The sequence below is a fragment of the Limimonas halophila genome, assembly GCF_900100655.1.
GTDB classification, from domain to species: domain Bacteria; phylum Pseudomonadota; class Alphaproteobacteria; order Kiloniellales; family Rhodovibrionaceae; genus Limimonas; species Limimonas halophila.
Genome location: NZ_FNCE01000011.1, coordinates 1 through 55837, shown reverse-complemented (window position 1 = coordinate 55837; position 55837 = coordinate 1). Strand labels below are relative to the sequence as shown.

The following is a 55837-nucleotide window of genomic DNA, read 5'->3' as shown; positions in this document are numbered from 1 at the left end:
GCCCTTGGCCTTCTTCGGCAGGGTGACGGTCAGCACGCCGTTCTTGAACGCGGCATCGATGTTGTCCTCATCGACTTCGCGGCCGATGGGAATCTGACGCTCGAACCGGCCGTAGGCGCGCTCGCTGACGTAGAACTGGCGGTTCTCGTCCTGGTCTTCCTTTTCCTGCGTCTTTTCGCCGGCGATGCGCAGCACGCCGTCGGCGAAGGTGACGTCCACGTCCTCTTCGCTCAGGCCGGGCAACTCGGCCTTCACGTTGACGTTCGTGTCGTCCTCGCTGACGTCCACGCTCGGCGTGCCGATCGTCTCCGCGAGCTGCGTGCCCGGCACGCCCATGTCCCGCCAGACATCGTCGAACGCGCGGTTCAACTCCCGCTGCAGCGCCGTGAAGGGATCGCGCGTGGCAACGTCGCTGGGCGCAACGCGCTGACCCGCAACCGGAAACAGACTCCGCCGCATGGCTTCACCTCCTTTCATCCCCGTCGACTTGACACACCGTGGCCGTTGCACAGTCGTGCCTTCAAACGGGATTTCCGTACTCACCCCTTTGGGTAATCGGTTTTCCGTTGTCACTTGTGCAGATAGGAAAGGTGGCATCCGATTCAAGAGGATGCGCGCCCCGCGACTGCGCGTCCCACCGGGCGAGCCATCTGCGGGCGCACACGAAAAAGCGGGCGCCCGGCCGGGCGCCCGCTCACAGCGCGGATCGCAAGCGTGTTCGGCGTGGTTCAGACCACGATGTTCACCAGGGCGCCGGGTTCGGGCGTCCCGCTCGGGACGCCGAGGCTGCCCTGAGTAAGCTGGTCGATGCGCTCGCGTTCGCGCTCGATGTCCTCGGTGCGGATCTCGCGCTGCTGCTCGGCGGGGTCCGTCCGCTCGCTCCGGTCGGTGCGGACCTCGCGGCGCTGGTCCGCCCGGTCGGCGCGCTCCGCCGGATCGGCCGGACGGTCGGTGCGGCGCACCTCGTTGGTGCGCGTCGGATCCGTCTGCTCGCGGTCGACGCTGCGCGCCGACGCAGCGTCCTGCGCGCGCTGACCGGGATTGTCCGGCCGCTGCGTGAAATCCTGGAACGGGCGCTGAAAGCTGGCGCCGGGATCGTTGATCGGTCCTGGTGGAATCATGGCTCCACCTCCATAGACTGCCACTCGAAATTTAACTCACGGGCCGTGACGGCGCAAGCCCGACGTGCACGCCCCGCGTGGCACGGCACGCGCTCCCGCCCCGCCTTGCTGCGGTGCCGGCATTGCGGCACGCTCCGCGCCGGCAGAACAGACCCGCTCGCGGCGGGCGAACGCAGGTCAGGGGGGCAACATGGCCGAGGCGTCGTACGATGTGGTTGTCGTCGGGGGCGGTCCCGGCGGGTATGTGTGCGCCATCCGCGCGGCGCAGCTGGGGCTGTCGACGGCGTGCGTGGAGAGCCGCGGCGCACTCGGCGGCACCTGCCTGAACGTCGGCTGCATCCCCTCGAAGGCGCTGCTGCATTCCAGCGAGAAGTACGACGAGGTCACGCACGAGCTGGCGGACCACGGCATCGAGATCGAGAACGCCAGCGTGAACCTGAAACAGATGCTCAAGCGCAAGGGCAAGGTCGTCACCGACCTGACCAAGGGCATCGAGCAGCTCTTCAAGAAGTACGGCGTCGACTACATCACGGGCACGGGCACGATCACCGGCCAGGGCCAGCTCTCGGTCGACGGTGAGAAGAGCCTGTCCGCCAAGCACATCGTCGTCGCAACCGGCTCCACCCACGCCGAGTTGCCCGGCGTGCCCATCGACGAGGACCGCATCGTCTCCTCCACCGGCGCGCTCGACCTGCCCGAGGTGCCCGAGCACCTCGTCGTCGTCGGCGGCGGCTACATCGGGCTGGAGATGGGCGCCGTCTGGCAGCGCCTGGGCGCGAAGGTCACTGTGGTCGAATACCTGGACCGCCTGCTGCCCGGCATGGACGGCGAACTGGGCGAGGCCTACCGCAAGCTGCTGAAGAAGCGGAAGGTGGGCATGAAGCTGTCCACCAAGGTCACGGGCGCCGAGGTGGGCGACAAGGGCGTCACGCTGAACCTGGAAGCCGCCGAGGGCGGCAAGGCGGAGACCCTGGAGGCCGACCGCGTGCTGGTCGCCATCGGCCGCACGCCCACGACCAATGGCCTGGGGCTGGAAAACGTCGGCATCGAGCCGGACAAGCGCGGCTTTGTGCACGTGGACGAGAGCTTCAACACCGGCGTGCCGGGCATCCACGCCATCGGCGACGTGATCGGCGGCGCCATGCTGGCCCACAAGGCGGAGGAGGAAGGCCACGCCCTGGCCGAGATCCTGGCCGGCCACTCGGCGCGCGTGAACTACGCCACCTGCCCCGGCATCGTCTACACGTGGCCGGAGATCGCCTACGTCGGCAAGTCGGAGGACGACCTCAAGGCCGAGGGGCGCGCCTACAAGGTGGGCAAGTTCCAGATGATGGCGAACTCCCGCGCACGCTGCACCGGCCAGACCGAGGGCTTCGTCAAGATCCTCGCGGACAAGGAAACCGACCGCGTGCTGGGCGCCGTGGTCATGGGCGCCGAGGCCGGCAACACCATCCACGAGCTGGTCATGGCGATGGAGTTCGCCGCCTCCGCCGAGGACGTGGCGCGCGCCTTCCACGGCCACCCCACACTCAACGAGGCCGTGAAGGAGGCCGCCATGGCCGCCCACGACAAGCCCATTCACATGTGACCGCCGCCGCGCCCGCGGTGTTCCGCCCCACACCCTGCGACATCATGTCGCAGGGTGTTTTTGTTTGGGACGCCAAGACGCTCGAATTTAACAACAATTTCGCGATGCACGGCACGCGAACCTGGGCGCGGCCCGCAACCGACACCGCCTTGCCGCACCCGAACGACGCGCAGTTTTCCGGGCATCCGAAGCCGATCCGCCGGGCGTGCGGCCGCCCGCGCCCGCCGCATATCACCAAACGCTCACGTTAATGTGATCTTAACGTGGAAAAAGGCGACTCTCATGTCAGGGTTTAATCCAGGCATGGGGGACACCAATGGCGCCGCGCACCTTCACCTCGCTGAGCGACTTCGAGCGGTTCGTCGATCCGACCCGCGTGATCGACTTCGACGATGTGGACACGGCCGCGGAACCCCGCGCGCAGGTGGCGCCGGACCGCTACGACGGGCTGAACATCGACGGCCAGAACGGCTTCTACGCCGACGAGGACTTCGATTTCGCCGACGACTATGTCCCCGTTAGCGGCGAGAACACGGCCGCCCCGGCGGGCAGCACGACCACCGTCACCTTCACCAACGAGGCCGGCGCCGTCAGTGCCTTCGGCGCCCACTTCATCGACGTGGACTTTTCCAACCTCGGCGAAAGTTCGCTGACCGCCTATGACGCCAATGGGGACGAGATCGCCAGTCAGACCGTGCCGGAAACGGAAAGCGGCGAATCCACCTTCGTGGGCATTCAGACCTTCGAGTCCGCCACCGAAGAGCCCATCCGCAACATCGCCAAGGTCGAGCTGACGAGCGGCAGCGGCGACCCGACGGTGTTCGAAAACGAAGGCGTGGTGCTGGACGACTTCACGCTGCCCGCCCAGGACTTCCAGGAGGATGGCGGCGACAACGGCGCGCCGGTGGCCGAGGACGACACCGCCACGGTGACGCCCGGCGGCAGCACGACGATCGACGTGCTCGCCAACGACAGCGACCCGGACGGCGATCCGCTGACCGTCAAGATCGACGCGCAGCCCCAGGTCGGCGCGGCGTCCGTCGTCGACAATCAGATCAAGTGGGAATTCGACGGCGCGCAGCCCGAGGCCGGCACCACGGTCACACTCGACTACACCGTCTCCGACGGCAACGGCGGCTCGGACAGCGCCGTGGTCTCGGTCACGCCTGAGGCGAGCGAAGAGGATGGCGAGTCCGAGCCCGTCGGCCTGAACGTCGTTGCCCTGAACGGCAGCGAGCAGACGCTGCGCATCCCCTTCGACGCCGACGTGCGCGGCACCGGCGCCGCGGAAACCATCCAGGCCCCGGCGGGTGCCGACATCCAGTTCGGGGGCGGTGACGGCGACCGGATCGAATTCGCCGGCAACCTGGCCGATTACACCGTCACCACCAGCGGCAATGAGCTCGTGGTCGGCGACAGCACGACCAACGCCGCCATTTCGATGAACGGCGACGTGGAGTTCGCCTTCGCCGACGGCAGCGCCGCGGCCAGCATCGGGCTCGGTTCCGACGGCGTGGAGATCACTCTCGGCGGGGAGGCCGTCGGCTCGGGCTTCGATCCCTCGGCCGTGCAGATGGACGCGGGCGATCCCTCCGCGCTCGCCGGCAGTTCCGGCAACACCGGCGGCTCGGGCGCCGGCTCCAGCAGCCAGGGCTTGCCCGCGCTTCCGGCTGATGGTGGCCCCTCGGCAGTCAGCAGCGGCACCAGCGCCAGCGAGAACATCGACGGCAACCAATCGGGCACGATCGCGGGCAACGGCGGCGAGGACCGCTTCATTTTCGCGCAGTCCACCACGAACGTGACGATCTCCGACTTCGAAACCGGCGATCAGCTCTTCTTCCAGAACGGCATCGGGGTCGGCGACATCGGCATCGCCAACACCGACTTCACCGACGGCAGCCTCGAGCTCAACGCGGGCGAGGTCAGCGTGACGCTGACCAACCTCGGCAGCGCCGACAGCAACATCTTCGACGCTTCGAGCTTCACCAGCCAACTGGGCGCCGACGCCCTCGGCTTCGCCTGACGCGACCCCTCGTCCCCGGCCCGACGGCCGGGGACGGGGATCCGGCATCACGTCCGTCGGCTTGTGCACCGCCAACCATCGCCGGATCGGCCGGCAACGCCCTGCTCGCCGAGCTGTTCGAGCGCGCGTGAGCCGCGGTCAGGCCATCTCGCCGAGCTTTTCGCCGTCCGTCAGACGCTTGAACCACTGGTAGGTGGTGCGCGGGGCGCGGCCGTCCACGTTGGGTGCGCCGCGGCCCGCGTCCACGTCCGCGCCCGAGATCGTGCGGATCTCGAAGCTGAAGCGGGTGCGGTCGGTGGTGTTGGGCACGCTGGCGTGGAGCTGCGCGCCCGAGAAGGCCATCACGTCGCCGGGCTCGATCGTGACGGGCACGGCATCCTCCCAGGAGGGCGGCTCGGTCGCCAGCGGCAGCAGCGGATAATCGTCCGTGTTCTCGCCCGCCTTGATGCGGCGCAACAGTTCGGCGAAGTCCCAGTCCGCGCTGGTGTTGGGCACCTCGCGGCGGAAGTGCGTGGGGAAGAGCGCCAGGGTGCGCTCGGGGGCAATGGGCCACACGGGCGCCCACCAGTTCACCTGCGCCATGATGTTGGAACCCCAGGTGTCGCGGTGCGCACCCAGCGGGGCGAGGTAACGGCCCTCGGCGTCCTGCTTGGGCGGCTGGACGCGCTGCTTGAGCCCATCGCCGTAGGTGGTGGCCAGATCGACGCCGACGGCCTCGAACATCTCGTTCACGCGCGCCTTCACGGCCGGGTCCTTGGCCACGGCCTTGCGCAGCGCTTCCGCTTCGTCGTGCACGGCGTCGACGGACCAGCGTGTGTGCACGCGCGTCGGGTCCTCGCCGTAGTGCGCGGTGACGTGCTCGGCGAGCGTGGCGATCAGCGTCTTCACCGCGGGAACCTGGCGGAAGACGATGATCTCGCCAGCGTAGAGGCGCGCGGTGCGCTCGCTGTCAGCGATGGCGTCGGAAACCAGCGTGAAGGCGGTCATGGGTGGGCGTGTCCTGGCAATCGCGGAATCTGGGATGGGCCACTTTGCAGCGTGGCGCGGGCCGTCGGAGCGTGCAAGCCGTGCCCCGCCCCGAGCGCGGGCGGTCAGTCGCCGACCGGCGCGCCGTACAGCGCGCGCCGGGGCACCCAGCCCGTGAGCTCGGCGAAGCTCGCCCGGCACCAGCCGCTGCGGCAGCGGTCCAGATCGCCGATGACCTCGGGCGCCAGACGGGCCACGGGGGCGGCGTCCGCGCGCGGGCTTTCCCGCAGTACGCGATCGCGGTCACCGAGCACCTGCACGGTGTGCCGGCCGCTCAACAACGCCGAATGCATCCAGCCCTGCGTGCCCGACCAGTCGCGCACGCGCCGCCACGCGCCGAACTCGCCCACGATCTTCAGCGGCAGGCGCGCGCGCTTGTACACCCATTCCACCGGATAGCGCTTGCCCGGCCCGGCGCGCAGGTTGGCCGTGTCGGCCGACAGCGACACGAAACGCGGGACCGGCCGCCCCGTGCTGCGCCCCGTGTCGGCCCACGCGGGCCACGCCGTGACCGCCGCCAAGACGACGGCGGCTGTTGTTCGAACCGGTCCGGCCATGCGGGAAGACACTGCCCTGCCGTGGTCGCGAGGTTCGCCTATCCCGGCACGCGCGGCCGGTCAAGGCGCACCGATCGCCGGGAACCGCTCGCGCCCCGAGCCGAGGCCCCTGCATCGACATGCTCGCTCGCCGCGGCGCCCCCGAAGACGGTTGGGCTGCCGACAGCTCGGGTGGACACGGACGTGGGCGGGTGCTATCCGCGCAGTAGACAGCGCGCCCCGGTGCCGATCCCAACCGTCCAAGCGAAGGACCACCACCATGGCCCGGAGCAAAAAGCCGGTCGTTATCGTCACGCGCCGCCTGCCCGACATCATCGAAACCCGCATGATGGAGCTGTTCGACGCGCGGCTGAACGTGGACGACCATCCCATGTCGCGCGCCGACCTGATCGAGGCCGTGCAGCAGGCCGACGTCCTCGTGCCCACGGTCACCGACCGCATCGACGCCGAGCTGATCGCGCAGGCCGGCCCCAACCTCGGCCTGATCGCCAACTTCGGCACGGGCGTCGACAACATCGACCTCAAGGCCGCGCACGAGCGCGGCATCACGGTGACGAACACCCCCGGCGTCCTCACCGAGGACACGGCCGACATGACCATGGCCCTCGTCCTCGCCGTCGCGCGCCGCATCACGGAAGGCGAGCGCCTCGCCCGCTCCGGCGACTGGGGCGGCTGGAGCCCCACGAACATGCTGGGCCAACGCCTGTGGGGGAAGCGGCTCGGCATCATCGGCATGGGCCGCATCGGTCAGGCCCTCGCCCAGCGCGCCCGTGGCTTCGGGCTGGCGATCCACTACCACAACCGCACCCGCGTGCCCGAGGAGATCGAGGACGAGCTGGAGGCCGTTTACTGGGAGAGCCTGGACCAGATGCTGTCCCGCATGGACATCATCTCGGTCAACTGCCCCCACACGCCGGCGACCTACCACCTCCTCAACGCGCGCCGGCTGGCGCTCCTCCAGCCCCACGCCGTGCTCGTGAACACCTCGCGCGGTGAGGTCGTGGACGAAACCGCCCTGGCCGACCACCTTGAAAACGGTGAAATCGCCGGTGCCGGGCTGGACGTCTACGAGCACGAGCCGGAGATCAACCCGCGCCTGCGCGCGCTCGACAACGCCGTCCTGCTGCCGCACATCGGCTCGGCCACGATCGAGGGCCGCGTCGCCATGGGCGAAAAGGTCATCATCAACGCCAAAACCTTCGTCGACGGCCACGCCCCGCCCGACCGTGTCCTCGAAACCATGTTCTAAAAAACACGAGCGTGTTTTATCGCATCTGTACGCGGTTCTGAGCGGTATCTTCACCCTCTGCGGGATGACGGTCGGCGGTCTCAGCGGGAGCTTAGGGCGTTGTCAGGGCGTGTTTTATCGCGTCCGTACGCGGTTCCGAGCGGCTATCTTCACCCTCTGCGGGATGACGGTCGGCGGTCTCAGCGGGAGCTTCGCGCGTTGTCAGGGCGCGTTTTATCGCGTCCGTACGCGGTTCCGAGCGGCTATCTTCACCCTCTGCGGGATGACGGTCGGCGATCTCAGCGGGAGCTTAGCGCGTTGTCAGGGCGCGTTTGATCGCGGCCCCGCGCGAGCGGACAGTTCGGACAATCTTAAAGCAAATTTTATGATGTATTTGGTCTTCTGGGATGATCGCGTTGCGATCGGATCGGTCGGGTGACCCGGTCCCAATGTTCACGACCGTGAGGCTGACATGGGCACGGGCCGCCGCCTTGCCGCACGCGTCATCGCGCTGCTGGCGCTGCTTGCGCCGGCCGGGGCGGCATGCGCGGGGGAAGCGCCCCACGGCACGGTTACGGTCGCCACGCTGAGCGACTATCCGCCCTACTCCGGGGAAAACCTGCCGCATCGGGGCGCGTCCACACACATCGTCCGGGCGGCGTTCCAACGCGCGGGCTACGATCCCGAGATCACGGTGATGCCGTGGTCCCGCGCGCTGGCGATGACCAAGCGCGGGCACTACGACGCCCTGGCCAACGTCTGGCACCGTGAGCACCGGACCGAATTCTTTGCCTACGCCGGCGTACTGGCCACCAACCGCCTCGTCTTCGTCAAGCCGGCGGGCTCCGGGTTCACCTACCAGCGCCTGGCCGATCTGCGCGGCAAGCTCGTGGGCACGGTCCGCGACTACAGCTATCCGAAACCCTTCCTTCAGGCGGAGTCCTTCCACCGCCACCCCGTGGAAACCCTGCGCCGGGCACTGGTGCTCACCGCGCGCGGGCGCTTCGATCTGGCGATCGGCGACGCGCTGGTGGTCCAGCACACCATCAACACCGAGCTGCCGACATTCGGCCGCACCCTGAGCCTGACCGAGCGCGCGCTCGCCAAAGACCCCATGCATCTGGTCGTCAGCCGCAAGATTCCCGACCATGCGGAAATCGTCCGGCGCTTCAATGCCGCCCTGACCCGGATGCGGGCGGACGGCACCCGCACGGAGATCCTGCGCGCGCACGGCCTGAGACCCGGCTGAACGTCCAGCCAACCGAGGCAAATTTCGCCATTCGGGGGATTGCGGCCGAGCGCGCGCATGACGGACTCTTCGAGTGGATGGCGAAGCTGGCGCGCTGTGCGCCGGCGCGGAAGCGCGGGGACGGGCGATGCTCACGATCAACGACGTGTTCGAGCTGTCCGAGTTGAGCGAGGACGAAATCGCCGCCATCGCCGAACACGAGCACATCCCGCAGATCTGCGCCGCCGAATACGGCTACTATCTGTGCCACACCGAGGGCGGCACCCCGGCGTTGCACCGCATCATCCTGGACGATATCGAAGCCGCGCGCGCGGCCGGTCACCACGAGAAGGCCGAGCGCCTGCGCGCGGTGCTGCGCAAGTTCGTGCAGGAACACCGCGAGCTGCTGAACACCTCCCAGGCGGAGTAGATGCAGCACACCGACGCTCACGCGGCTTGGCAGGTTGTGCCAAAGCCTCGCCACGTTGGCGTCGCACGTCATCACATTTGTGGGATGTTCCCGCCGCACGAGCGGACACATACTGCGCCGAATACACAAGGCGTGTCGTGTGCGCGTCCGTTCGCAACCGGGAGGTTCCCATGAAGACGACAATGTATTTGGCCCTGGCGGTCGCCGCCGTGGCCGTCAGTGGCTGCGTGACGGGCCAGAACGTGGACCGGGCGCGGGGCGTTTCGCCCGACCGCGCCAGCTTCAGCGGGGCGCTTGCCGAGGAGTACCGCAAGCTCACCGTCTACGAAGCCGACGAAATGGCCGACTGGCGTGACGCCGACAGCTACGCACGGAAAAGCCTGACCGCCGCCAAGGGTGAGGCCGTCGCTCCGACGCAGGTTGCCGAACGCGACCTGCCGGCGGATCGCACGGACGAGCTCAACCAAGCGCGCAGCAACCTCATGGCCGTCTTCAACGACGGCGCGCGCGGCATGGCGCCCCGCCCGGCGGCCCGCGCCCAGGCCGGCTACGACTGCTGGCTGGAGCAGCTTGAGGAAGGCCATCAGCCCGAGCACATCGCCCGCTGCCGCGAGCAGTTCCGCACGGCGATGAAAGAGACGCGCGCGGCCCTGGAGCCGGAGCCGGAACCCGAGCCGGAGCCGGAGCCCGAGCAGCAGGTCGAAGCCGAGCCCGCCCCCGAGCCCGAGCAGCAGGAGCCCGAAATGGAGCCGCAGCGCTTCACCGTGCTCTTCGGCTTCGACCGGGCCGAGGTGCCGCAGGCCGCCATGGGTACGGTCAGCGAGGCCGCCACGCTTGCCAAGGATGAACAGGAGCTGGAGCTTGCCGTCACCGGCCACGCGGACCGCGCCGGCCGCGCGGATTACAACCGCGAGCTCTCGCTTGAACGCGCGCAGAACGTGACAGCCGTGCTGACCGAGATGGGCGTCGCCGAGAACCGCATCTCCGTCGCCGCGCGCGGCGAAAGCGATCCGGCCGTGGCCACCGGCGACGGCGTGCGCAAGCGCGAAAACCGCCGCGTGGTGATCGTGGTGCGCTGACCGCCTCACCGCCACCAGCCGGCCGAGAGGGCGCGTGCTTGTCCGCCCATTGACACGCCCGGCGCGGGCGTTGGACAAGCGCGCGCCCTCGTTTATATAACGGGTCCGCACCGCCGGGGGCGGTGCGCGCACGACCTGTGGTGAAGCCGATGTACTCGCATACGACGCAGGACATCCGCATCACGGTGCAGCCGTACTACCTGGACGATCAGTCCTCGCCCAGCGAGGAGCACTATGTCTGGGCGTACCACGTGAAGATCGAGAACGTGGGCGAACGCACGGTCCAGCTCCTGAAGCGGCACTGGCAGATCACCGATGCCCGCGGCTGCATTCAGGAGGTGCGCGGCTCCGGCGTCGTCGGGGAGCAGCCCGTGCTGGAGCCCGGCGAGAGCTTCGAATACACCAGCGGGACCCCGCTCGCCGCACCCTCCGGCGTCATGGTCGGCACCTACGAGATGGAGGCCGACTCCGGCGAGCGCTTCGACGTGGACATTCCGCCCTTTTCCCTGGACAGCCCCCACCAGCCGGTCCAACTCAACTGATCGCCGGCGCCCGGCGCGGTGCCCGCCGGCCCATTCACGAGCCGAGGACGCACAACGTGAACGACAGCCAGGCCACGCATCCGGCCGCGACCGGCGGCGATCAGCTCACCGAAGCCGCGGACACGGCCCGCCCCACGCGCGATGAAGCCGAGCAGGCGGTGCGCACGCTGCTGAAGTGGGCCGGGGACGACCCGGACCGCGAGGGGCTGCTGGACACCCCCAAGCGCGTCGCGCGCGCCTACGAGGACTGGTTCTCCGGCTACTTCGAGAACCCGGTGGAGATCCTCCAGCGCACCTTCGAGGAGGTCGAGGGCTACGACGAGATGGTCGTGCTGCGCGACGTGCGCGTGGAATCCCACTGCGAGCACCACCTCGCGCCCATCATCGGCCGGGCGCACGTCGCCTACATGCCGAGCAAGCGCGTCGTCGGCATCTCCAAGCTCGCCCGGGTGGTGGAGATCTACGCCAAGCGCATGCAGATTCAGGAAAAGCTGACCGCCCAGATCGCCAACTGCATCAACGAGGTGCTGGAGCCGCGCGGCGTCGCCGTGGTCGTCGAGGCCGAGCACCAGTGCATGACCACGCGCGGCATCCAAAAGCCGGGCGTGACCATGGTGACCAGCCGCATGCTGGGCTCCTTCCGCAAGAACGAGGCCACGCGGCGCGAGGTGCTCGCCTTCATCAGCAATTCCGGCGGCGCCGCGCACCACGTGGGCTGAGCCGGGGCGGCCGGGGCGGCGGACCGCGCGATGATCGACCTGCGCCCCGTCCTCTTCGTCATCGGCATCCTGTTGTCGGTGCTGGCCGCCGCCATGCTGGTGCCGGCGGCCGTGGACCTGGGCTACGGCAACCCGGACTGGCAGGTCTTTCTCGCCAGCGCGGCCGTGACCGTCTTCGTCGGCGTGTCGCTGATCCTCACCACGCGCACGGGCTGGGAAGGTTTCAACATCCGCCAGGCCTTCCTGATGACGGCGCTGGCGTGGGTCGCGATCGCGTTCTTCGGCGCGCTGCCGCTGGTGTTCTCGCGCCTCGGGCTTGGCTTCACGGACGCTGTGTTCGAGGCGATGTCGGGCGTGACCACCACGGGCTCCACCGTCATGTCGGGGCTGAACGACGCGCCCCCGGGCATCCTGATCTGGCGCGCCGGCCTGCAATGGCTGGGCGGCGTCGGCATCATCGTCGTGGCGCTGGCGGTGCTGCCCGTGCTGCGCGTCGGCGGCATGCAGATGTTCCGCGTGGAAGCCTTCGACGCCGACAAGGTGCTGCCGCGCGCGGCGCAGCTCGCGGCCGGCATCGCCGGCATCTACATCGGGCTGACGCTGCTGATCGCGCTCGGCTACGGCGCCTTCGGGATGAGCGGCTTCGACGCCATCGCCCACGCCATGACCTCGATCGCCACCGGCGGCTACGGCAATTACGACAGTTCGTTCGGGCAGTGGACCGCGCCGGGTATCCACTACGTCGGCGCTCTGGCGATGATCGCGGGGTCGCTGCCGTTCGTGCAGTACCTGCGCGCGGTGCGCGGGGACGTCCTGGCCCTGGCGCGTGACCGCCAGATCCAGTGGTTCCTCGGCATCCTGCTGGCCGCCGCCGCGGTGGCGTGCCTCTCCATCTGGGACAACGGCCACCTGCCGTGGCCCGACGCGATCCGCCACGGGCTGTTCAACGTCGTTTCCCTCATGACGGGGACGGGCTACGCCTCCGCCGATTTCGGCGCGTGGGGCAGCTTCATCATGGTGCAGGCGCTGATCCTGATGTTCATCGGCGGCTGCGCCGGCTCGACCACCTGCGGCATCAAGATCTTTCGATTCCAGATCGTCTACGCCGAAGCGCAGGTGCAGGTGCGCCGGCTGATGCACCCGAACGGCGTCTTCATCCCCTACTACAACCGCCGGCCCATTCCCGACCGCGTCGCCCAGGCGGTGATGGGCTTCTTCTTCGTCTACATGATGAGCTTCGCCGTGCTGGCGATGCTGCTGGGCCTCTTGGGGCTGGACGTCATCACCGCCATCTCCGGCGCAGCGACGGCGATTTCCAACGTCGGCCCCGGTCTGGGCCCGGTGATCGGCCCCGACGGCAACTTCGCGCCCCTGCCCGACCCGGCCAAGTGGCTGCTGTGCTTCGGCATGCTGCTGGGCCGGCTGGAACTGTTCACCGTGCTGGTGCTGTTCGCGCCGAGCTTCTGGCGGGGGTGACGGCCAACCGCGGCGCAGCGCCGGCCGGATCCATCACCAGGTGATTTCCCAGTTCAGCTTCAGCTCGTGGGCCTCGCCGAACTCCCCGCGAACTTCGAGATTGCCGTCCATCCACGGCACGGCGTAGGCGAGCGACGCCGAGGGATCGCGCGCCGTGCCGGCACCGAATTGCAGCGTGAGGTCGTCGCGGTCGGTGAGGATGCGCCGCGATCGGAGCTTCAGGTCCAGGCGCGTGCGCGGATCGGCCGACGCAAGGCGTGTGCGCACGCCCGCCTGAAGGCGCGTGTGGCTGCCAAGCCGAAGCCGGGCGCCGCCCTCCAGCGCGATCCGGCCGTCATGGGTCAGCGCACGGGCGGCGAACCGCTCGGTGCCGAGTTCGAGGCCGCCGGCCACGTTGCCATCGCGCATCCCCACCGCCGCCGAGACGTTCTGTCCGTTCAACGCAAAGCCGCTGGCCTTCCCCAGAAAGCTGCTAGCTGCGTGGGCGCCCGGCGCGCGGGCGGAAAACACCTCGTCGAGCCCATCCTTGTAGCCCATGCGAAAGCCGAAGCCCTCGAAGTGGCCGCCGGCCGTCACGCGCGGGTTCGCGATGTCGCCCGCCGAAAACTGAACCCGTCCCGTCAGCGGGCCGTGCGCCACCGCTCCGGATGTCTCGGAAAGCTCGGTAACTTCAAATGCGTTCACCGCCGAAACTGACAATATTGAATAAACTAAAATCCCGAAGATGCGGACGACCGCCCACATCCATCCTTCCTCCATGGCAATTCGCCGGATACCACCCGAAGGAAGCTGATACAGGATGGGATCGATTGGATTAAGACATTCAAATTAACTTAACAATTTTCGTGTTTTGTTTAAACGGGACGACGGGCGATCACGCCAGCGGCCCGGCCCGTGCACGCTCCACAGCCTCGCGACTCCCCGTTACGCCGTCACCGGCGCCGAGGTTGCGATGCACGCCGTTCCGTCCGGTTGTGGGCCACCGTTCTGCTCGCGGCGCCGACGCCCTCGCCAAGCCCGGGGTCGCGGCCGGGAAATTGCCCAGTGGCTTGTGTTGATCCGAAAGGGGTGGGCGTATCAGGCTTGTCGCATGCAGCTTGCCCGCAAAATCCGAGTCGCGCGCGGCGTGCCGCTGGCCGCGCTGCTTGCCGTGAGCGCACTGCTCGCCTGGCCCGTGCGGCCGGCGGCGAACCCGCTGGACGAGGTCACCTTCTACACCGAGCAGTTCCCGCCGCTGAATTTCCGCCAAGACGGCCGACTCAGAGGCATCGCGGTGGACATCGCCGAGGCGGTGCTGAAGAAGGCGGGCAGCAACCAGCGGCGCGGGGATTTCCGGCTCGTGCAGTGGTCAAAGGGCTACGGCCGCGCCATGGCCCGGCCCGACACCGTGCTTTTCTCCACCGCGCGCGTGCCCGAGCGCGAGGACGATTTTATCTTCGTGGCGCCCTTCGCGCCGGCGCGCCTGGTGCTGTTCGTGCGCGAGCGCATCTCGCCCAAGCCCTCCAACGTGCGCGAGCTGATCCGAAGCGGGATCGAGGTCGCCGTGTTGCGCGACGACGTGGGCCAACAGGTGCTCCAGCGGCGCGGGGTGCCGCGCGCCCAGTTGGTGACGACGGGGAGCAAGGCCAGCGCGATCGAACTGCTTCGGCGCGAGCGCGCCGACGCATGGGCCTATTCCGCCAACGCCGGGGCCTACGCGCTCCAGCAGCACGGCCTGCGCGACGCCTACGCGATCACGCTGACGCTCAAGTCCGGCGCCAACTACTTCGCCTTCAATCCCGAGACCGACCCGGCCGCCATCCGCGCCTTCCGCAACGCCTTCTACGCCCTCAAGCGCGAAGGCCGGATCGCCGAAATCCGCAACCAGTACGTGCGGTAGAGCGAAGCCGCGTTTCCGGCCACCTGCGCGAAGCACTGCAAGTGGGCCGAGATGCAGTCCGTCTGCACGCGCCGAGTGTCGCATGATACAGGCTTCCAACAATCGCTTTCCATTATGAGAGACCCATTCGTCTCAGCATTACGCCAGTGTCGAATGACAGACGCTTCCAAAGATCATTTTTGGTCAGTGAGTAACCCGTTCGTCGCCGTGCGACGTGGGTGTCGAGTGACAGGCGCGATAAAACACGCTCGTGTTTTGGTCTTGAGAGACCCATTCATTTCGGTGCGACGCCGATGTCGAATGACAGATGTTTTCAAAGATCATCTTTGGTCGTGAGAGACCCATTCATCTCGACGATACGCCGGTGTCAAATGACAGATGGGGTAAAACTGCCAATCAGTTTTTTAGAAGCCCTGGACGCCGGTGTTGGTGGAGTATTCCCAGTGCAGGGCCTGGTCGGGGTGGACGCGGCCGTGGATGTCGTGGGCGGCGAGCGCGGCTTCGGAGAAGCCGCAGAGGATGAGCTTGAGCTTGCCGGGATAGGTGGCGACGTCGCCGATGGCGTAGATGCCGCCGACGCTGGTGGCGCAATTGGACGGGTCCACGAGCACGCGGTTGCGCTCCAGGTCCAGGCCCCACTCGGCGATGGGGCCGAGCTTGCTGGACAGCCCGAAGAAGGGGAGCAGCGCGTCGACGTCGAGGCGGCGTTCCGCGCCGTCGAGGGTGGTGACGCTCACGCCCGTCAGCCGGCCCTGATCGCCGTGCAGGGCGTGGAGCTGATAGGGCACCACGAGTTCGACGCGGTCGTCCTCGGCCTCGGCGAGGGCGCGCATGCGGGCGACGCTGTCGGGGTGGGCGCGGAACTTGTCGCGCCGGTGGACGACGTAGATCTTCTCCGCAATGTCGGCGAGCGCCAGCGTCCAGTCCAACGCGGAATCGCCGCCGCCCGCGATGGCGAGGCGCTGGCCGCGGAAGTCCTCGCGCCGGCCGACCATGTAGTGCACGCCTTCGCCCGGCCCCTGCTGCTCGTAGACGGGCAGGTCGTCCAGCGGCGGGCGCTTGGGGCCGAACGCGCCCGCGCCGGCGGCGATGACAACGGCCGTGCAGCGGATGCGCGTGCCCGCGTCCGTGCCGACGAGCCAGCCGCCGACGGCGGGTTCCAGCGTCTCCACGCGCTGACCCAGGTGGTAGCGCGGCTTGAAGGGCGCGGCCTGGGTGGCGAGGCGTTCCACCAGCCCGCTGGCGCTGATCTCGGGATAGCCGGGGATGTCGTAGATGGGCTTTTCCGGGTAGAGCGCCTGGCACTGCCCGCCGATCTCCGGCAGGGCGTCGACGACGTGCGCGCGGATGCGCAGCATGCCGAGCTGAAACACCTGAAACAGCCCGACCGGCCCCGCGCCCACGATCACCACATCGGTTTCGTGAAGCGCGCCGTCGTGCGCGGTGCTGTCGTGTGCGTCGGCGTGACTCATGACATCATCCGATCGAATGCCGGCGACGTGAGGTAGGCGGCATGGCGGCGCTTCGCAAGCGTCTTGCCGCGGCGCGGGCACCGGCGCTACACCGTGCCGCGCCAAGGTGGGAGGACCCCGTCATCGCCAACGCGCGCGCCGTCGTTGACCTGCCCGACGAGGCCGCCACCGCCGCGCTCGGCGGGCGGCTGGCACGCGTCCTGCGGGCGGGCGACGTGGTGGCGCTGCGGGGCGAACTGGGCGCGGGGAAGACGGCCCTGGCGCGCGCGGTGATCCAGGCGCTGCCGCTGCCGGACGGGGCACCCGCCGAGGAGGACGTGCCCAGCCCCACCTTCACGCTGGTCCAGACCTACGCGCGCCGGCCGGCGCCCGTGTGGCACATCGACCTCTACCGCCTGAGCGAGCCCGACGAGGTGATCGAGCTGGGCTGGGACGAGGCCCTGGCGGACGGGATCGTGCTTGTGGAATGGCCCGAGCGGGCCGGCACCCTGCTGCCCGCCGCGCGCCTGGACATCGAGCTGGCGGACGCGCCGGCCGGCGGGCGCACGGCGACACTGATCGACATCGGCGGCTGGTCCGAGCGGCTAAAGGAGGTTGCCGGGGATGGCTGAGCGCGCGGACGCCCTGACCGCCTTCCTCGCGGATGCGGGCTGGCACGACGCGGCGCGCGAGCCCATGGGCGGCGACGCCTCGGCGCGGCGCTACGAGCGATTGTCGGGCCGCGCGCGCACGGGCGTGCTCATGGACGCGCCGCCGCCGGAGGATGTGCGCCCCTTCGTCCACGTCGCCGGGGTGCTGCGCGGGCTGGGCTTCAGCGCGCCCGCGATCGAGCACGCCGACCCCGAAAACGGCTTCCTGGTGCTGGAGGACTTTGGCACGCGCACGATGGCGGCGGCGCTGGCGGACGGCACGCCCGCAGAGCCGCTGTACCGCCTGGCCACCGACACCCTGATCGCGCTGCACCGCTGCGGCGTGCCCGGCGAGGCGGCGGTGCCGAGCTACAGCGTCGATCGCTATCTGGACGAGGCGCGGCTGCTCACCGACTGGTTCTGCCCGGCGGTGGGGGTGTCGCTCTCGCGCGCGGACGTGGCGGCCTACGAGGGCGCGTGGCGGGAGGCGCTGGCGAACGCCGACCTGAGCCCGCGAACGCTGGTGCTGCGCGACTACTTCCCCGACAACCTGATGCTGTTGGAGCGGCCGGGCGTGCGGGCGTGCGGCCTGCTGGACTTTCAGGACGCCGTGACCGGGCCGGGCGCCTACGACCTCGCCTCGCTGCTGCAGGACGCGCGCCGCGACGTCTCCCCCGCCATTGAGCAAGCGATGCTGGCGCGCTACCTGAACGCCTTCCCGGAGACCGACGCGGCGGCCTTCCGCACCGCCTACGCCGTCCTGGCGGCCCAGCGCCACGCCAAGGTGATCGGCATCTTCACCCGCCTGGCCTACCGGGACGGCAAGCCCGACTACCTTCGCCACATTCCGCGTGTGTGGCACCATCTGGAAAGCTGCCTCACCGCACCGGCGCTGGCGCCCGTGGCGCGCTGGCTGGATGCCCGCGTGCCGCCGGGCGCGCGCCGCCAACCGGAGGAGTCGCCCGCATGAAGCCGACCACGGCGATGGTGCTCGCGGCCGGGCACGGCACGCGCATGCGCCCGCTGACCGCCGACACGCCCAAGCCGCTGCTGCCCGTGCTGGGCACACCGCTGATCGACTGGACGCTCGACCGCCTCGCCGCGGCCGGGATCGAGCGCGTGGTGGTCAACGCCCACCACCTGGCGGACCTGCTGGAGCAACACGTCAGCGCCCGGACGCGCCCCGCGATCACCGTGGTGCGCGAGCCCGAGCTGCTGGACACCGGCGGCGCGCTGGTGAACGCGCGCGCCCAGTTCGGGGACGAGCCGTTTTACGTCGTCAACGGCGACGTGCTGTGGCTGGACGGCGTGACGCCGGCGCTGACGCGCCTCGCCAACGCGTGGAAGGACAGCCACACCGACGCCGTGCTGCTAACCGCGCCCACGGCGCGGGCCTACGGCTACCACGGCGCGGGCGACCTGCACCTGGACTTCGTCGGCCACGTGGCCTGGCGCCACGAAACCGAGGTCGCGCCCTTCGCCTACGCGGGCGTGCAGCTGCTGCACCCGCGCCTGCTGGACGGCCTCGCCGCCAAGCCCTTCCCCATCACCGACGTCCTGCGCGCCAGCGACCGCGTCTACGGCGTGCCGCACGACGGGCTGTGGTTCCACATCGGCACGCCGGACGACCTGAAGCGGGCGGAAGCCGAGCTGATCGACCTCGGCTTCCACGCGCCCGAGGCGGCCTGACGGCATGGCCGGGGGCGCGCCCGCGCTCTACACCATCCCGCCCGGCGCGCCCTTCGCCGACGCGCTCGCGGAAGGGCTGCTCGCCCAGGCGGGCGGCGATGCGCTCGACCTGGCGCGGGCGACGGTCATTCTGCCCACGCGCCAGGCCTGCCGCACGCTGCACGAGGCGTTTCTGCGGCAGGGCCACGGCACGGCGATGCTGCTGCCGCGCCTGATCGCGCTGGGGGACGTGGACGCCGAGGAACTGCTGATCGGCGCCGACGCCGCGCTCGCGGCCGGCGGGCTGAGCGCGCAGATTCCCGAGCAGATGGCGGAAGCGCGCCGGCGCCTGCTGCTGACCCGCCTGATCCGGCAGTGGGGCGAGGCCAGCCCCGACGCCGAAACCCCGACGATCGAGCGCGCCACGCGCCTCGCCGCCGAACTCGCCCGCCTGATGGACCAGGCGGAGAACGAGGGGTTGACCCTCAACCGGGACGTGCTCGCGCGCCTCGCCCCCGAGGAACACGCCGGGCACTGGCGCCTGACGCTCGACTTCCTCACGATCGTCACCGAATGGTGGCCCGAGATCGCGCGCGAGGAAGGCGGCCGCGGCCCGGCCGAGCGCCGCCGCCGCCTGCTGCACGCCCAGGCCGAGGCGTGGCGCGCCGAACCGCCGCAGGGGCCGGTCGTGGCCGCGGGCGCGACGGGCGCGATGCCGGCCGCGGCGGCGCTGCTGGACACCGTGGCGCGCCTGCCGCAGGGCTGCGTCGTCCTGCCGGGCCTGGACCGCACGGCCGACGCCGAAACCTGGACGGCCGTGCACGACGACCCCACGCATCCCCAGCACGAGATGGCGCGGCTGCTCGCCTTCATGGGCGTGGACCGCGAGGCGGTGGGCGCGTGGCGGGCCCGGGGCGGGGAGCCGACGCCCCCGGCGCGGGCGGAGCTGGTCAACCTCGCCCTCAAGCCCGCCAGCACCACCCCCGGCTGGCGCGCGCTCACCGACGCGGGCGAGGCCGAGCGCGAGCGCCTCAAGCTCGGGGTGAAGACCGTGTCGCGCGTGGACTGCCCCGGCCCGCGCGAGGAGGCCGCGACCATCGCGCTCATGCTGCGCGAGGCGCTGACCGTGCCCGGCAAGACGGCCGCGCTGGTGACGCCCGACCGCGGCCTTGCCCGCCGCGTGGCCAGCGAGCTGCAGCGCTGGGGCATCGAGGTGGCGGATTCCGGCGGCACGCCGCTGTCGGACACCGCGCCCGGCACCTTCCTGCGCCTGACCGCGCGCATGCTGGCGGAGGGGCTGGCGCCGCTGCCGCTGCTGGAAGCGCTCAAGCACCCGCTGGCGGCGGGGGCGATGGACCCGGGCGCGTTCAAGGCCCGCGTGCGCCTGCTGGAAACCGCGGTGCTGCGCGGCCCGCGCCCCGAGGCCGGCTTCGACGCCCTGATGACGGCGGTCGAGGGCAGCCGGCACGCCGCCCGCCTCAAGCCCTGGCTGGAGCACCTGCGCGCGCTCGCCGCCGACGCCCTGGACGCGCTTTCGGCCGAGTCCGTGGGGCTGGACCGCGCGCTCGACGCCCACATGCGGTTCGCCGAGGCCCTGGCGAGCACGGACCGCCAGCCGGGCGCGGCGCGGCTGTGGGCAGGCGACGCCGGGGAGGAGGCCGCGGCCTTCGCCGCCGAGGTCACGCGCGCGGGCGACGCCGCGCCGCCCATCGCGGGCGAGGGCTACCCCGGCGTGCTCGACGGGCTGATGCAGGGCCGCGTGGTGCGCCCGCGCCACAGCGGCCACCCGCGCCTGGCGATCTGGGGGCCGCTGGAAGCGCGCTTGCAGCGCATGGACCGCATGATCCTGGGCGGGCTGAACGAGGGCACCTGGCCGGCGGAAAGCGACCCCGGCCCGTGGCTCAGCCGGCCCATGCGCACGCAGCTCGGCCTGCCGCCCGTGGAGGCGCGCATCGGCCTGATGGCGCACGACTTCGCCCAGGTCTTTTCCGCGCCCGAGGTAGTGCTGAGCCGCGCCACGCGCGTCGAGGGCACGCCGACGGTGCCTTCGCGCTGGCTGCTGCGTCTGGACGCCGTCTTGGACGCGCTCGCCCCCGACGGCGACACCGCCGTCACCCGCCTGCGCGCCGGGGAGCGCGCGTGGCTGGACTGGGCCGAGCAGCTGGACCGGCCCGCCGAGCGCGTGCCCACGCCGCGCCCGCGCCCCTGCCCGCCGGTGGATGCGCGCCCGCGCAAGCTCTCGGTGACGCAGGTGGAAACCTGGCTGCGCGACCCCTACGCGCTCTACGCCGAACACGTCCTGGGCCTGCGGGCGCTCGACCCGCTGGACGAGGACCCGGGGGCGGCCGAGCGCGGCTCGATCATCCACTGCGCCCTGGCCGAGTTCGTTGCGGCCTACCCGGACGCCCTGCCCGCCGACCCCGCCGGGGAGCTGGAACGGCTCGGCGCCCTCGCCTTCGAGCGCGAGCAGGTGCGCCCGGGCGTGCGCGCCTTCTGGTGGCCGCGCTTCCGGCGCATCGCCCGCTGGGTGGCCGAGCAGGAGCGCGCGCGCCGCGCGGACGGCGTGCGCCTGTGGCCGGAACACCGCGGCAGCCTGGAGCTGGACGTGCCGGGCGGCTTCCGGCTGACCGCGCGCGCCGACCGCGTGGAGCACTGGCCGGACGGGCGCATCGCGCTGCTGGACTACAAGACGGGCACCGTGCCCTCGGCCAAGCAGGTGCACGCGGGCGCCTCGCCGCAGCTGCCGCTGGAAGCCGCGATCGCCCGCGCCGGCGGCTTCGGGGAGGTGCCGGCCGGCGCCATCGCCGAGCTGGTGTACTGGAAGCTCACGGGCGGCGATCCGCCGGGCGCGGTCCAGTCGGTGGGCGGCAAGGAGCCCGACGCGCTGGCGGACACCGCGCTCGCCGGGCTGCGCGCCCTAGTCCAGGCCTACGACGACCCGGCCCGCCCCTACATCGCCCGCCCGCGCCCCGCGCTGGCCCCGCGCCACACCGACTACGACCACCTCGCGCGCACCCAGGCCTGGGCGGGGGATGCGTGACGCGGTGCACAGCCTCATCCCTCCCAGCCACCCGCGGGGTGGCTGGGCCCCTCCCTTCTCCCGCCGGGAGAAGGGTTGGTCGGCGCTTTCCGCGAAGCGCGGGAGCCGAACGCAAACCCTCTCCTTCAGGAGCGGGTCGATGACCCGCCAGGGTCATCGGGGTGAGGCTGTGCCCTGGCGGCGGCAACATCCCGCGTCCGGATCGGCCATGAGGACCGGCCACGCCACATGACGGGACAGAACGACCCCCACCCCGACACCCTGCGCGGTGAACGCGAGGCGCGCGCCGCCGAGCACCAGCGCGCCGCCAGCGACCCCGATGCCTCGGCGTGGGTCACGGCCTCGGCGGGCACGGGCAAGACCAAGGTGCTCACGGACCGCGTACTCAACCTGCTGCTGGCGGGCACCGAGCCGGAGCGCGTGCTCTGCCTGACCTTCACCAAGGCGGCGGCGGCGGAGATGCGCAACCGCCTGGCCGAGCGCCTCGCGGCCTGGGCCGTCGCCTCCGACGCCGAGCTGACCGACTGGCTCACCGCGCTGACCGGCGAGACGCCCGACGCCAGCCGCCTGCGCCGGGCGCGCGAGCTGTTCGCGCGCGTGCTCGACACCGCGGGCGGGATGAAGATCCAGACCATCCACGCCTTCTGCCAGACCGTGCTGGCGCGCTTCCCGCTGGAAGCCGGGGTGCCGCCGCACTTCCAGGTCATGGACGAGCGCTCGGCCGCCGAAACCCTCCAGGCCGCGCGGGAATCCGTGCTGCTGCACGCGGGCCGCGGCGACCCGCGCCTCGCCGACGCGCTGGCGGCGGTGACCGCGCACGCGGGCGAAAGCGGCTTCGACGAGTTGCTGGGCTCGCTGCTCAACCACCGCAGCCGGCTGGTGCGCCTGCTGAGTCGCGAGGGCGGCGTCGACACCGTCATCGCCCGCATCTTCGACCACCTGGGCGTCCACCCCGAGGAAACGCCCGACAGCGTGCGCCGCGACGGCTGCGCGCCCGATGCGGGCGACGGGCCGGACGAGGCCGCGCTGCGCCTCGCGGTCGAGGCGATGAAGCAGGGCACCGCCAAGGAGGCCGGCAAGGCCGACGGCCTGCGCGCTTGGCTGGACGCCGATGCGGCCCGCCGCGCCGAGCGCTACGGCGAGCACCGCGCGCTCTTCCTGACGCAGGCCGGCGAGGTTCGCAGCACGCTGCTCACCAAGGCGGCACGCGAGGTGGGCGGCGCGCAAGCGGCGATGGAGGCAGAGGCCGAACGGCTGCTGCGGCTGGAAGCGCGCATGAACGCGGCCACGGTGGCCCACGCCACCACGGGGCTGCTGCGCCTGGGCGCGGCGGTGCTGGACGCCTACCACGCCCGCAAGCGCGCCCAAGCGCGCATGGACTACGACGACCTCGTGCTCACCGCGCGCGACCTGCTGTCCCAGCCCACGCGCGCGGCCTGGGTGCTGTTCAAGCTGGACAACGGGCTGGACCACGTGCTCATCGACGAGGCCCAGGACACCAGCCCGGAACAGTGGGACGTGGTGCAGGCGCTGACGGCCGAGTTCTTCGCCGGCGAGGGCGCGCGCGAGGCGGGGGCGCGCAGCGTCTTCGCCGTCGGCGACGCCAAGCAGTCCATCTATTCCTTTCAGCGCGCCGACCCGGCCGCCTTCGCGCGCATGCACGACCACTTCGCCGAGCGCGCGCGGGACGCCGAGCAAGCCTGGCGGCCCGTGAACCTCCAGGTGTCCTTTCGCGCCACGGACGCCGTGCTCTCGGCCGTGGACGCCGTGTTCGCCCGCCCGGACGCCGCCGAGGGCGTGGTCGAGGGCGACGAACGGCTGCGCCACGATCCCGTGCGCGTGGGCCACGCCGGGCGCGTGGAACTCTGGCCCACGGTCGCACCCGCCGGCGAAAACGAGCACGACCCCTGGCAGCCGCCCGACGAGCCGGAACCCGACGCGCCGCCGGCCACGCGCCTCGCCCGCCTGATCGCCGCCCGCATCGCGGGCTGGGTGGGCGGCGACCCCGACGGCTGGCTGGCCGCGCGCGGGCGGCAGATGCAGGCGGGCGACGTGCTCGTGCTGGTGCGCCGGCGCACCGCCTTCATGGGCGAGTTGGTGCGCGCGCTGAAGCAGCGCGAGGTGCCGGTCGCGGGCGTGGACCGCATGGTGCTCACCGAGCAGCTGGCGGTGCGCGATCTCGTGGCGCTGGGGCGCTTCCTGCTGCTGCCCGAGGACGACCTGACGCTCGCCTGCGTGCTCAAGGGGCCGCTGATCGCGCTGGACGAGGACGCGCTCTTCGCGCTGTGCCACGGACGCAAAGGCACGCTCTGGGACGCGCTGCGCGACCGCGCCGGGGAGCGTGCGGATTTCGAGCGCGCCTTCACGCGCCTGAACGAGCTGCTGGACCGCGCCGACTTCGTGCCGCCGCACGAGCTGTTCGCCCGCATCCTTGGGGCGGAAGGCGGGCGCGCGGCCATCCTGGCGCGCCTGGGCGCGGAGGCGAACGAGGCCATCGACGAGTTCATGCAGCTCGCCCTGGCCTACGAGCGCGAGCACGTCCCCTCGCTGGAAGGCTTCCTGCACTGGCTGGAAGCGGGCGCGCAGGAGGTCAAGCGCGAGGCCGAGCACGCCGGCAACGCCGTGCGCATCATGACGGTGCACGGCGCCAAGGGCCTCCAGGCGCCGGTCGTCATCCTGCCCGACACCACCCAGCCGCCCGAGCAGCGCGAGAAGCTGCTGTGGGACGAGGCGACCGGCCTCGCCCTGTGGCCGCCCAAGAAGGCCTACGAGGAAGCCCAGAGCACGGCGCTGCGCGAGGCGGCTGAAGCGAGCCAGGCGCGCGAGTACCGCCGCCTGCTCTACGTCGCCATGACGCGCGCCGAGGACCGCCTCTACGTCACCGGCTGGCGCACCAACAAGACGCCGAGCGGCACGGCCTGGTACGACATGGTCGCCGAGGGCCTGGCGGACGTCGCCGAGCCGGTGGATTTCGACTTCACCGCCACGATCCCCGACGGCTGGACCGGGGAGGGCCTGCGCCTGGACACGCCGCAGCGCGCCGCGCCCAAGGACCCCAAACCGCCCCGCGCCGAGGGCGAGAGCGCGGGCGAGCTGCCGGACTGGGCGCGCACGCCGCCGGCCGCCGAGCCGCGCCCGCCGCGACCGCTCGCCCCCTCGCAGCAGTCGGAACGCGAGCCGCCCGTGCGCTCGCCGCTGCAACCGGGCGAGGCCGACGCTTTCCAGCGCGGGCGACTGGTCCACCGCCTCTTGCAGACGCTGCCGGACCTGCCGCCGGATCAGCGCGGCGAGGCCGCCGACCGCTTCCTGGCCGATCCGGCGCATGGGCTGAGCTCGGGCGCGCAGCGCGAGCTGCGCGACGAGGTGCTGGGCGTCGTCAACGCGCCGCGGCACGCGCACCTCTTCGGCCCCGGCAGCCACGCCGAGGTGCCGGTGGTGGGCCTGCTGGACGGGCGCGAGCCGGTGTCCGGCCAGGTGGACCGGCTGGTCGTCACCGACACGGCCGTGGTGATCGTCGACTACAAGACCAACCGCCCCCCGCCCGCGCATCCCGAGGAGGTGTCCGAGGTCTACCGCCGCCAGCTCGGCACCTACGCGCGCCTGCTGGAACAGGTCTATCCGAGGCGGCGCGTGGAGACCTGGCTGCTGTGGACGGACGGGCCGACGCTGATGCCCATCGAGCCCATCAAGCCGGCCTGACCGGAATTCAAGCGCGCGTGACCCGACCACCCGTGGGGGTCAGCTTGACCCCTTTCCGGGGCCTGCCTAGGTTCCGATGCAGATCATTCGGCGGCCACGGAGGGGCCCTTTCACGATGGCGATGGTACACACCAGCGACACAAGCTTCGACCAGGACGTGCTCAAGTCCAGCAAACCCGTGCTCGTGGACTTCTGGGCCGAGTGGTGCGGCCCCTGCAAGACGATCGCGCCCGTGCTGGAGGAGCTGTCCGACGAGCTCGACGACCGCCTGACGGTCGCCAAGGTCAACATCGACGACAACCCGGGCACGCCGCAGACCTACGGCATCCGCGGCATCCCCACGCTGATGCTGTTCAAGGGCGGCGAGGTCGCCGGCACCAAGGTCGGCGCGGTGTCCAAGAAAGAACTCAAGGAGTGGGTCGAGCAGTTCACCTGACCCGGTCCGCAGCGGACCTGTGAACGCCGCTGCCCGGCTCTTACAGACGCCGCTGCCCGCCCTTGGGTGGCGGCGTCTTTTGTGTCAGCCCCGCGGCGCGGCGGCCAAACCCATCACGCCGCGGCCGGCGCGTCCGGGTTGGGGAGCGTGACGTGGACGGCCGTGCCCCCGTCCGGCCGCGCCTCGATGCGCAGGTCGCCGCCGTGGGCGGTCGCCAGCGCCTTGGCCAGCGAGAGGCCGATGCCGAGCCCGGCCTGATGGCGGGTGTACGCCGTGGTCGGCTGCACGAAGGCCTGCACGGCTTCCGACGCGACGTCCTCGGACATGCCCGGCCCGTCGTCCGCCACGGTGAAGGTCACCCCGCCGCCGGTCTGCGGCGCGGCCACGACGCGCACCGTGCCTGCGGGATCGCCGTGCTGCGCCGCGTTGGCGAGCAACTCGTCGGCGATGCGCTGCAGGCAGCGGCGATCCACCACGGCCGGCATGCGCCCGGATTGCAGCTCCACGTCGATGGCGGGCGCGCGTTCCCCCGCCCGCGAGGCCGCGCGTTCGGCGGCGTCGGTGAGGACTTGGGCCGCGTCGAGGTCCGTGGGCGTGATCTCGGCCTCACCCGCCACGGCGCGCGTCAACTCCAGCAGGCGCGCCACGAGCGTCTGCATCTGCCGCCCGGTGGCGGCGAGGGTGTCGATGTACTCGCGGTAGCGCGAATCGCCCAGCGGGCCGTGCACCTCCTGCTCCAGCAGGTCGGTGAAGCCCAGGATGGCGTTGAGCGGCGTGCGCAGCTCGTGGCCGACGGTGGCGAGGAAGCTGGTCTTGGCGCGGCTGGCGGCCTCCGCCTCTTCCGCCAGGGCGTCGCTGCGTTCCACCGCCGCCTGGAGCTCGGCGTTGCGGCGCTCCAGCTCCTGCCGCAGCCAGGCCTCGTTGGCTTCGGCGGCCTTGCGCTCGGTGATGTCCACGACCGAGGCGACGACGTGCGAGCCGCTGTGCAGCTCCAGCGGCACCAGGCCGATTTCCACCGGCACGCGTGAACCGTCGCGGCGCTCGGCTTCCAGGTCGCGCTGCCGGCCCATGCTCCGTGCCGACGGCGCCGCGGCGTAGCCCTCGCGCTGACGGGCATGCCCCTCGCGGCTTTCCTTCGGCACGAGCCGGTCGACCGACATGCCCATCAGCTCGTCGCGGCGGTAGCCGAAGATGCGCACGGCCTCTTCGTTGACGAGGCCGATGGTGCCGTCCGCGTCCACCATGAGCATGCCGGCGGGGGCATACTCCACGACCTGCCGGATCATTTCCTCGCTGTCGCTGTGTTCCGCAGCATCGCGCGCCACCCCGACGAAGCCGGTGAGCTGGCCCGACTCGTCGCGCATGGGCTCAAGGCTCACCTCCATCGTGAAGGGGGAGCCGTCCGGGCGCGTTTCGCGCAACCACACGGGCCCGACGGGCTCGCCGCGCTCCAAGCCGGAGCGCAGCTGGGAGCGCTGGTGCGCGTCCGCCGCCACCTCCAGCCGGCGCAGGCTGCGGCCCGCGACGGCGCTGGCGGCGTCGCCGGTCATGGCCTCGAAGCGGGCGTTGACCGCGGTGATCCGGGGCCCGCCATTTGTGAAGTCCGCGTTGGCGAAAAACAGCGCGTCCTGGCTACGCGCGGCGGGGAGCCGCCATGGCTCGGCGGCGGCGGGGTCTGGCTGCATGCGTAGGGGTCACCGTGGCCATCTGTCGTTCACATTCCTGAAATACCGTACGCCCAAAGTGGGAATACTTTCAACCTGAAAATTAGAACGGTTGGAAATTTCGCGTGGGATGCGCGCGTCTCGGGATGGCGTCCGCCGCGCCAATCGCGGACAGCCAGTCGGCCAAGGGCGCAAAGTCCCACCGCGACTGTCTGCGTCAAGTTGAACATAGATGAACAAAACAGGGTTCTTGGTCATCGCGGGCATATGACGCACACACCCGCGCGCCCACACCACCAGCGGACCCGGCCATGAACGACTTCGGCGCCGCCTTCGCCACCGCGTTCGAGTTGATTGCCGCGCTCGACCCAGACCTCGTGCAGATCGTGCTGCTGTCCCTGCGCGTGAGCACCCAGGCCGTGCTGGTGGCGGCGGTCATCGGGCTGCCCCTCGGGGCGTTGCTGGCGATCTACCGCTTTCCCGGGCGCACGCCGGCGCTGGTGCTGCTCAACGCCCTGATGGGGCTGCCGCCGGTCGTCGCCGGGCTGGTGATCTACCTGCTGCTCTCGCGCGCCGGACCGCTGGGCGAGCTGGGCCTGCTGTTCACGCCGCGCGCCATGATCGTCGCGCAGGCGGTGCTGGTCACACCCATCGTCGCCGCGCTGACGCGCCAGGCCGTCGCCGAAACCGACGCCGTCTACCGCGAGCAGCTCGCCTCCTTCGGGCTGCGCCGGCCCGCGATGATCCACACGCTGCTGTGGGAGTCGCGCCACGCCATCGTGGTGGCGCTGCTGGCGGGCTTCGGCCGCGCCATCGCCGAGGTGGGGGCAGTCTTCATCGTCGGCGGCAACATCGACGGCGTCACGCGCGTGATGACCACCGCGATCGCGCTGGAAACCGCGCGCGGCGACCTGGAACTCGCGCTCGGCCTGGGCGTGATCCTGGTGACGCTCGCCGTGCTGGTGAACGCCGCCGCCATGGGCCTGCGCGCGCTGAGCGCGCGCGGCCAGGGGTGAGGGCCGGACCATGCCGCGCGACACCGCCCCCGAAAGCGACAACCCGCTGCTGCCCCTGGACGTGCGGGGCGTGCGCCTGCGCCGGGGCGACACGCCCGTGCTGGACGGCCTGGACATGCACCTGGCGCAGGCCACGCGCAGCGTCCTCATTGGCCCCAACGGCGCGGGCAAGAGCGTCACGCTGCGGGTGCTGCACGGCCTGATCGAACCCGACGCGGGCGCGGTGCGCTGGGCCGGCCAGCCGCCCGCCCGCGCGGTGCGCATGCGTCAGGCCATGGTGTTCCAGCGCCCCGTGATGCTGCGCCGCTCCGCCGCCGCCAACGTCGCCTATGCGCTGCGCGTCCACGGCGTGCCGCGCCGCGAGCGCCGCCGCCGCGTGGCCGAAGAACTCGACCGCGCCGGGCTGGCCCACCTCGCCCGCCGACCCGCCCCCGCGCTGTCCGGGGGCGAGCAGCAGCGCCTCGCCATCGCGCGCGCCTGGGCGACACGCCCCGCCGTCATGCTGCTGGACGAGCCCACCGCCAACCTCGACCCGGCGGGCGCGCACGCCGTTGAGGCCCTGATCGCCGAGATCCACGCCAGCGGCGCCAAGATCGTCATGACCACGCACGACATGGCCCAGGCGCGCCGCCTGGGCGAGGACGTGCTGTTCATGCACCGCGGCCGGCTGGTGGAGCACACCCCGGCCGAGACCTTCTTCACCGCCCCGCGGACGGACGACGCCCGCGCCTTCGCCGAGGGGCGGCTGCTGTTGTGACCATCCACCCCAAAACCGAAAAAGGTGCACCCATGCGCCACCTGACACGTTTCGCCGCGGCGGCATTGGCCGTGCTGGCACTGGCGGTCCAGAGCCCGGCCCAAGCGGGCGAGGACCGCGGCCACATCATCGTGCAGTCCACCACCTCCACCGAGGCGTCGGGGCTGTTCGACCACATCCTGCCCAGGTTCGAGTCCATGACCGGCATCGACGTGCGCGTCGTCGCCGTCGGCACGGGCCAGGCCATCGAGAACGCCCGCAACGGCGACGGCGACGTGCTGCTCGTCCATCATACGCCGGGCGAGCTGAAATTCGTCGCCGACGGCTACGGCGTTCGCCGCTTCGGGCTGATGTACAACCAGTTCGTCATCGTCGGCCCGAAGGCCGATCCGGCCGGCGTCAACGGCATGTCCAACGCCGCCAAGGCGCTGTCGAAGATCGCGGAGTCCGGGGCCGCCTTCGCCTCGCGCGGCGACGACAGCGGCACCCACCGGGCCGAGCTGGCGCTGTGGGACGCCACGGACATCGACGTCGAGTCCGCCGGGAGCTGGTACCGCGAGACCGGCGCCGGCATGGGCGAGACGTTGAACACGGCCGTGCAGATGGGCGCCTACACGCTCACCGACAGCGGCACCTGGCTGAACTTCGAGAACAAAGGCGACTACACGATCCACGTGAAGGGCGACACGCGCCAGCAGAACCAGTACGGCGTGATGGTCGTGAACCCCGACAAGCACGACCACGTGAAGGTGCAGAAGGCCCAGGCCTTCGTGGACTGGCTCGTGTCCGCGCCGGGCCAGCGCGCCATCGCCAGCTACACGATCGACGGCCAGCAGGCGTTCACGCCCAACGCCCGCTGATTGCGGCCACGCAGCGAGGCCGGTGACGGCGTCATTCCGCTGCTGCCCGCTGGTCGCCGCGCTCGACTGGGCAGGCCGAGCCGTGGCAGCGCTCGCGGTCACAGAAGCGGCAGGCGATGTCGCCGTCCTGCGCCAGCCGCGCCAGCATCGCGTCCAGCAGGGTGTCGAGCTGCTGCTTTTCCGTCTTGTTCAACACGTTGACGGCATCGCGCAGCGTCGTCAGCCGGCGCTCCTGAAGGTCGGCGGCCGTGCGCTTGCCCGCCTTGGTGATCTTGAGCGGCACCGCGCGCCCCGTGCGTGAGCGCCGCGCCACCAGCCCCGCCGTCACCAGCTTGTCCACCAGCCGCTGACACGCCGGCTGCGACAGCCCGATGGCGGCCGCGAGCTGCGTGGTGGTGTGCGGGCCGCGCTGGGCCAGGGTGAGCAGCGCCGCCGCGCCGCTGTCCGACACCTCGCCCGAAGCCTGCCGGCCGCGGTCGTCCAGCAGGGTCGTCAACGCCCCGAGCTTGTTGGCGATCAGTTTCTTTTGCATGCGGCATGCATATCATGTGTCAGGCGTCGATTCCAGGGAACGCCAATGATGCGGCGGGCCACATTTCCCTGGCCGGGATGTCCGCTGTCGCGCCCGCCGGGATCGCCCCGAACCGGCCGAAAAGAGTTCGAACGACAGCATCGGACGCAAGTTCGCGCCCAGCTACATGGACCACCGGAACGACAGGAGTCGCGGGCCGAAAGCCCGCTCGTCCGGTGGTAACGGGCATCCGCGCCCGTTTTCGAAAAGACGGCCGATGCTGTACCCGGTCAACTCCGGCCAACGTGGGATGGAATCCTACAATCCCGGCGGACGTCCGGCATAGCCCCGTTGTACACTTATGCATACTGCATGCATGCGAATTCTAGCGTGCACAACCGCCTTACAGCCAGCCCCGCGCCTTGAAGAGGACGTAGGGCAGCACGGCGGAAATCAGCATCAACACAAGCGCCAGCGGATAGCCGAAGCTCCAGCTCAGCTCGGGCATCACCTCGAAGTTCATGCCGTAAATGCTGGCGATCAGCGTGGGCGGCAGGAAGATCACGGCCACCACCGAGAAGATCTTGATGATGGCGTTCTGCTGGATGCTGATCATGCCCAGCGTGGCGTCCAGCAGAAAGGTGACCTTGCTGTTGAGGAAGGCGGCGTGGTCGGTCAGCGAGGCGATGTCCTGGGCGACCGTCATCAGCCGGCTCGCCGCCGCGCGGTTGCCGTCGAAGAGGTCGAGCTGGCGCGCGAAGGCGGTCACGCGCGAGAGCGACAGCAGGCTTTCCCGCGCCTTGGAGACGAGATCGCCCAGCCGCCCGATGCGCCCCAACAGCGCCCGGTAATCGTGGTCGCTGGCCTTGGTGCGCTCGGCGAACACCTCCTGCGACAGGCGGTCCAGATCGCTGCGCAAGCGCTCCAGCACGTCGGCGATGCGCTCGATGATGCTGTCCAGCAGCGCCGCGAAGGCGCTCGGCGCGGCGGTGCACATCTGCGGCTGGCGGCGGATGTCGCGCTCGAACGCGGTGAAGGCCTGGAGGTCGGCGTGGCGCACGGTGATCAGGCGCGAGGCCGTGAGCACGAAGGTCACCGTGGCGCTTTCCGGCGGCGCGGCGGCGCTGCGCACGATCGTGCCCGTCAGGAAGGAGGTGCCGCTGTCCGTGTAGAGGCGGGAGGAGGACTCGATCTCCTCGCGCTCGGCCCGGGTCGGGATGTCGATCGCCAGCGCGCGCTCCACCAGCCGCTCCTCCGGCCCGGTGGGCTGGTAGAGGTCGATCCACACCGCCTCGGGCGGTAGCGCCTCGACCGCCGCGGCGTCGACCTCCTCCACGTGTAGCCGTCCCTCATGGACGCTGAAGGCGCGCAGCATGAAACATCCCCCTGCCCGTGTGCGGCGCGAGGGATACCAGATGCGGCGGCGCACCGCGATCCGGTGACGCCGCTCAACCCGCCGTTTTGGCGTCGTAGCGGCAGACGTCGCGCACGACGCACTGCCCGCACCTGGGCTTGCGCGCCGTGCAGGTGTAGCGGCCGTGCAGGATCAGGAGGTGGTGCGCGTCCTTCTTGAAGCGCGCCGGCACCACGGCCTGAAGCGCATCCTCCACCGCGCGCACCGTCTTGCCCGGCGCCAGGCCGGTGCGGTTGCACACGCGGTAGATGTGCGTGTCCACGGCGATCTCGGGCTCGCCGAAGGCGGTGTTGCGGATGACGTTGGCGGTCTTGCGCCCCACGCCCGGCAGCTTCTCCAGCGCGGCGCGCTCGCGCGGGACCTCGCCGCCGTGCTCGTCCACCAGCTTGCGGCACAGCGCCACGACGTTGCGGGCCTTGTTGTTGTAGAGGCCCAGGTTGCGGATGTGCGCCTTGATGCCCTCCTCGCCCAGCTCGAGCATGGCCTCGGGCGTCGCCGCCTCGCGGAAGAGCGTGGCCGTGGCCTTGTTCACGCCCACGTCCGTGGACTGCGCGGAGAGCACGACCGCGATCAGCAGCGTGAAGGGATCAAAGTACGTCAGCTCGCTGTCCGGCGCGGGGATGACCTCGGCCAAGCGCGCGAAGAAGCGCTCGATCTCGTCGGGGGTAAGCTCGCTGGCAGACATGGCCGCGGAGTGTAGGGTGGCGCCGCCGCTTCGCCAATCGGCGAGCCGCATTGCGTGGCGCGGCGGGCTATGCAACCGTTCGCGGCGATGAGCGTGCAAACGAAGTCCGAACGGCCCTGCTGGTGGCGGATGGCCGTGGCGCCGGGCACGGTGCGCGTGGCCACGGTAACGGCGCTGGTCGTCGGCCCCATCCTCACGGCCATCAACCAGTGGGGCGCGTTGACGGGCGGCGCCGATTTGAATTGGATCAAGGTGGCGCTGACCTTCGCCGTGCCCTACGCGGTGTCCACCGTGAGCGCGGCGCTGAACGCCTGCCGCGACGCGGCGGGTTCGTAACCGGCTTGCCGGGCGGCGGGGCGAGACCATGTCGCAGACCATGGCTACACCGGCCCACGAGGGCATCGAAACGCACGCCCATCACGGCGACGGCGTGGTGTTCGACGCCATCCTGACGCCGCACCGCTCGCTCTCGCGCCGGGGCTTCGCGCTGGTCATGGGCGTCTTCGCGGCGCTGAGCTTCGGCGTCGGCACGGCCTTCTTCCTGGCCGGCGCGTGGCCCGTGCTGGGGCTGTGCGGGCTGGAGGTCCTGCTCGTCTACGCCGCCTTCAAGGCCAACTTCCGCGCCGCGCGCATGTACGAGACGGTGACCGTCACGCGCGACGACCTGACGGTGGCGCGCGTGAGCCCGCGCGGCGACGCCCAGCACTGGCGGTTTCAGCCCGCGTGGCTGCAGGTGTGGATGGACGACCCGCCGCGCCACGACAGCCAGCTTACGCTGCGTTCGCACGGCCGCAGCCTGACCATCGGCACCTTCCTCACCGCCCACGAGCGCGCCGACTTCGCCCGCGCCCTGCGCGGCGCGCTGGACCGCGCGCGCCAGCCGGAGCCGATGGTCGGCTAGAGCATCGTGCGTGAAATCGTGTTTGCCAAGAAGGTCGGAAACCTCACGCTAGATTCCTGTTTTTCCTGTGCGAGCAGATTCACGCACGAGCAAGCGGAATCACGTGAGTGATTCCGCGTTACGGCGATCTGCTCTAACGGCGCGCCCGACGGTTTGCGTCCGGCGGCGCGGGGGCTTACATCTCGCGGAACACCCCGCGCCCTGACATGCGCCGCATTCGCCGCCCGCGAGCGCGAATGCGCATCAGCCCAGGAGGACCCATGACGCGCAACCGCCCCGTGACCCGCAGCGACGTGGAGCAGATCGTCGGCAAGCTGGACGACACCCAGATCGCCGAGATCATCGCCACCAAGGCGACGGTCGCGGAGCTGGTGGAAGCCAGCCAATGGGTTCTCACCAACGACACGCCCGGCATTCACCGCCACAAGAGCCCGCGCGTGAACCGCCTGTGCGAGATCATCGACTCCGCCCGCCCCGACGACGACGTGGAGTAACGCCAGCGCCGGGGCGGGCCGCCTACGACGCCGCGACCTGCTTGGTTTGCGCGTGCTCGCCGCTGTCGGGCTCGGCCGGCAGCTCGCAGGTGATGCGCGTGCCCGCGTCGGGCTGCGAGTCGATCGCCACCCGGCCACCGTGCAGTTCGATCAAGCTCTTCACCAGGGACAGCCCGAGACCCGGCCCGCCCTTGCGCGGGTGGCCGCGCTCGAACTTCTCCAGCACGCGCGCCTGATCGGCGTCGCGGATGCCCACCCCGGTGTCGCTGACGCTGAGCCGCACCGTGCCGTCCGTCCGCTCGGCGGCCAGCGTCACCTGCCCGCCGTCCGGGGTGAAGTTGAAGGCGTTGGAGAGCAGGTTGAACAGCGCCTGCTTGAGCCGGCGCGGATCGGCCTCGATCGTGCCGATGTCGGGCGGATAGGACACCATCAGCCGCAGGCCGCGGCTGCGCGCGCGCTCGTGCGCCAGGGTGTAGAGATCGTCGAAGAGCTGGGCGACGGAGACCGTCTCACGCTCCAGCTCCATGTAGCCCGCCTCGATCGTCGCCAGGTCCAGGATATCGTTGACCAGGCCGATGAGGCGCTGGGACGAGGTGACGATGGCGCGCGCATAGTCTTCCTGGCGCGTGTTCAGCTCGCCGAAGAACTGGTTCTGCAGGATCTCCGCGAATCCCACGATGGCGGTGAGCGGGGTGCGCAGCTCGTAGGAGACGTTGGCGATGAACTCGGATTTCAGCCGGTCCGCCGTCGCCAGGGCCTCGGCGCGTTCGCGCAGGGCGCGCTCGACCCGCGTGGTGTCGGTGACGTCCAGGTAGGTGAACAGGCTCTGCCCGTCCGGCAGCGGCACCTGCGACCAGTCCAGCACGCTGCCGTCGGGGCGTTCCATGCGCCCGCCGCGCGCGTCCGGCTCGCTCGCCCGCCCGGCCAGGCGCTCGCGCCGCGTTCGCCAGTCGTCCCGCCCCTCGGGCAGGAGATCGCGGCAGGCGTCCAGCAGCTCGCGCACGTGCGGGCGCCCCGCCACGGTGGCCGGGGACAGGTGCCAAATGCGCGTGTAGGCCTGGTTGCACAGCGTCAGGCGCCCGTCGGCGCCGAACACCGCCACGCCCTCGTAGAGGTGGTCGATCGTCTCCCGCTGCACCTCCATGAGGGTGTTCACGTCGCGCTCCAGCGAGAGGCGGTCCGTCACGTCGTCGTAGAGCACGAGCACGCCGCCGAGCGCGTGCGGGATCATGCGCACCTGAAGCGTGCGTCCGTCCGGGCAGTGCAACTGATCCGTCTGCGGCTCCAACAAATTCTGCATACGGGATATGCAGTCGCGCTTATAGGCGCGGAAATCCGCCTGTTCGGGCAGGCGGCGGCGCTCGCGCAGCGCCTCGATGACGTCGGTGACGTGGGGCTCGCCCGCGAAAACGGAGTCGGGCACGTCCCAAATCTGGCTCACCGCGCCGTTGGCGTAGCGCACCCGCAGGTCGGCGCCGTAGACCACGACGCCGGTGTCCAGGCTGTCCAGCACCTGCTGCTGCGCCTGCCGCAGCCGCCGCAGTTCGTGGCTCAACTCGTCGGCGCGGGTTCGGTCCGTCGCCATGCCGACGAAGGTTCCGTCCGACAGCGGCACCTCGCTCATGTGCAGGCAACGCCGCTCGCCGTGGAGCACCACGCGCTTCTCGGCCGTGGCGACGGCGCGCTCGCGGCGGGCGCATTCCGCCAGCGCCTGCCCGGCCGAGGGGTCGCCGCCGTCCTGCAATTCCACCTGCTCGCGCACGACCGCCCGGGCGCTTTGCTGGACCGCATCGGCGTAGGCGCGGTTGCAGGCGGCCAGGCGCAGGTCGGTGCCGCGGCGCCAGACGGGCAGCGGCAGGGCGTCGACGGCCTCGCCCAGCGACACCGCCCGCGCTTCCGCGTGGCGGCGCGCTTCCTCGCGCTCGGTGACATCGGTGAACCAGACGGTGGAGCCCGCGGGGCCGGCGTTGCCCTCGGCCATCAGCCAGCGCCCGCCGTCGGCGGTGGCGAGCGTCATGGCGAACCGACTGCCGTGAAACGACAATTCGTCGAACGACGCCTTCAGCGCGTCGGCGTCCCGCCCGGCGAATGCCGGGCGCACGTCCTCGGCGCCGGCGGCGGAGCGGGTGAGGCCGAGCATCTCCCGAAGGCGGGCGTCGGCGGCGGGCGCTTCGATCTGGGGGGCCAGCGGCGCCGCGGGGGCGTCACGGATCAAGGCGTCCAGGTCGGCGCGCTCGCGCTCGGTGCGCGCCAGCCGCTCGCGCGTCGCCAGCCAGCGGGCGCGATACATCGCGGCCGCACCCACGCCGGCGGCGGCCATCACGATCGCCAATGCCAGGAGCGCGCCGGCCCCGGTCACGGTCCGCCCATCCCCGCGATGCGGCGCAGTCGGCGGGACGCCGCCACCTCATCCCCCGGATGATCCGTCCACAGCGGAAAAGTTTACAAAACGTTACCCAACCGGGCAACGGGCGGCCGGCCGATTCGCCGGCGCAAAAGCGAAAAAAGGCCGCGGCGCTCATGGCGAACGCCGCGGCCTCCGGGCCTGATACAGGCTCTGAATCAGTAGCGGTACGCGTCGCTCTTGAACGGGCCGTCCTTGGGCACGCCAAGGTAGTCGGCCTGCTTGTCGGACAGCCGCGTCAGCTTGGCGCCGATGCGCGAGAGGTGCAGGCGCGCCACGTCCTCGTCCAGGTGCTTGGGCAGGACGTAGACGTCGCGGGCGTACCGCTCGTGGTTCGCCCACAGCTCCATCTGCGCCAGCACTTGGTTGGTAAACGAGGCGGACATGACGAAGCTGGGATGCCCGGTGGCGTTGCCCAGATTCAGCAGCCGGCCCTCGGAGAGCAGGATAATGCGCTTGCCGTCGGGGAACTCGACCTCGTCCACCTGCGGCTTGACGTTGTGCCAGGTGTGGTTGCGCAGGCCCTCGACCTCGATCTCGTTGTCGAAGTGGCCGATGTTGCCGACGATGGCGCGGTCCTTCATGGCACGCATGTGGTCGGCCGTGATGACGTCGCTGTTGCCGGTGGCGGTGATGAAGATGTCGCCCAGCGGGGCGGCATCGTCCATCGTCGTGACGTCGTAGCCTTCCATCGCGGCCTGGAGCGCGCAGATGGGGTCGACCTCGGTGACCATCACGCGGCAGCCGGCGTTGCGCAGGGACTGCGCCGTGCCCTTGCCGACGTCGCCGAAGCCGCAGACCACGGCACGCTTGCCCGCCATCATCACGTCGGTGGCGCGGCGGATGCCGTCCACGGCGCTCTCGCGGCAGCCGTAGATGTTGTCGAACTTGGACTTGGTGACGCTGTCGTTGACGTTGATGGCCGGCACCTTGAGCGAGCCCTCGCGCGCCATGCGGTAGAGGCGCGCCACCCCCGTCGTGGTTTCCTCCGACAGCCCGACGACGGCCGCTTCCATCACGTCCGGATAGGTGTCGTGCAGGCGCGCCGTCAGGTCGCCGCCGTCGTCCAGCAGCAGATTTGGCCGCCAGCCGTCGGGGCCGAAGATGGTCTGGTCGATGGCCCACCAGTAGCTGTCCTCGTCCATGCCCTTCCAGGCGAAGACGGGCACGCCCGTGCTGGCGATCGCGGCGGCGGCGTGGTCCTGCGTGGAAAAGATGTTGCAGGACGACCAGCGCACCTCGGCGCCGAGCGCCACGAGGGTCTCGATCAGCACGGCCGTCTGGATCGTCATGTGCAGGCAGCCGGCGATGCGCGCGCCCTTCAGCGGCGCATCCGAGCTGTGGCGCTCGCGCAGCGCCATCAGGCCGGGCATCTCGGTCTCCGCAATGGCGATTTCCTTGCGGCCCCAGTCGGCCAGGGAGATGTCGGCGACGCGGTAGTCGGTGTGGCTCGTCATCCGGTCCTCGTTTCGATGGGGGTGGCCTGCGCCGTCAGAGCATCGTGCATAAAATCGTGTTGGCCGAGAACGCCGAAAACCTCACGATAGGTCCGTGTTTTTCCAGTGCGAGCAGATTCACGCACGAGCAAGCAGAATCACGCCGGGGCGGCCACGGTGGCGTGGGCGTGTCATCCCGAACAAGCTGATTCTGCTTTACGGCGATCTGCTCTAACCCGCGACCGTTTCGCCGGCCTCGGCCCGCAGGGTCTCGGCGCGGTCGGTGCGCTCCCAGCTCAGGTCGATGTCGCTGCGCCCGAAATGGCCGCCGCTGGCCGTCTGGCGGTAGATCGGCCGCAGCAGGTCCAGCATCTGCACGATGCCCTTGGGGCGGAAGTCGAAGTGGGCGCGCAGCAGCGCCTCGATACGGGACTCGGGGATGCGCGCGGTGCCCATGGTGTTGACGTGCACCGACACCGGCCGCGCCACGCCGATGGCGTAGGCGAGCTGGACCTCGCAGACGTCCGCCAGGCCGGCGGCGACGACGTTCTTCGCGGCGTAGCGCGCGGCGTAGGCGGCGGAGCGGTCGACCTTGCTCGGGTCCTTGCCGGAGAAGGCGCCGCCGCCGTGGCGGCCCACGCCGCCGTAGGTGTCGACGATGATTTTGCGCCCGGTGAGGCCGCAGTCGCCGTGCGGGCCGCCGACGACGAAGCGCCCGGTCGGGTTGACCAGATACTCCGTCCCGCGCGCGATCATCTCCGCCGGCATGACCGGCTTGACGATCTCCTCGATCACGCCCTCGCGGAGGGTTTCGTGGTCCACCTCGGGTGTGTGCTGGGTGGAGAGCACGACGGTTTCGACCGCCGCGGGCTTGTCGTTCTCGTAGCGCACCGACACCTGGGACTTCGCGTCCGGGCGCAGCCACGGCAGCTTGCCGTTGCGGTAGACCTCGGCCTGGCGGCGCGTCAGCCGGTGGGCGAGCTGGATGGGCATGGGCATCAGCTCGTCCGTCTCGCGGCAGGCGTAGCCGAACATCAGGCCCTGATCGCCCGCGCCCTGGTCGAGGTCGAGCCCGGCGCCCTCGTCGACGCCCTGCGCGATGTCGGGGGACTGGCGGTCGAGCGCAAGCAACACGGCGGCGCTGTTGCCGTCGAAGCCGAGCGCGCTGTCGTCGTAGCCGATGTCCGTCACCACGTCGCGCGCGAGCTGGGTGTAGTCGACGTTGGCCGTGGTGGTGATCTCGCCGGCCAGCATGATCAGGCCCGTGTTCACCAGCGTCTCGCACGCCACGCGCCCGCCGGGATCCTGGCTCAGGACGGTGTCCAGAACCGCGTCGGAGATCTGGTCCGCGATCTTGTCCGGGTGGCCGGGCCCCACGGACTCCGAGGTCAGGATGTAGCTGTCGGCCATGACGGCAAGCTCCCGTGCGATCTTCCGGTGACGGCGGGCTGGCCAGCGAATGCAGGCATGCGTCGCTCGCGCGCCATCCCCGCGGACGGCCGCGACTGGCGCCGATAGGTGGACTCAACACGGGATCGGGTCAAGGCCTTCACCCGGACAAGCATTTGTGGAAAACCCGGCCCATCTTTCAGGCGATGCGTCGGCCCACAAGGCGGATGACGCCCACAGACACACCGAATCTCACTCAAATGCAGCCATAAGGTTGTTCATATTTCCGCATACGCGTCATGCACGCAATGGGGAAGGCGTGGGCCGCGCGCAATGGTATGAAGCCCTATCCGGCGTGGGAAATCCGCACGCCATCTGGACCGCGGAACGGGACCGGCCGACCACAATGCAACAACAGCCTTCCCCCACCCCGGCCGCGACGGCCGCGGCCGAGTTGGACGACGACCGGCTCGAACGCGCCGTCGGGCGGCAGGTCCGCCTTTACCGCACCCAGCTCAACCGCACCGTTAGCGACGTGGCGCGGGCCGCCGGGTTGTCGCCCGGCATGCTGTCGAAGATCGAGAACGGCGCGACCTCGCCCTCGCTGACCACGGTGGGGGCGCTCGCCCGGGCCCTGAACCTCTCGGTGAGCGCCCTCTTCGCCGGCATCGACGACCGCTGCACGGCCGTGCACATCCCCGCCGAGCGGGTTCTGACCGACGGGCGTCACGGCGCCGACACGCGGCTGCTGGCCCATGTCGCGGGGCGCGGCGTGGCGATGGAGCCTGTGGTCGTCACCATCCCGAACCACGGCGCGGCCGCCGACATCCCGGCCGACACCGGCACGGCCTTTGTGCAAGTGCTCGCCGGCGAGTTGGTCTACCGCCACGGCGAGCAATCCTTCCGACTCCGGGAAACGGACTGCCTGGCGTTGGACGCCGAGGTGGACCACGCGCCGGAAGCGGTCGTGCGCGCGCCCGTGCGCCTGCTGCTGGTGCAGGCGAAGGCGCGCACCTGACAACCGCCCTACCGGGCGCCGGAAACGACGAAGCCGCCCGTGTTGGCCTTCAGGGTTTCCGCCAGCTGCGCGCCTGCGTCGTCCATCAGCTTGGTGACGAGGCCGTGCAGGGCGCTATCGCGCTCGTGCGGCGAGGCGCCTTCCTGCGTGGCCGTCGAGCGCGACGCCGTGATGCGCACCGAGCCGTCGCGGTTCGGCCGGCGCATCTTCACCGCGATCTCCAGGTCACCCGTGTAGCGCACCGCCGGTTCGCTGGTGAAGAAGCCGGAGATGCCCTCCTTCGTTTCCAGCTTCTCGCGCACGATCGCGGCCTGCGAGATGACGACCGTGGCCGAGCCCTGCGTCCCGGCCGCGCGCAGGCGGTCCTGGACCCACTGCTTGGCCGCATCGGCCGGGCTGACGGGTGCCTCGTGCTCGACGTTGGGCGCTTCCATGGGCGGCTGGTAGCGCTGCTCCACGCGGATGTCCGCAACGTCCAGCCGCACCGGCGGCTCGTCCGTGTAGCGCGGCACGGGGAAGTCCCCGGACGGCGGGTTCATCGTGCAGGCGGCCAGCGCCAGCACCATAAGGCTGGCGAGCGCGGCGCGGATCGCGGTCATCGCGGTGGTACTCCGGCTGGATCAGGGCGCGCGCCCGCAGGATGGGCCGCGCGCCGCGCCGCATCAAGCGGGCGGCTCGTCCGCCTCACCCCGCATTCGCGGCCAGCTCGCCGACCTGCGCGTCGGTGAAGTGGTACATGCGGTTGCAGAACTGGCAGGTGACCTCGATGGAGCCGTCCGAGAGCTTCATGGACTCGACTTCCCCGGGGTCCATCTTGGTGAGCACGTTGGCGACCTTCTCGCGCGAGCAGCGGCAAGAGTCCGCCAGCGTGTGCTGCTGGTAGACGCGCACGCCCTCCTCGTGGAACAGGCGGTAGAGCAGCTGGTTGGCGCTCAGGTCCGGATCGCACAGCTCCTCGCGCGTGGCGCTGGCCATCAGCACGACCGCGCGCCGCCAGTCGTCCTCGGCGTCCACGCCGGCGAGGTCGCGCGCGCCCGCCTCCTCGGGCAGGCGCTGCATCATCAGCCCCCCGGCGCGCCAGCCGGTCGTGCCGTCGTTCGCCCGCACGCGCGCCGCGCCCAGGCGCAGGCTGGAGGCCACCTGTTCCGACTGCTGGAAGTAGTGCTGCAGGCAGCCCGCGAGCGTGCGCCCGTTCAGCTCGACGATGCCCTGCTGGCGCTCGGCCGTGCCCTCCTGGTCGAGGGTGAACGCCAGATGCCCCTGGCCCATCAACTTCAGGACGTCGGCGTTCTCCTCCACCATCGCGGCGTCGTCGGCCGGCAGGCGGTCCTCGTCGACGCTGGCGTAGCCGCGCACCGCGCCGTCGGACATGTAGTCGACCACGACCATCGACACCGGGCCGTCGCCCGAGGCCTGGAGCGTGAAGATGCCGTCGTACTTCAGCATCGACGCCATCAGCCCCGCCAGCGCCAGCATCTCGCCCAGCAGGCGCGCCACGGGGGCGGGATAGGCGTGGCGGGTGAGGATGGCGTCCACCACCGGACCCGTCCGCACCAGCCGGCCGCGCACGCCGGAGCTTTCCAGGGTGAACGGCAGGGCGAGATCGTCGCCCGCGGGCGCCGCGCCGCCGGCCGCGCTTACGTCAGACACCAAAGCAGAATCCCTTTCTGGGCGTGCAAGCGGTTCTCCGCCTCGTCCCAGACCACGGAGCGCTCGCCGTCGATCACTTCTGCCGTCACCTCGTCGCCGCGGTGGGCGGGCAGGCAGTGCATGAAGATGGCGTGGTCCGCGGCCCGGGCCATGACCGACGCGTCCACCTGGTACTGGCGCAGCGCGTTGTGCCGGCGCTCGCTCTCGCCGGGATCGGCGCCCATGGACACCCAGACGTCCGTGACCACGGCGTCGGCGCCGGTGACGGCCTCGTTCACGTCGTGGGTGACGACGACGCCGGCGCCTTCCTGGCGCGCCCAGGCCACCACGTCCGCGGGCGGTTCCAGGCCCTCGGGACAGGCCAGGCGCAGCTCAAAGCCGAAGCGCGCCGCCGCGTGCAGCCAGCTGGTCGCCATGTTGTTGCCGTCGCCGCACCAGGCAACCGTCTTGCCCGCGATCGGGCCCACGTGCTCCTCCACCGTCAGCACGTCCGCCATGAGCTGGCACGGGTGCGTGCGGTCGGTGAGGCCGTTGATGACCGGGATGCCGGCGTGCTCGGCCAACTCCAGCAGATTGGCCTCGCTGGTGGTGCGCAGCATGACCGCGTCGACGTAGCGCGAGAGCACACGCGCGGTGTCGGCGATGGTCTCGCCGCGGCCGAGCTGCATCGAGCCGGGCTCCAGCACCGAGGCGGCGCCGCCGAGCTGGCGCACGCCCACCTCGAAGGATAGGCGCGTGCGCGTCGACGGCTTCTCGAACAGCATCGCCAGCGTGCGCCCCGCCAGCGGCGCCGGGCCGCCCGGCGGGGTGGCGCCGTTCTTGATGGCGCGGGCGGTGTCCAGCATCCAGCGCAGCGTGGCGCTGTCGAAGCGGTCCAGGTCGAGGAAGTGCTTGGGCCGGGTCATCTCGGCTCCGTTGCGGCGAGGCGCTGGCACGCGCGGTCCATGCGTGCCAGGCCGTCGTCGATGTGGTGGTCGGTGATGATGAGCGGCGGCAGCACGCGCACGACGTTGTCGCCGCCCGGCACCGTCAGCAGCCCCTCAGCCCGGAAGGCGTTGACGAGGTCGAGGTTGCTGCCCTGCGCCTGCAGGCCGAGCATGAGGCCGCTGCCGCGCACCTGCCGGATCAGCTCGGGATGGCGCCGCGCCAGCGCGTCCAGCTCCTCACGCAGGCGTGCGCCCGTGGTGCGGACGTTCGCCAGGAAGCCGTCCTCCAGCATGACGTCGAGCACGGCGTTGCCCACGGCCATGGCGAGCGGGTTGCCGCCGAAGGTGCTGCCGTGCGTGCCCGGCGTCATGCCCTGCGCCGCTTCCAGCGTGGCGACGACCGCGCCCACGGGGAAGCCGCTGCCCATGCCCTTGGCGAGCGCCATGACGTCGGGGCGGATACCGGCCCACTGGTGCGCGAAGAGCGCGCCCGTGCGCCCCATGCCGCACTGGATCTCGTCGGCGATCAGCAGCAGGCCGTGCTCGTCGCAGATGCGCCGCACCTCGCGCAGGAACTGTGGATCGGCGGGGCGGATGCCGCCGTCGCCCTGCACCGGCTCCAGCATGACCGCGGCGGTTTCCCCGGTGACGGCCGCGCGCGCCGCCTCGGCGTCGTTGAAGGGCACTTGGTCGAAGCCGGGCGTCAGCGGCTCGAAGCCGGCGCGCAGCTTGGCGCCGCTGCTGGCGGAGATGCCGGCGAGCGAGCGCCCGTGGAAGCCCTGCTCGAAGGTGATGACGCGGTAGCGCTCGCTGTTGCCCACGCTGTGGTGGTAGCGGCGGGCGATCTTGACCGCGCCCTCGAACGCCTCGACACCCGAGTTGCAGAAGAAAACCCGCTCGCCGAAACTGTTCGCCGTCAGCCGCTCCGCCAGGCGCTCGCTGGCGGGAATGCGGTAGAGGTTGGAGACGTGCCACAGCTTCTCCGCCTGGGTGGTCAGCGCTTCCACCAGGTGCGGATGCGCGTGGCCCAGGGCGGTGACGGCGATGCCGGTGCCGAAGTCCAGGTACCAGGACCCGTCCTCGGCCTGGAGGTAGGCGCCCTCGCCGCGCTCGAAGGCGACGTCGGCACGGGCATAGGTGGGCATGAGCGCGTCGGTCACGTCGCGGCGTCCCCTATCCACGGGTGGTGGCCCGGATGCATCGACCGGGCATGAAAGGGGGAAACAAAGCGTTCGCACGTGGGCCTGTCAATTCGCGGTTTCGCAGCGACAATGCGTCGCGCGACCGTGCCCGCGAACAGGACGGATGGTGGCACCACATGCGCGTTACCGGGACCGGTTCGCCCCGCACCGCCGGCCCCGAACGAACCAAGACGGCGACAGGAGAGGAACCATGCGGCTCAAACACACCATCGCATCCGCCGCGGCGCTCGCCCTGATGGCGAGCCCGGCCGCGGCCGCGGAGACCCCGATCACGGTCCACGTCATCAGCCAGGGCGCCAAGTTCATCGGCTCCAGCATGGGCGGCGTGCAGATCACCCTGGAGAACGCCCGGACGGGCGAGGTGCTCGACACCGGCGTCACCAGCGGCGGGACGGGCGACACCGACCGCATCATGCGCACGGCCCACAAGCGTGGCGCGCAGTTGTCGACGGAAGGCGCGGCGCAGTACAGCACCACCCTGGACCTGCAGGACCCCACGAAGATCCGCGTGACGGCGCACGGCCCGCTCGCCCAGGAGCAGTCGGCCAACACCGTCTCGGCGACGCAGTGGGTCGTGCCGGGCAAGGGTATCACGGCCGGCGACGCCTGGCGCTTGACCATGCCGGGCTTCGTCGTGGACGTGCTGGAGCCGGGCGCCCACGCCGAGATGAAGGGCACCCCCGCCACGGTCACGCTCCACGCCAACGTGCGCATGATGTGCGGCTGCCCGATCACACCCGGCGGCACCTGGGACGCCGAGCGCTACGAGGTCGCGGCCATTCTCAAGCGCGGCGGCGAAAAGCTGCGCGAGGTGCCCCTGAAATACGACGGCTCGGCCAGCCAGTTCGCCGCCGACGTGAAGCTGGAAACCCCCGGCGGCTATTCGGCCACCGTCTACGCCTACGATCCCAAGTCCGGCATGACCGGCCTGGACCGCACCACCTTCGCCATCGAGCCGTAACCACGCCCGCCGGCGTCCCGGAAGGAAGCGGCGCGGCCGTACGGCACGCGCCGCTTTTCCGCCGGACCCCCACACGGCCGAATCATACCCCGACTGTTCACACTACCATCGCGCGTATAAGCCGGGATCTAATTTCTATCGTTCGACGCAATCCACACCGGGTGCGTGCCTGAATTCACCGTGTGTTATGCCGGTGGATGCGGTGTCGACGCCAAATCGGCGGCAGTGATGGTGCGAGAAGCAGCGATCACGAAGCCGTGGTCGCGATCGCGCTTGACCTCGCGGACTCGCCGTTCATCTTGCCATGGGTGGGCAATGTGGGGGGTCACGATGAACATGCCCCGGTGATGATGGACGAGCGCACACGCGAGATCATGCGGTCCATCGGCGAGCGCATTCGCGCCCGCCGGTTCGATCGCGGCTTGTCACAGACCCAATTGGCGCGCCACGTGGGCGTGACGCTGCAGCAGATCCAGAAATACGAGACGGCCAAGAACCGCCTGCCGGTGGACCGCCTGGTCCGCATCGCGGAGGTCTTGGACACCCCGGTCAGCCACTTCACCGACGCCGCGACCCAGCACAAAGGCCCGGATACGCGCGCGGCCGTCAACCGCCAGAGCATGGAACTGGTGCGCCACTTCCAGCACATCCCCAGCCCGCGAGTGCGCAGTGCCGTGATCGGGCTCCTGCGCGGCCTGGACGCGGAAGCGGCGCGGCACGCCAAGACCGATCCCTCGGCGCCGGAGGACGGCGACGGCGACCATTCCGGCCAGAATGCCGGGGCGCGCCCATCCGAGCGGCAGCGCAACGCCAGTTGATCGCCGCACGCAAAGGACCGCGGCGTCGGGTCAACGCCGCGGCCCAGAAGCCGGACAAAAGGGGACGTGATGGAGGTCGTATGGCGCGCTTCGGCACCTCCACGGGCCATGTGGTCCGCATCTCATTCTTTCGCACACCGACCGCGACCGCCCCGCAAACCATGACGCGTCCGAGCGCCACGCCGTTGCACTCAACGCGCGTCCAGCCCCATCGAAATACTTGTTATACGGTAACACAGCATCGCAGACGAGCTGCTCCGACGCAGCACGCCCGGCCGGCGGTGGTTTTCAAACGTTGATGTCGTTCGAGGATCACAGCGCATGCGGCCTCGACCCCTTACCTCCGCCCAAAACACAAAAAATGCAGCACAAAATTTTTATAACATTCCAGCCACACTTCAACTTGAGGTTGATCATTAAGACACTGAATAACGAACTCCATTTGATCGAATTAATCAAAATCAATTTGATATATTCATTGTCGTACATATACTGGGTATTGTTCTTAAGGTAAAGAGGTGGTGCCATGAACGAATCCGATAACGCCAATGGGGACAATCCGCCGCCAACCCCGACCGACGCACCGAACGTCGTTGCGCTGAGCGGTCAAAGCCAGACTGTCCCGATCGGTTTTAACGCCGATGTACGCGGGACGGCCGCAGCAGAAACCCTCCAGGTACTAAGCAAAACCAATGTAACCTTTGGCGGCAACGACGGCGACGAAATCGAATTCGAGCAACCGATCAGCGCCTATACAATCAGCGCATCCGGCAACGGTATCAGCGTGAGCAACGGAGAGACGAAGGCTTCGCTCTCCCTTAATGGCGCTGTTGACCTCGCCTTTGCCGACGGTTCCGCAACCGCGCAAATTCGGCCGACGGACGCCGGTTTTGGCGTTTTCCTGGGCGAGCAACGCGTTGGTGACACGTTTGACCCAGGCGCTGTTACGCTAGACACGTCGGACGTCTCTGCAATCGCGGACGAGGAAGGGAGCGACAGCGGGGGCACCTTCCCGGATCTTCCGAGTGAAGGCGGCCCACAGCCCGTGAGCGCCGGGACGGGCGCCAGCGAGAACATCAACGGAAACCAAAACGCCACGATTTCCGGCAACGGCGGCGATGACCGCTATATCTTGCAGACAGATAGCAATGCCGAGCTGACCATCGACGACTTCGAGAACGGCGATCAGCTCTTCTTCACCGTCGATCAACTCAACGACATCAACGTCAACAACGATGTGTTCGGCGACGGACGCGTCACGCTCAGCGCCGGTCAGGCAGCCGTTACACTCACCAACCTTACGGAAAGCGCCGACCAACAGATCTTCGATAACGCGAGCTTCGAAGAGCAGTTCGGGGACCGCGGCATCGGGATCAGTGGTGATGGCGGCGAAGATACCGGTTTCCCCGCCCTGCCGAGCGAAGGTGGCCCACAGCCCGTGAGCGCCGGGACGGGCGCCAGCGAGAACCTCGACGGGAACCAAGACACCACGATTTCGGGCAATGGTGGCAAGACCGCTTCATCGTTGATCCCGAGGAGGACACCTCACTGACGGTCGATGACTTCGCGAGCGGCGATCAGATCTTCTTCAACGTCGATCAACTCCGCGACGTCTCAATCACCAACGGTGGATTCGGTGACGGACGCATCACGCTCGGCGTCGGGGAGGCGGCGGTTACGCTGACCAACCTTGCCGAAAGTGTCGACCAGCAGATCTTCAATGCCGCGAGCTTCGAAGAGCAGTTCGGAACCCGCGGCATTGGAATCATCGGCGATGCGGGTGGCGATCCAGCCTCCGGCGACGACAACGATACTGGAACGGCGGGCGACAAACTCCCGGTTCTGCCCAGCGAAGGCGGCCCGCAGCCGGTCGATGCCGGAACCAATGACGACGACAACATCGACGGCAACCAAAACGCCACAATTTCCGGCAATGGCGGACTCGACCGCTTCATCATCGACCCTGAGGATAGTGCCTCGGTGACGATCGACGATTTCGACACCGGCGACCAGCTGTTTTTCCAGGGCGGTCTCACCGACGGCGATGTGGGCGTGACGAACCCGTCCTTTACGGACGGTGTGGTCCAGTTGAGTGGCGGTGAAACCGAAGTTACGCTCACGAGCATTGGCAGTGCCGATCAGCAGATTTTCAACGCAAGCCAGTTCGTCGAAACATTCGGCCAAGACGCACTCGGTTTCGCGTAGAGCTCCCCTTGGCTGACAGGCCGCGGCTGGAAAGCCGCGGCCTGTTCGCGACCCTCAAGTAACTCCCGAGCTTTTTGTGCCGACGACGCCGGCATGCCTCTCCCGGGTCTTGGACGGCATCAGCAAGCCATATAATGAGACTGCGGTCGAACTCGGCACAGCCCCACGCAAAGGACCGCGGCGTCGGGTCAACGCCGCGGCCCAGAAGCCGGACAAAAGGGGACGTGATGGAGATCGTCTGGTCCGCGTGGGCGCCTGTCCGTCGCGAACCACGGGTTCGAGTCTGACCCGCTCCGGTTTAACAAAACGTCAACATGGGCGGCCGACTACATCCCCGGTCAGGCCGCCGTCCCACCAACCGTGATGGAATCCACCTTCAGCGTGGGCTGGCCGACGCCGACGGGAACGCCCTGGCCTTCCTTGCCGCAGGTGCCGATGCCGCTGTCCAGCTTCATGTCGTTGCCGACCATGGAGACGCGGGTGAGCACGTCGGGGCCGTTGCCGATCAGCGTGGCGCCCTTCACCGGCGCGCCGATGCGCCCGTTCTCGATCTTGTAGGCCTCGGTGCAGGAGAAGACGAACTTGCCCGAGGTGATGTCCACCTGCCCGCCGCCGAAGCTGACGGCGTAGAGGCCGTTGTCCACGGACCCGATGATCTCTTCGGGCTCGCGCTCGCCGTTGAGCATGACGGTGTTGGTCATGCGCGGCATGGGCGCGTGGGCGTGGCTCTCGCGCCGGCCGTTGCCCGTGGGCTGCATGCCCATGAGGCGCGCGTTCTGGCGGTCCTGCATGTAGCCGACGAGTCGCCCGTCCTCGATCAGCGTGGTGCGCTGGCTGGGCGTGCCCTCGTCGTCGATCGTCAGCGAGCCGCGCCGGTCGGCCAGCGTGCCGTCGTCCACGATGGTCACCTCCGGCGCGGCGATGCGCTCGCCCATCAGCCCGGCGAAGGCCGAGGTGCCCTTGCGGTTGAAGTCTCCCTCCAGCCCGTGGCCGATGGCCTCGTGCAGCAGGATCCCGGGCCAGCCGTTGCCCAGCACGACCGGCATCGCCCCCGCCGGCGCGTCCTCGGATTCCAGGTTCACCAGCGCCTGGCGCAGCGCCTCGTCCACCGCGCCCTGCCAAGTGTCGGGGTCGAGATAGCCGTCGTAGCCGACGCGCCCGCCGCAGCCGTAGAAGCCGCTTTCCATGCGGTCGCCGCTTGCGCACACGATCTGCACGTTCAGGCGCACCAGCGGGCGGATGTCGGCGACGTGGCGCCCCTCGGCACGGACGATGTGCACCGCCTGCCACTTGCCCGTCAGCCCGGCCGAGACCTGCTTCACGCGCGGATCGCGGGCGCGGGCGTAGGCGTCGATCTCCTCCAGCAGCGCCACCTTGCGGGCGAAGGGGATGGCGCTGAGCGGGTTGTCGTCGGCGTAGAGGTGGCGGTTGGTGCCGATGGGGTGCTCGGCCATGTGGCCGGAATAGCCCTGGTGCACGGCGCGCACGGTGTCCCCGGCGCGCTTGATGGCGGCTTCCGACAGCTCGTTGGCGTGGGCGTAGCCGGCGGCGTCGTCCGCCACGGCGCGCAGGCCGAAACCCTGCGAGGTGTCGTAGCTGGCGCTCTTCAGGCGCCCGTCGTCCCAGGACAGGGCCTCGCTCTGGGCGTACTCCATGTAGAGTTCGCCGTCGTCGGCGCCGGTGAGCGTGTCGTCGACCAGGCGCTCGACGCGCTCGCGGTCCAGGCCCGTGCGGTCGAAGAAGAGCTTTTCGGTCTCGGCGGTCTGCGACATGACGCGCCTCTCGCGGTTCGGGGGGAAGCATCCCCGCTGATATGGGCTTCACGCAGTCTAGGGGCCAGCACGCGCGAACAAAACGCGCGCCCAGCCATGAGCCTCAACTTCCGGCCAGGGTCATCCCGTCAACGCGGACCGTCGGGGCGTCCACGCCGAAGCGGAATTCCAGGTCGTTCGCCGGTGTGAGCTGCTGGAACATCGACAGCAGGTTGCCGGCCAGCGTCAGCTCGCTCACCGGATGCGTGATCTTGCCGTTCTCGATCCAGAAACCGGCGGCGCCGCGCGAATAGTCGCCCGTGACGGCGTTGACGCCCTGCCCCATCAGCTCGGTGACGTAGAAGCCCTCGCCGATGTCCGCCATCAGCTCCTCGGGCGAGCGCGTGCCCGGCTCCAGGTAGAGGTTGGTCGGCGAGGGGGACGGCGGCGAGGCCGTGCCGCGCGAGGCGTGGCCGGTGGAGTCCAGCCCGAGCTGGCGCGCGGAGCTGAGCGAGAGCAGCCAGCTCGCCAGCCTGCCGTCGTCGACCAGCGCGCGGCGCGTGGTGGGCAGGCCCTCGGCGTCGAAGGGCTTGGACTTGAGCCCGCGCGGGCGGTGCGGGTCGTCGATGACGTGGGTGCCGGCGGGCAGGATCCGCTCGCCCATGGACTCGCACAGGAAGGAGGTGCCGCGCGCCACCGCCGGGCCGCTGATCGCGCCCACCAGATGGCGGAGCAGGCTGTTCGCCACGCGCGGATGATAAACGACCGGATAGCCGCCCGTTCGCGGCTGGCGCGGGTTGAGGCGGCGCACTGTGCGCTCGCCCGCGCGCCGGCCGACGGCGGCGGGGTCTTCCAGATCCTCGCCGTAGACGGCGGAATGGACAGCGTAGTCGCGCTCCATCGCCGTGCCCTCGCCCGCGAGCACGGCGCAGCCGACGGTGTGCTTGGACACGGTGTAGCCGCCGCGGAAGCCGTTGGTGGCGGCGAGCGCCATGCGCGCCCGGCTCCACGCGGCGTCCGCGCCCTCGCTGTTGGTCACGCCCTCGACCGCGCGGGCGGCGTCCTCGCACGCCCGGGCGCGCTCGACGAGGGTTTCGGTGGCGGGCTCCGCCGGGTCGTCGCTGTCCAGCGCCGGCCACTCGCGCGCCAGGGCGTCGGGGTCGGCAAGACCGCAATACGGGTCCTCCGGCACGCTGCGCGCCATGGCGACCGCGCGTTCGACCAGGTCGTCCAGCGCCTCGCGGCTGGTGTCGGCGGTGGCGACGCAGGCCTGGCGCCGGCCGACGAGGACGCGCAGGCCGAGGTCGATGTCCTCGCTGCGCTCCAGGCGCTCGATGCGGCCCATGCGGCGGCCGTGGGCGATGGCCGTGGCCTCCGCCATGACGGCGTCGGCCGCGTCGGCGCCCGCGCGCCGGGCCCGCGCGAGCAGGTCGTCGAGGGTGGTGAGATTGCGCTCGATGGCGCTGTCGCCGGAGCTCATGGCGCGCCTCGCGGATGGGTGGCGGAGGAAGCGCGATGAGACGACGCGGCATCACCGACGCGCCTCATCGCGCTCTCTGTCATGCGTGTGCGGGCATGATCGCGCGTCCGGATCGCTTGCACGCCGTGCGCGCCGCAGGCGCGGACCGCGCTGGCCGTTCGGCCCGAACGATCCGACCGCATCATGCCCTGGCGGCTGCCGGGAGATATAGCCGTCTGCCGGCGCCAACCCAACAGCGCGACACGGCTTGCGTGTGCGATGCACGCCGAAAAAACGCGATGCTGTGCAAAGCGCCGGCGCATTTTCGTGCGCCGAAGTCGCGTCAAATGCCGGCGGCTGAATCGAGCCGCGGACACAGGCGCGTGAGATTTTTGGAGTCTGGACTCAGCCCTTCCAGCGATGCATGAGGACGGCGCAAAACAAGTGGACGCAAACACTGGGCCGGAGTTTGGGGCATGAGCGGAGCGCTTGCCGGGAGCTTGGCACTGGTCACGGGGGCATCGCGCGGGATCGGGCGCGCGGTGGCGCGGCGGTTCGCCGCCGAGGGGGCCACCGTGATCGCGGTCGCGCGCCACGGCGCGGCGCTGGATTCGCTGATCGACGAGATCGCCGCCGACGGCAGTCCGCCGGGCGTGATCGCCGACATCGACCTGACCGACGCCATCAGCATCGACGCCCTGGCGGAGTGGGTGCGCGAGCACTACGGGCGCCTCGACGTCCTCGTGGGCAACGCGGCCACCGCCGGCGAAGCGGTGGAAGCGCGCGAACAGGACCCCTCCGACTTCGACACCGTGCTGCGCGTCAACGTCACGGCGAACCAGGCGCTGATCCGCGCCTTCGATCCGCTGCTGCGGGCATCCGACGCCGGGCGGGCCATCTTCGTCACCAGCGGCCTGGCCCGCCGCCCCAAGAGCCACATGGCCGCCTACTGCGCCAGCAAGGCGGCGCTGGAGGTGCTGGTGCGCGCCTACGCCGACGATGTGGCGGACAGCGGCGTGCGTGCGAACCTGCTGGACCCGGGTGTGGTCAACACCGTGCTTTTTCGCTCTGCCATGCCCGAGAGCGACACCAGCGGCATGAAGGGCCCCGACGCCGTGGCCGATGCGTTCGTGGCGCTGGCCCGCCCGGCCGAAACGCGCACCGGCCAGACGCTGTCGTGGAAGGACGTGGTCGACGGGTGAGCGCCGTGACGCCACCGTGACGAATTTGATTCGAAAATACGGCGTCGCGACCGGCCATACCACGGAATTTTTGTGCACCGCAACTTGGTGCGCGGGTGGCGATGCTTGGCGGGATTTTTTGGCGTACCCCTGCTTTCTTATTGCGACTTTTTATTTGCAGGTCGATGCTCTGCTTGTCATGCCGGAGAAGGTCATCGGCCTACGACGGATGAAGGTTCAATAAGACCGCTTTCAGGGGAGCACTCATGCAACGGTTCTGGGTTGTCGGCGGCGCTGCGGAAGGAGCCCGGTTCCGCAACGTCCCCCGCAACGACGAGGAGTGGTTCGGCCCGTTCGAGAGCTACCAGGAAGCCGAACGCGTATGGTCCCGGCACGCCCGGCGCCTGGTGGACGACACGGACTCCGCCTACCGCATCGAGCGCTTCGATCCCGACGAGGCGCCGCGCTGCAGCGATTGACGCCTGCCCCACGGTCCCGGCCGCCCGCGCCGGGACCGCGCTTTTTTCGCCACCGACGATGGCGGGTGGCCGACGGCCGCGACAACCGATATGCCTCGCGGCATGGCTGCCGCATCCCCCTGGCCGCTTCCCGCCGACACCGACGCCCGCCTGCGGCTGGCGAAGGGCTATCCCTTTCCCGCACCTGCGGACGCCTTCCTGTTCCGCGCGGGCACGCACGCACCGCTCGGCGACACGCCGCTGACGGGACGCACCCCCGTGCTGGCGCACGGCTCCAACCGCTCGCCGGAGCAGCTCGCGCGCAAGTTCGCGGCGTTCGACGGCGCGGCGAGCGAGATCCCCGTCACCTACGTCTGGCTGCACGACCACGACGTCGTCTACGCGGCCCACTTCGCGCACTACGCCTCGGTGACCTCGGCACTGCACCACGTGCCGGGCTGCCGGGTGCTGGTGGCGCTGACGTGGCTCACCCCAGAGCAACTCGCGCGCATGCACGAAACCGAGGGCGCGTACAGCTTCCGCCGCCTGGACGGCGTGCGCGCGGATGCGGGGTCCGGTCCCTTGCCGGCGGAGACGGTCATCCACCTTTACCACCACGACCACGGGCTGCTGGCACTGGACGGCGCGCCCGTCGGTCTGGCCGCGGTGCCGGCGGTGAACCGGCCGCACGCAACGCTGGACCAGGAAGCCGCGCAAGCCCTCGCCCGCGACCGCGTGGCGCCGGAGCGTGAGCTGGACGCCTTCATCCTGGAAAATCAGGCGGACCCGGCGCTGCGCCGCGAGCGCGAGGCGGTGCTGCGGAAAACCGCGTTGCCCGCCGAGGTGTCCGACGCCCGCCCGGCGCACTGAAACACACGCCGGGCCGGCGACGGATCGCGATCAGAAGCGCGAGGCCGTGAGCTCGACATCGGCCCGGCGCCAGGCGTGGTCGAAGCTCAGCCGCACCGCGTCGGCCTCACCGATACGGTCCTGGTCAGCGAGGCTCAGCGCGAGCCCCTTGAGCGCCCAGCCGTTGCCGGGATGATCGGCCAGCGCCTCACGGTAGACGGTCTCGGCCGCCTTTGCGTCGCCGGCATCGAGAAGGAGCGCGCCGAGGAAGTCGCGGGCGGGAAGGGGCCACGGCTCCGGTTCGCTGTAGGCCAGCCCGTCCTCCAGGCCGACGGCCGTGCGCAAGCGATCCCCAGCGGCCATCGTCCGCCCCTCGGCGGCCAGGATCTCGCCGGCCAACAGGTTCCCGGCGATGCCGAGCAGGCGCTGCTGGCTGTGGCCGAAGAAGTGGTAGGTGGCCTCGGGATCGGTGGCCGCCCGCGTCGCCTCGACATGGTCGAGCGCGTCGCGCGCCCCCGCCGTGTCGCCCGTGCGGAGCTGCGCCAGCCCGCGCGCGAAGCGCCACATCGCGGCCTGGAAGGGTTCGGCCGGCGCCTCGGTCATGGCCAGCAGCGCGTCCCACTGGCCGAAGCGCACCAACATCAGGGCTTCCTGGTGGACGTCTTCCGGGCGCTCCACGGCCAGATCGCGCGCGGCGGCGATGGCAACCTCCCGCTGCCCGTCCAGCCACGCGCCGAACATCAACATCATGGTGTTGTGGTCGGGATAGATGGCGACGCCCTTGCCCTGCGCCGTGGCGCGGTCGACGGCGCGGGCGGCCTGGTTGGCCGTCACGGTGTCGCCGTAGCGGCCGACGTGGACGTAGATGTGCGAGGGCATGTGCTGGATGTGGCTGATCCCGGGGATGCCGGCCGCCAGGCGGTCGGCGCAGGCTTGCGCGTCCTTCGGCCGCGCCGCCTCGACGGCGTGGATGTAGAGGTGGCAGGCGCCAGGGTGGTCGAGGTTGCCTTCGAGCACGCGTTCGAGCGTCTTCGTGGCGGCGACGGTATCGGCGTAGGGCTTCCCGTCGTCGCGGTAGAGCTTCCAGGGCCGCAGCATCATGCGGCTTTCGGCGTAGAGGGTCTGGACCTCGCTATTGTCCGGGTGCTTCTCGGCGGCGGCCTGCATGGCCTCGGCGTAGGCGCGCGCACCGGCGGCGTGGCCGGGATTGTCGTCGTCGCGGTAGCGCAGCCGCATGGCGGCGATCAGGTCGCGTTCCCAGGCGGCGGCGCCGGAGGCCAGCGTGTGCGCGCGCTCGGCCGCCGCGCGGGCGTCGGCTTCGTCGCCCACCCCGGCGGGGTTGTTCTGGTAGGGGCCGGTGACCCAGGCCTCGCCCCAGGCGCACATCGCACAGGTGGGATCGTGCCTTTGAGCTTCCTTGAAGGCGGCGATGGCGTCGGCGCGGGCGAAGCCGTAGGCGAGGCGGAGGCCGCGGTCGAAGGCGGCCTGGGCGGGCTTGGAGGTGGTGGTGACGGCGCGGCTGTGGGTGCCGAGATCCAGCTTTGCCGGTCCGGCGTTGGCGTTTGCGGCGGTGGCGGCAAAGGCGCCGACGAGCGCCCCGGCGACGAGCCAGGCTCCGCTTCGGGTAACCTTGCGCATGGGATGTCCTCGCGCAGAAAGGCGGTGAGCCGATCGCGCGCGAGGCACCTGAAACCGTGGCCCTACAACACCCGGGCCGCCGGGGCATCGCCGCTCGGCCTTCGGTATGTTGGCGATGCGGCAGCCGCTACAAGACGCAGCACCCCGCAATCGCCGCGGATCGAAGGGAGGGGTGCCCGCGTTTCACACCCGATCGTGAGGGGCGCATTCATCGCGACACAGCGCCAGTATCGAACGACGAACGCTTCCAAAGACCATCTTTGGTCGTGAGTGACCCGTTCGCGTCGACATTACGCCGGTGTCGAGTGACAGACGTTTCCAAAGATCATCTTTGGTCGTGAGTGACCCGT

The 55837-nt window shown here is 70.2% G+C and carries 51 protein-coding genes (1 of these 51 cut by a window edge); 30 read left to right on the top strand and 21 right to left on the bottom strand.

Features of this window, described 5'->3' with window-relative positions:
• Positions 1-459, bottom strand: the 5' portion of a protein-coding gene (locus tag BLQ43_RS12390; RefSeq protein WP_176758668.1) for an Hsp20/alpha crystallin family protein. It extends 39 nt beyond the left edge of the window; the window shows 459 of its 498 coding nt (coding positions 1-459); it begins with the start codon at positions 457-459; its stop codon lies off the left edge, out of view.
• Between the two features lie 269 nt (positions 460-728).
• Positions 729-1121 (bottom strand): hypothetical protein, encoded by a 393-nt coding sequence (locus BLQ43_RS12385; protein ID WP_090021423.1) that lies wholly within the window; start codon positions 1119-1121, stop codon positions 729-731.
• A gap of 190 nt (positions 1122-1311) precedes the next feature.
• Between BLQ43_RS12385 and lpdA the strand changes: the two genes are divergently transcribed.
• From lpdA to BLQ43_RS12370, 3 genes are all read left to right on the top strand, one after another.
• A complete protein-coding gene (gene lpdA, locus BLQ43_RS12380) occupies positions 1312-2709 on the top strand; it encodes a dihydrolipoyl dehydrogenase (RefSeq protein WP_090021421.1) in 1398 nt (465 codons plus the stop codon).
• The gene (locus tag BLQ43_RS12375; RefSeq protein ID WP_090021418.1) at positions 2706-2960 is read left to right on the top strand and encodes a hypothetical protein; all 255 of its coding nucleotides are present in this window, start codon (positions 2706-2708) and stop codon (positions 2958-2960) included. Before lpdA ends, BLQ43_RS12375 begins: the two co-directional genes overlap by 4 nt.
• Before the next feature lie 65 nt (positions 2961-3025).
• Complete coding sequence (locus BLQ43_RS12370; RefSeq protein WP_090021416.1) at positions 3026-4732, top strand: Ig-like domain-containing protein; 1707 nt, start codon at positions 3026-3028, stop codon at positions 4730-4732.
• A 138-nt stretch (positions 4733-4870) separates the two neighbouring features.
• On the opposite strand, the gene BLQ43_RS12365 is transcribed toward BLQ43_RS12370, so the two are convergent.
• Positions 4871-5719 (bottom strand): phytanoyl-CoA dioxygenase family protein, encoded by an 849-nt coding sequence (locus BLQ43_RS12365; RefSeq protein ID WP_090021413.1) that lies wholly within the window; start codon positions 5717-5719, stop codon positions 4871-4873.
• A 104-nt stretch (positions 5720-5823) separates the two neighbouring features.
• Entirely contained in the window at positions 5824-6207 is a 384-nt protein-coding gene (locus tag BLQ43_RS12360) for an SH3 domain-containing protein (protein WP_218119209.1), read from the bottom strand.
• 367 nt (positions 6208-6574) lie between these two features.
• Here BLQ43_RS12360 and BLQ43_RS12355 point away from each other — a divergent pair, with 367 nt between their 5' ends.
• From BLQ43_RS12355 to BLQ43_RS12320, 7 genes are all read left to right on the top strand, one after another.
• On the top strand, positions 6575-7564 hold the full coding sequence (locus tag BLQ43_RS12355) for a 2-hydroxyacid dehydrogenase (protein ID WP_090021408.1): 990 nt from the start codon (positions 6575-6577) through the stop codon (positions 7562-7564).
• A 451-nt stretch (positions 7565-8015) separates the two neighbouring features.
• On the top strand, positions 8016-8792 hold the full coding sequence (locus BLQ43_RS12345; RefSeq protein WP_090021403.1) for a substrate-binding periplasmic protein: 777 nt from the start codon (positions 8016-8018) through the stop codon (positions 8790-8792).
• 73 nt (positions 8793-8865) lie between these two features.
• Positions 8866-9201 (top strand): hypothetical protein, encoded by a 336-nt coding sequence (locus BLQ43_RS12340; protein WP_218119208.1) that lies wholly within the window; start codon positions 8866-8868, stop codon positions 9199-9201.
• 170 nt (positions 9202-9371) lie between these two features.
• Entirely contained in the window at positions 9372-10280 is a 909-nt protein-coding gene (locus BLQ43_RS14680) for an OmpA family protein (RefSeq protein WP_090021401.1), read from the top strand.
• Between the two features lie 149 nt (positions 10281-10429).
• Positions 10430-10822, top strand: coding sequence for a Co2+/Mg2+ efflux facilitator ApaG/CorD (gene apaG / locus BLQ43_RS12330; RefSeq protein WP_090021398.1), 393 nt, complete (start codon positions 10430-10432; stop codon positions 10820-10822).
• Between the two features lie 56 nt (positions 10823-10878).
• Positions 10879-11541: a GTP cyclohydrolase I FolE gene (gene folE / locus BLQ43_RS12325; RefSeq protein WP_218119207.1), complete on the top strand. Its 663-nt coding sequence runs from the start codon at positions 10879-10881 to the stop codon at positions 11539-11541.
• Positions 11542-11571: 30 nt separating this feature from the next.
• Positions 11572-13017: a TrkH family potassium uptake protein gene (locus tag BLQ43_RS12320; RefSeq protein ID WP_090021393.1), complete on the top strand. Its 1446-nt coding sequence runs from the start codon at positions 11572-11574 to the stop codon at positions 13015-13017.
• A 33-nt stretch (positions 13018-13050) separates the two neighbouring features.
• Here BLQ43_RS12320 and BLQ43_RS12315 read toward each other — a convergent pair whose 3' ends face one another.
• Entirely contained in the window at positions 13051-13761 is a 711-nt protein-coding gene (locus BLQ43_RS12315) for a hypothetical protein (RefSeq protein WP_143006278.1), read from the bottom strand.
• 346 nt (positions 13762-14107) lie between these two features.
• On the opposite strand from BLQ43_RS12315, the gene BLQ43_RS12310 reads away from it, so the two are divergent.
• Positions 14108-14896, top strand: a complete 789-nt coding sequence (locus BLQ43_RS12310) for a substrate-binding periplasmic protein (RefSeq protein ID WP_176758667.1) — start codon at positions 14108-14110, stop codon at positions 14894-14896.
• 404 nt (positions 14897-15300) lie between these two features.
• Here BLQ43_RS12310 and BLQ43_RS12305 read toward each other — a convergent pair whose 3' ends face one another.
• Positions 15301-16368 carry an NAD(P)/FAD-dependent oxidoreductase gene (locus BLQ43_RS12305; RefSeq protein WP_090021385.1) on the bottom strand — a complete coding sequence of 356 codons (1068 nt, stop codon included), beginning with the start codon at positions 16366-16368 and terminating at the stop codon, positions 15301-15303.
• Positions 16369-16409: 41 nt separating this feature from the next.
• Here BLQ43_RS12305 and tsaE point away from each other — a divergent pair, with 41 nt between their 5' ends.
• The 6 genes from tsaE to trxA all read left to right on the top strand — a co-directional run bounded on the left by tsaE (position 16410) and on the right by trxA (position 25840).
• The gene (gene tsaE, locus BLQ43_RS12300) at positions 16410-16979 is read left to right on the top strand and encodes a tRNA (adenosine(37)-N6)-threonylcarbamoyltransferase complex ATPase subunit type 1 TsaE (protein WP_090021383.1); all 570 of its coding nucleotides are present in this window, start codon (positions 16410-16412) and stop codon (positions 16977-16979) included.
• Positions 16972-17967: an aminoglycoside phosphotransferase family protein gene (locus tag BLQ43_RS12295; RefSeq protein ID WP_090021381.1), complete on the top strand. Its 996-nt coding sequence runs from the start codon at positions 16972-16974 to the stop codon at positions 17965-17967. Before tsaE ends, BLQ43_RS12295 begins: the two co-directional genes overlap by 8 nt.
• Positions 17964-18686 carry a nucleotidyltransferase family protein gene (locus BLQ43_RS12290; protein ID WP_090021378.1) on the top strand — a complete coding sequence of 241 codons (723 nt, stop codon included), beginning with the start codon at positions 17964-17966 and terminating at the stop codon, positions 18684-18686. Before BLQ43_RS12295 ends, BLQ43_RS12290 begins: the two co-directional genes overlap by 4 nt.
• Before the next feature lie 4 nt (positions 18687-18690).
• The gene (gene addB / locus BLQ43_RS12285; protein WP_090021374.1) at positions 18691-21705 is read left to right on the top strand and encodes a double-strand break repair protein AddB; all 3015 of its coding nucleotides are present in this window, start codon (positions 18691-18693) and stop codon (positions 21703-21705) included.
• Positions 21706-21933: 228 nt separating this feature from the next.
• Positions 21934-25404: a double-strand break repair helicase AddA gene (gene addA, locus BLQ43_RS12280; protein WP_090021372.1), complete on the top strand. Its 3471-nt coding sequence runs from the start codon at positions 21934-21936 to the stop codon at positions 25402-25404.
• Between the two features lie 115 nt (positions 25405-25519).
• Positions 25520-25840 carry a thioredoxin TrxA gene (gene trxA / locus BLQ43_RS12275; protein ID WP_218119206.1) on the top strand — a complete coding sequence of 107 codons (321 nt, stop codon included), beginning with the start codon at positions 25520-25522 and terminating at the stop codon, positions 25838-25840.
• A 113-nt stretch (positions 25841-25953) separates the two neighbouring features.
• Here trxA and BLQ43_RS12270 read toward each other — a convergent pair whose 3' ends face one another.
• A complete protein-coding gene (locus BLQ43_RS12270; protein ID WP_090021369.1) occupies positions 25954-27525 on the bottom strand; it encodes a PAS domain-containing sensor histidine kinase in 1572 nt (523 codons plus the stop codon).
• 290 nt (positions 27526-27815) lie between these two features.
• Between BLQ43_RS12270 and BLQ43_RS12265 the strand changes: the two genes are divergently transcribed.
• The 3 genes from BLQ43_RS12265 to BLQ43_RS12255 are packed head-to-tail and all read left to right on the top strand — an operon-like array spanning position 27816 to position 30137.
• Positions 27816-28520, top strand: coding sequence for an ABC transporter permease (locus BLQ43_RS12265; RefSeq protein ID WP_090021366.1), 705 nt, complete (start codon positions 27816-27818; stop codon positions 28518-28520).
• A 10-nt stretch (positions 28521-28530) separates the two neighbouring features.
• Positions 28531-29277: an ABC transporter ATP-binding protein gene (locus BLQ43_RS12260; protein WP_090021364.1), complete on the top strand. Its 747-nt coding sequence runs from the start codon at positions 28531-28533 to the stop codon at positions 29275-29277.
• A 32-nt stretch (positions 29278-29309) separates the two neighbouring features.
• Positions 29310-30137: an ABC transporter substrate-binding protein gene (locus tag BLQ43_RS12255; protein WP_090021361.1), complete on the top strand. Its 828-nt coding sequence runs from the start codon at positions 29310-29312 to the stop codon at positions 30135-30137.
• Between the two features lie 31 nt (positions 30138-30168).
• On the opposite strand, the gene BLQ43_RS12250 is transcribed toward BLQ43_RS12255, so the two are convergent.
• The 3 genes from BLQ43_RS12250 to nth all read right to left on the bottom strand — a co-directional run bounded on the left by BLQ43_RS12250 (position 30169) and on the right by nth (position 32747).
• Positions 30169-30669, bottom strand: a complete 501-nt coding sequence (locus BLQ43_RS12250) for a MarR family winged helix-turn-helix transcriptional regulator (protein ID WP_090021358.1) — start codon at positions 30667-30669, stop codon at positions 30169-30171.
• A 382-nt stretch (positions 30670-31051) separates the two neighbouring features.
• Positions 31052-32023, bottom strand: a complete 972-nt coding sequence (locus BLQ43_RS12245) for a magnesium transporter CorA family protein (protein WP_090021356.1) — start codon at positions 32021-32023, stop codon at positions 31052-31054.
• A gap of 73 nt (positions 32024-32096) precedes the next feature.
• Positions 32097-32747, bottom strand: coding sequence for an endonuclease III (nth, locus tag BLQ43_RS12240; RefSeq protein WP_090021353.1), 651 nt, complete (start codon positions 32745-32747; stop codon positions 32097-32099).
• A gap of 87 nt (positions 32748-32834) precedes the next feature.
• Here nth and nrtS point away from each other — a divergent pair, with 87 nt between their 5' ends.
• The 3 genes from nrtS (at position 32835) to BLQ43_RS12225 (ending at position 34142) form a co-directional block, all read left to right on the top strand.
• Positions 32835-33083 (top strand): nitrate/nitrite transporter NrtS, encoded by a 249-nt coding sequence (nrtS, locus tag BLQ43_RS12235; RefSeq protein WP_218119204.1) that lies wholly within the window; start codon positions 32835-32837, stop codon positions 33081-33083.
• A gap of 28 nt (positions 33084-33111) precedes the next feature.
• Positions 33112-33648 (top strand): DUF2244 domain-containing protein, encoded by a 537-nt coding sequence (locus tag BLQ43_RS12230; RefSeq protein WP_245659578.1) that lies wholly within the window; start codon positions 33112-33114, stop codon positions 33646-33648.
• 260 nt (positions 33649-33908) lie between these two features.
• Entirely contained in the window at positions 33909-34142 is a 234-nt protein-coding gene (locus BLQ43_RS12225) for a hypothetical protein (protein ID WP_090021350.1), read from the top strand.
• 22 nt (positions 34143-34164) lie between these two features.
• Here BLQ43_RS12225 and BLQ43_RS12220 read toward each other — a convergent pair whose 3' ends face one another.
• The 3 genes from BLQ43_RS12220 to metK all read right to left on the bottom strand — a co-directional run bounded on the left by BLQ43_RS12220 (position 34165) and on the right by metK (position 39392).
• The gene (locus tag BLQ43_RS12220) at positions 34165-36501 is read right to left on the bottom strand and encodes a sensor histidine kinase (RefSeq protein WP_090021347.1); all 2337 of its coding nucleotides are present in this window, start codon (positions 36499-36501) and stop codon (positions 34165-34167) included.
• 203 nt (positions 36502-36704) lie between these two features.
• Positions 36705-38003 carry an adenosylhomocysteinase gene (ahcY, locus tag BLQ43_RS12215; RefSeq protein ID WP_090021344.1) on the bottom strand — a complete coding sequence of 433 codons (1299 nt, stop codon included), beginning with the start codon at positions 38001-38003 and terminating at the stop codon, positions 36705-36707.
• A gap of 210 nt (positions 38004-38213) precedes the next feature.
• Positions 38214-39392: a methionine adenosyltransferase gene (gene metK / locus BLQ43_RS12210; protein WP_090021341.1), complete on the bottom strand. Its 1179-nt coding sequence runs from the start codon at positions 39390-39392 to the stop codon at positions 38214-38216.
• A 385-nt stretch (positions 39393-39777) separates the two neighbouring features.
• On the opposite strand from metK, the gene BLQ43_RS14675 reads away from it, so the two are divergent.
• Positions 39778-40389, top strand: a complete 612-nt coding sequence (locus BLQ43_RS14675) for a helix-turn-helix domain-containing protein (protein WP_176758666.1) — start codon at positions 39778-39780, stop codon at positions 40387-40389.
• An 8-nt stretch (positions 40390-40397) separates the two neighbouring features.
• Here BLQ43_RS14675 and BLQ43_RS12200 read toward each other — a convergent pair whose 3' ends face one another.
• The 4 genes from BLQ43_RS12200 to BLQ43_RS12185 form a co-directional block, all read right to left on the bottom strand.
• Positions 40398-40988 (bottom strand): hypothetical protein, encoded by a 591-nt coding sequence (locus tag BLQ43_RS12200; RefSeq protein WP_090021336.1) that lies wholly within the window; start codon positions 40986-40988, stop codon positions 40398-40400.
• Between the two features lie 85 nt (positions 40989-41073).
• Positions 41074-42039, bottom strand: coding sequence for an Hsp33 family molecular chaperone HslO (gene hslO / locus BLQ43_RS12195; protein ID WP_090021334.1), 966 nt, complete (start codon positions 42037-42039; stop codon positions 41074-41076).
• Positions 42027-42944 (bottom strand): ornithine carbamoyltransferase, encoded by a 918-nt coding sequence (argF, locus tag BLQ43_RS12190; protein ID WP_090021331.1) that lies wholly within the window; start codon positions 42942-42944, stop codon positions 42027-42029. Before argF ends, hslO begins: the two co-directional genes overlap by 13 nt.
• Positions 42941-44125 carry an aspartate aminotransferase family protein gene (locus BLQ43_RS12185; RefSeq protein ID WP_245659576.1) on the bottom strand — a complete coding sequence of 395 codons (1185 nt, stop codon included), beginning with the start codon at positions 44123-44125 and terminating at the stop codon, positions 42941-42943. Before BLQ43_RS12185 ends, argF begins: the two co-directional genes overlap by 4 nt.
• A gap of 232 nt (positions 44126-44357) precedes the next feature.
• On the opposite strand from BLQ43_RS12185, the gene BLQ43_RS12180 reads away from it, so the two are divergent.
• The 3 genes from BLQ43_RS12180 (at position 44358) to BLQ43_RS14470 (ending at position 47498) form a co-directional block, all read left to right on the top strand.
• A complete protein-coding gene (locus BLQ43_RS12180; protein WP_090021329.1) occupies positions 44358-45128 on the top strand; it encodes a hypothetical protein in 771 nt (256 codons plus the stop codon).
• Between the two features lie 257 nt (positions 45129-45385).
• Positions 45386-45946, top strand: a complete 561-nt coding sequence (locus BLQ43_RS12175; RefSeq protein WP_176758665.1) for a helix-turn-helix domain-containing protein — start codon at positions 45386-45388, stop codon at positions 45944-45946.
• 526 nt (positions 45947-46472) lie between these two features.
• Positions 46473-47498 (top strand): hypothetical protein, encoded by a 1026-nt coding sequence (locus BLQ43_RS14470; RefSeq protein WP_143006276.1) that lies wholly within the window; start codon positions 46473-46475, stop codon positions 47496-47498.
• Between the two features lie 62 nt (positions 47499-47560).
• Here the strand turns inward: BLQ43_RS14470 and BLQ43_RS14465 are convergent, their stop codons facing one another.
• The 3 genes from BLQ43_RS14465 to BLQ43_RS12150 all read right to left on the bottom strand — a co-directional run bounded on the left by BLQ43_RS14465 (position 47561) and on the right by BLQ43_RS12150 (position 51382).
• Positions 47561-48130, bottom strand: coding sequence for a hypothetical protein (locus tag BLQ43_RS14465; RefSeq protein WP_143006275.1), 570 nt, complete (start codon positions 48128-48130; stop codon positions 47561-47563).
• A 359-nt stretch (positions 48131-48489) separates the two neighbouring features.
• Positions 48490-49923: a metalloprotease TldD gene (tldD, locus tag BLQ43_RS12155; protein WP_090021317.1), complete on the bottom strand. Its 1434-nt coding sequence runs from the start codon at positions 49921-49923 to the stop codon at positions 48490-48492.
• A 103-nt stretch (positions 49924-50026) separates the two neighbouring features.
• A complete protein-coding gene (locus BLQ43_RS12150; protein ID WP_090021315.1) occupies positions 50027-51382 on the bottom strand; it encodes a TldD/PmbA family protein in 1356 nt (451 codons plus the stop codon).
• 455 nt (positions 51383-51837) lie between these two features.
• On the opposite strand from BLQ43_RS12150, the gene BLQ43_RS12145 reads away from it, so the two are divergent.
• From BLQ43_RS12145 to BLQ43_RS12135, 3 genes are all read left to right on the top strand, one after another.
• The gene (locus BLQ43_RS12145; protein ID WP_090021312.1) at positions 51838-52563 is read left to right on the top strand and encodes an SDR family NAD(P)-dependent oxidoreductase; all 726 of its coding nucleotides are present in this window, start codon (positions 51838-51840) and stop codon (positions 52561-52563) included.
• A gap of 245 nt (positions 52564-52808) precedes the next feature.
• On the top strand, positions 52809-53021 hold the full coding sequence (locus BLQ43_RS12140; protein WP_090021308.1) for a DUF4170 domain-containing protein: 213 nt from the start codon (positions 52809-52811) through the stop codon (positions 53019-53021).
• A gap of 102 nt (positions 53022-53123) precedes the next feature.
• A complete protein-coding gene (locus BLQ43_RS12135) occupies positions 53124-53870 on the top strand; it encodes a hypothetical protein (protein ID WP_090021305.1) in 747 nt (248 codons plus the stop codon).
• Between the two features lie 30 nt (positions 53871-53900).
• On the opposite strand, the gene BLQ43_RS12130 is transcribed toward BLQ43_RS12135, so the two are convergent.
• Complete coding sequence (locus BLQ43_RS12130) at positions 53901-55487, bottom strand: tetratricopeptide repeat protein (RefSeq protein ID WP_090021303.1); 1587 nt, start codon at positions 55485-55487, stop codon at positions 53901-53903.
• Positions 55488-55837: the final 350 nt, after the last annotated feature.

Bases quoted from the DNA above. Each gene is read 5' to 3' on its own strand.
- BLQ43_RS12385 (WP_090021423.1), bottom strand. From the start codon at position 1,121: ATGATTCCACCAGGACCGATCAACGATCCCGGCGCCAGCTTTCAGCGC.
- lpdA (WP_090021421.1), top strand. From the start codon at position 1,312: ATGGCCGAGGCGTCGTACGATGTGGTTGTCGTCGGGGGCGGTCCCGGC.
- BLQ43_RS12370 (WP_090021416.1), top strand. From the start codon at position 3,026: ATGGCGCCGCGCACCTTCACCTCGCTGAGCGACTTCGAGCGGTTCGTC.
- BLQ43_RS12365 (WP_090021413.1), bottom strand. From the start codon at position 5,719: ATGACCGCCTTCACGCTGGTTTCCGACGCCATCGCTGACAGCGAGCGC.
- BLQ43_RS12355 (WP_090021408.1), top strand. From the start codon at position 6,575: ATGGCCCGGAGCAAAAAGCCGGTCGTTATCGTCACGCGCCGCCTGCCC.
- BLQ43_RS12345 (WP_090021403.1), top strand. From the start codon at position 8,016: ATGGGCACGGGCCGCCGCCTTGCCGCACGCGTCATCGCGCTGCTGGCG.
- BLQ43_RS14680 (WP_090021401.1), top strand. From the start codon at position 9,372: ATGAAGACGACAATGTATTTGGCCCTGGCGGTCGCCGCCGTGGCCGTC.
- apaG (WP_090021398.1), top strand. From the start codon at position 10,430: ATGTACTCGCATACGACGCAGGACATCCGCATCACGGTGCAGCCGTAC.
- BLQ43_RS12320 (WP_090021393.1), top strand. From the start codon at position 11,572: ATGATCGACCTGCGCCCCGTCCTCTTCGTCATCGGCATCCTGTTGTCG.
- BLQ43_RS12315 (WP_143006278.1), bottom strand. From the start codon at position 13,761: ATGTGGGCGGTCGTCCGCATCTTCGGGATTTTAGTTTATTCAATATTG.
- BLQ43_RS12310 (WP_176758667.1), top strand. From the start codon at position 14,108: ATGCAGCTTGCCCGCAAAATCCGAGTCGCGCGCGGCGTGCCGCTGGCC.
- BLQ43_RS12305 (WP_090021385.1), bottom strand. From the start codon at position 16,368: ATGAGTCACGCCGACGCACACGACAGCACCGCGCACGACGGCGCGCTT.
- tsaE (WP_090021383.1), top strand. From the start codon at position 16,410: ATGGCGGCGCTTCGCAAGCGTCTTGCCGCGGCGCGGGCACCGGCGCTA.
- BLQ43_RS12295 (WP_090021381.1), top strand. From the start codon at position 16,972: ATGGCTGAGCGCGCGGACGCCCTGACCGCCTTCCTCGCGGATGCGGGC.
- BLQ43_RS12290 (WP_090021378.1), top strand. From the start codon at position 17,964: ATGAAGCCGACCACGGCGATGGTGCTCGCGGCCGGGCACGGCACGCGC.
- addB (WP_090021374.1), top strand. From the start codon at position 18,691: ATGGCCGGGGGCGCGCCCGCGCTCTACACCATCCCGCCCGGCGCGCCC.
- addA (WP_090021372.1), top strand. From the start codon at position 21,934: ATGACGGGACAGAACGACCCCCACCCCGACACCCTGCGCGGTGAACGC.
- trxA (WP_218119206.1), top strand. From the start codon at position 25,520: ATGGCGATGGTACACACCAGCGACACAAGCTTCGACCAGGACGTGCTC.
- BLQ43_RS12270 (WP_090021369.1), bottom strand. From the start codon at position 27,525: ATGCAGCCAGACCCCGCCGCCGCCGAGCCATGGCGGCTCCCCGCCGCG.
- BLQ43_RS12265 (WP_090021366.1), top strand. From the start codon at position 27,816: ATGAACGACTTCGGCGCCGCCTTCGCCACCGCGTTCGAGTTGATTGCC.
- BLQ43_RS12260 (WP_090021364.1), top strand. From the start codon at position 28,531: ATGCCGCGCGACACCGCCCCCGAAAGCGACAACCCGCTGCTGCCCCTG.
- BLQ43_RS12255 (WP_090021361.1), top strand. From the start codon at position 29,310: ATGCGCCACCTGACACGTTTCGCCGCGGCGGCATTGGCCGTGCTGGCA.
- BLQ43_RS12250 (WP_090021358.1), bottom strand. From the start codon at position 30,669: ATGCAAAAGAAACTGATCGCCAACAAGCTCGGGGCGTTGACGACCCTG.
- BLQ43_RS12245 (WP_090021356.1), bottom strand. From the start codon at position 32,023: ATGCTGCGCGCCTTCAGCGTCCATGAGGGACGGCTACACGTGGAGGAG.
- nth (WP_090021353.1), bottom strand. From the start codon at position 32,747: ATGTCTGCCAGCGAGCTTACCCCCGACGAGATCGAGCGCTTCTTCGCG.
- nrtS (WP_218119204.1), top strand. From the start codon at position 32,835: ATGAGCGTGCAAACGAAGTCCGAACGGCCCTGCTGGTGGCGGATGGCC.
- BLQ43_RS12230 (WP_245659578.1), top strand. From the start codon at position 33,112: ATGTCGCAGACCATGGCTACACCGGCCCACGAGGGCATCGAAACGCAC.
- BLQ43_RS12225 (WP_090021350.1), top strand. From the start codon at position 33,909: ATGACGCGCAACCGCCCCGTGACCCGCAGCGACGTGGAGCAGATCGTC.
- ahcY (WP_090021344.1), bottom strand. From the start codon at position 38,003: ATGACGAGCCACACCGACTACCGCGTCGCCGACATCTCCCTGGCCGAC.
- metK (WP_090021341.1), bottom strand. From the start codon at position 39,392: ATGGCCGACAGCTACATCCTGACCTCGGAGTCCGTGGGGCCCGGCCAC.
- BLQ43_RS14675 (WP_176758666.1), top strand. From the start codon at position 39,778: ATGCAACAACAGCCTTCCCCCACCCCGGCCGCGACGGCCGCGGCCGAG.
- BLQ43_RS12200 (WP_090021336.1), bottom strand. From the start codon at position 40,988: ATGACCGCGATCCGCGCCGCGCTCGCCAGCCTTATGGTGCTGGCGCTG.
- argF (WP_090021331.1), bottom strand. From the start codon at position 42,944: ATGACCCGGCCCAAGCACTTCCTCGACCTGGACCGCTTCGACAGCGCC.
- BLQ43_RS12180 (WP_090021329.1), top strand. From the start codon at position 44,358: ATGCGGCTCAAACACACCATCGCATCCGCCGCGGCGCTCGCCCTGATG.
- BLQ43_RS14470 (WP_143006276.1), top strand. From the start codon at position 46,473: ATGAACGAATCCGATAACGCCAATGGGGACAATCCGCCGCCAACCCCG.
- tldD (WP_090021317.1), bottom strand. From the start codon at position 49,923: ATGTCGCAGACCGCCGAGACCGAAAAGCTCTTCTTCGACCGCACGGGC.
- BLQ43_RS12150 (WP_090021315.1), bottom strand. From the start codon at position 51,382: ATGAGCTCCGGCGACAGCGCCATCGAGCGCAATCTCACCACCCTCGAC.
- BLQ43_RS12145 (WP_090021312.1), top strand. From the start codon at position 51,838: ATGAGCGGAGCGCTTGCCGGGAGCTTGGCACTGGTCACGGGGGCATCG.
- BLQ43_RS12140 (WP_090021308.1), top strand. From the start codon at position 52,809: ATGCAACGGTTCTGGGTTGTCGGCGGCGCTGCGGAAGGAGCCCGGTTC.
- BLQ43_RS12135 (WP_090021305.1), top strand. From the start codon at position 53,124: ATGGCTGCCGCATCCCCCTGGCCGCTTCCCGCCGACACCGACGCCCGC.
- BLQ43_RS12130 (WP_090021303.1), bottom strand. From the start codon at position 55,487: ATGCGCAAGGTTACCCGAAGCGGAGCCTGGCTCGTCGCCGGGGCGCTC.